Origin of the sequence: Methylobacterium sp. NPDC080182, from assembly GCF_050281105.1 — a bacterium.
GTDB lineage: Bacteria > Pseudomonadota > Alphaproteobacteria > Rhizobiales > Beijerinckiaceae > Methylobacterium.
Genome location: NZ_JBNNWO010000010.1, coordinates 157549 through 205542, shown reverse-complemented (window position 1 = coordinate 205542; position 47994 = coordinate 157549). Strand labels below are relative to the sequence as shown.

71 protein-coding genes are annotated in these 47994 nt (G+C 65.0%); 67 read left to right on the top strand and 4 right to left on the bottom strand.

Annotated features, from left to right (window positions below; genetic code table 11):
• The 3 genes from ACQKQD_RS18905 to ACQKQD_RS18895 form a co-directional block, all read right to left on the bottom strand.
• Positions 1–537: DUF7666 domain-containing protein (locus ACQKQD_RS18905; RefSeq protein ID WP_427509229.1), on the bottom strand; the 537-nt coding region annotated here is incomplete at its 3' end.
• Between the two features lie 2 nt (positions 538–539).
• Positions 540–791, bottom strand: a complete 252-nt coding sequence (locus ACQKQD_RS18900; protein WP_427509228.1) for a hypothetical protein — start codon at positions 789–791, stop codon at positions 540–542.
• 205 nt (positions 792–996) lie between these two features.
• Positions 997–1671 (bottom strand): LexA family protein, encoded by a 675-nt coding sequence (locus ACQKQD_RS18895; RefSeq protein ID WP_427509227.1) that lies wholly within the window; start codon positions 1669–1671, stop codon positions 997–999.
• 76 nt (positions 1672–1747) lie between these two features.
• Between ACQKQD_RS18895 and ACQKQD_RS18890 the strand changes: the two genes are divergently transcribed.
• The 40 genes from ACQKQD_RS18890 (at position 1748) to ACQKQD_RS18695 (ending at position 28100) form a co-directional block, all read left to right on the top strand.
• Positions 1748–1960, top strand: a complete 213-nt coding sequence (locus tag ACQKQD_RS18890; RefSeq protein WP_427509226.1) for a hypothetical protein — start codon at positions 1748–1750, stop codon at positions 1958–1960.
• A 148-nt stretch (positions 1961–2108) separates the two neighbouring features.
• Entirely contained in the window at positions 2109–2396 is a 288-nt protein-coding gene (locus ACQKQD_RS18885) for a GapR family DNA-binding domain-containing protein (RefSeq protein ID WP_427509225.1), read from the top strand.
• A complete protein-coding gene (locus tag ACQKQD_RS18880) occupies positions 2396–2611 on the top strand; it encodes a hypothetical protein (protein ID WP_427509224.1) in 216 nt (71 codons plus the stop codon). The genes ACQKQD_RS18885 and ACQKQD_RS18880 overlap by 1 nt, the downstream gene beginning before the upstream one ends.
• Before the next feature lie 3 nt (positions 2612–2614).
• Positions 2615–3172, top strand: a complete 558-nt coding sequence (locus ACQKQD_RS18875) for a helix-turn-helix domain-containing protein (RefSeq protein ID WP_427509223.1) — start codon at positions 2615–2617, stop codon at positions 3170–3172.
• Between the two features lie 243 nt (positions 3173–3415).
• Entirely contained in the window at positions 3416–3832 is a 417-nt protein-coding gene (locus ACQKQD_RS18870; protein ID WP_427509222.1) for a hypothetical protein, read from the top strand.
• Positions 3825–4103, top strand: coding sequence for a hypothetical protein (locus ACQKQD_RS18865; protein WP_427509221.1), 279 nt, complete (start codon positions 3825–3827; stop codon positions 4101–4103). Before ACQKQD_RS18870 ends, ACQKQD_RS18865 begins: the two co-directional genes overlap by 8 nt.
• 20 nt (positions 4104–4123) lie before the next feature.
• Entirely contained in the window at positions 4124–4594 is a 471-nt protein-coding gene (locus tag ACQKQD_RS18860; protein WP_427509219.1) for a hypothetical protein, read from the top strand.
• Positions 4591–5337, top strand: a complete 747-nt coding sequence (locus ACQKQD_RS18855; protein WP_427509218.1) for a DNA cytosine methyltransferase — start codon at positions 4591–4593, stop codon at positions 5335–5337. Before ACQKQD_RS18860 ends, ACQKQD_RS18855 begins: the two co-directional genes overlap by 4 nt.
• Complete coding sequence (locus ACQKQD_RS18850) at positions 5334–5702, top strand: hypothetical protein (protein WP_427509217.1); 369 nt, start codon at positions 5334–5336, stop codon at positions 5700–5702. Before ACQKQD_RS18855 ends, ACQKQD_RS18850 begins: the two co-directional genes overlap by 4 nt.
• Entirely contained in the window at positions 5699–5968 is a 270-nt protein-coding gene (locus ACQKQD_RS18845; RefSeq protein WP_427509216.1) for a hypothetical protein, read from the top strand. The genes ACQKQD_RS18850 and ACQKQD_RS18845 overlap by 4 nt, the downstream gene beginning before the upstream one ends.
• The gene (locus ACQKQD_RS18840) at positions 5965–6228 is read left to right on the top strand and encodes a hypothetical protein (RefSeq protein WP_427509215.1); all 264 of its coding nucleotides are present in this window, start codon (positions 5965–5967) and stop codon (positions 6226–6228) included. Before ACQKQD_RS18845 ends, ACQKQD_RS18840 begins: the two co-directional genes overlap by 4 nt.
• Positions 6225–6509 (top strand): hypothetical protein, encoded by a 285-nt coding sequence (locus tag ACQKQD_RS18835; protein WP_427509214.1) that lies wholly within the window; start codon positions 6225–6227, stop codon positions 6507–6509. Before ACQKQD_RS18840 ends, ACQKQD_RS18835 begins: the two co-directional genes overlap by 4 nt.
• Before the next feature lie 6 nt (positions 6510–6515).
• Positions 6516–7046, top strand: coding sequence for an endonuclease domain-containing protein (locus ACQKQD_RS18830; protein WP_427509213.1), 531 nt, complete (start codon positions 6516–6518; stop codon positions 7044–7046).
• Complete coding sequence (locus tag ACQKQD_RS18825; protein WP_427509212.1) at positions 7046–7855, top strand: hypothetical protein; 810 nt, start codon at positions 7046–7048, stop codon at positions 7853–7855. Before ACQKQD_RS18830 ends, ACQKQD_RS18825 begins: the two co-directional genes overlap by 1 nt.
• A 19-nt stretch (positions 7856–7874) precedes the next feature.
• Complete coding sequence (locus tag ACQKQD_RS18820) at positions 7875–8405, top strand: hypothetical protein (protein ID WP_427509211.1); 531 nt, start codon at positions 7875–7877, stop codon at positions 8403–8405.
• Positions 8402–8650, top strand: a complete 249-nt coding sequence (locus ACQKQD_RS18815; protein ID WP_427509210.1) for a hypothetical protein — start codon at positions 8402–8404, stop codon at positions 8648–8650. The genes ACQKQD_RS18820 and ACQKQD_RS18815 overlap by 4 nt, the downstream gene beginning before the upstream one ends.
• A 49-nt stretch (positions 8651–8699) precedes the next feature.
• Positions 8700–8861 carry a hypothetical protein gene (locus ACQKQD_RS18810; protein WP_427509209.1) on the top strand — a complete coding sequence of 54 codons (162 nt, stop codon included), beginning with the start codon at positions 8700–8702 and terminating at the stop codon, positions 8859–8861.
• A complete protein-coding gene (nusG, locus tag ACQKQD_RS18805; RefSeq protein ID WP_427509208.1) occupies positions 8858–9733 on the top strand; it encodes a transcription termination/antitermination protein NusG in 876 nt (291 codons plus the stop codon). Before ACQKQD_RS18810 ends, nusG begins: the two co-directional genes overlap by 4 nt.
• Positions 9734–9889: 156 nt before the next feature.
• Positions 9890–10114 (top strand): hypothetical protein, encoded by a 225-nt coding sequence (locus ACQKQD_RS18800; RefSeq protein ID WP_427509207.1) that lies wholly within the window; start codon positions 9890–9892, stop codon positions 10112–10114.
• Between the two features lie 102 nt (positions 10115–10216).
• The gene (locus ACQKQD_RS18795) at positions 10217–11290 is read left to right on the top strand and encodes an RNA-guided endonuclease InsQ/TnpB family protein (RefSeq protein WP_427509206.1); all 1074 of its coding nucleotides are present in this window, start codon (positions 10217–10219) and stop codon (positions 11288–11290) included.
• Positions 11291–11551: 261 nt separating this feature from the next.
• The gene (locus ACQKQD_RS18790; RefSeq protein WP_427509205.1) at positions 11552–11746 is read left to right on the top strand and encodes a hypothetical protein; all 195 of its coding nucleotides are present in this window, start codon (positions 11552–11554) and stop codon (positions 11744–11746) included.
• Between the two features lie 2 nt (positions 11747–11748).
• The gene (locus ACQKQD_RS18785) at positions 11749–11976 is read left to right on the top strand and encodes a hypothetical protein (RefSeq protein ID WP_427509204.1); all 228 of its coding nucleotides are present in this window, start codon (positions 11749–11751) and stop codon (positions 11974–11976) included.
• Positions 11977–11998: 22 nt separating this feature from the next.
• Positions 11999–12283 carry a hypothetical protein gene (locus ACQKQD_RS18780; RefSeq protein ID WP_427509203.1) on the top strand — a complete coding sequence of 95 codons (285 nt, stop codon included), beginning with the start codon at positions 11999–12001 and terminating at the stop codon, positions 12281–12283.
• Complete coding sequence (locus ACQKQD_RS18775) at positions 12249–13520, top strand: PBSX family phage terminase large subunit (protein ID WP_427509202.1); 1272 nt, start codon at positions 12249–12251, stop codon at positions 13518–13520. The genes ACQKQD_RS18780 and ACQKQD_RS18775 overlap by 35 nt, the downstream gene beginning before the upstream one ends.
• Positions 13520–15145, top strand: a complete 1626-nt coding sequence (locus ACQKQD_RS18770) for a DUF1073 domain-containing protein (protein ID WP_427509201.1) — start codon at positions 13520–13522, stop codon at positions 15143–15145. The genes ACQKQD_RS18775 and ACQKQD_RS18770 overlap by 1 nt, the downstream gene beginning before the upstream one ends.
• Positions 15126–15320, top strand: a complete 195-nt coding sequence (locus tag ACQKQD_RS18765) for a hypothetical protein (RefSeq protein WP_427509200.1) — start codon at positions 15126–15128, stop codon at positions 15318–15320. The genes ACQKQD_RS18770 and ACQKQD_RS18765 overlap by 20 nt, the downstream gene beginning before the upstream one ends.
• 40 nt (positions 15321–15360) lie before the next feature.
• Positions 15361–16056 (top strand): phage minor head protein, encoded by a 696-nt coding sequence (locus ACQKQD_RS18760; RefSeq protein ID WP_427509199.1) that lies wholly within the window; start codon positions 15361–15363, stop codon positions 16054–16056.
• 34 nt (positions 16057–16090) lie between these two features.
• Positions 16091–17545 carry a DUF2213 domain-containing protein gene (locus ACQKQD_RS18755; protein ID WP_427509198.1) on the top strand — a complete coding sequence of 485 codons (1455 nt, stop codon included), beginning with the start codon at positions 16091–16093 and terminating at the stop codon, positions 17543–17545.
• Between the two features lie 27 nt (positions 17546–17572).
• Complete coding sequence (locus ACQKQD_RS18750) at positions 17573–18088, top strand: structural cement protein Gp24 (protein ID WP_427509197.1); 516 nt, start codon at positions 17573–17575, stop codon at positions 18086–18088.
• A gap of 26 nt (positions 18089–18114) precedes the next feature.
• Positions 18115–19206, top strand: a complete 1092-nt coding sequence (locus tag ACQKQD_RS18745; RefSeq protein ID WP_427509196.1) for a major capsid family protein — start codon at positions 18115–18117, stop codon at positions 19204–19206.
• Position 19207: 1 nt separating this feature from the next.
• Complete coding sequence (locus ACQKQD_RS18740; protein WP_427509195.1) at positions 19208–19711, top strand: hypothetical protein; 504 nt, start codon at positions 19208–19210, stop codon at positions 19709–19711.
• Positions 19712–19724: 13 nt separating this feature from the next.
• Positions 19725–20213: a hypothetical protein gene (locus ACQKQD_RS18735; protein WP_427509194.1), complete on the top strand. Its 489-nt coding sequence runs from the start codon at positions 19725–19727 to the stop codon at positions 20211–20213.
• 22 nt (positions 20214–20235) lie between these two features.
• A complete protein-coding gene (locus ACQKQD_RS18730; RefSeq protein WP_427509193.1) occupies positions 20236–20676 on the top strand; it encodes a DUF4054 domain-containing protein in 441 nt (146 codons plus the stop codon).
• A gap of 250 nt (positions 20677–20926) precedes the next feature.
• Positions 20927–21370: a hypothetical protein gene (locus tag ACQKQD_RS18725; protein ID WP_427509192.1), complete on the top strand. Its 444-nt coding sequence runs from the start codon at positions 20927–20929 to the stop codon at positions 21368–21370.
• Between the two features lie 3 nt (positions 21371–21373).
• On the top strand, positions 21374–21790 hold the full coding sequence (locus ACQKQD_RS18720; RefSeq protein ID WP_427509191.1) for a hypothetical protein: 417 nt from the start codon (positions 21374–21376) through the stop codon (positions 21788–21790).
• The gene (locus tag ACQKQD_RS18715) at positions 21787–22512 is read left to right on the top strand and encodes a phage neck terminator protein (protein WP_427509190.1); all 726 of its coding nucleotides are present in this window, start codon (positions 21787–21789) and stop codon (positions 22510–22512) included. The genes ACQKQD_RS18720 and ACQKQD_RS18715 overlap by 4 nt, the downstream gene beginning before the upstream one ends.
• Before the next feature lie 9 nt (positions 22513–22521).
• Positions 22522–24522, top strand: a complete 2001-nt coding sequence (locus ACQKQD_RS18710; protein ID WP_427509189.1) for a DUF3383 family protein — start codon at positions 22522–22524, stop codon at positions 24520–24522.
• Between the two features lie 26 nt (positions 24523–24548).
• Positions 24549–24977: a phage tail fiber protein gene (locus tag ACQKQD_RS18705; RefSeq protein ID WP_427509188.1), complete on the top strand. Its 429-nt coding sequence runs from the start codon at positions 24549–24551 to the stop codon at positions 24975–24977.
• A 10-nt stretch (positions 24978–24987) separates the two neighbouring features.
• Positions 24988–25506: a hypothetical protein gene (locus ACQKQD_RS18700; protein WP_427509187.1), complete on the top strand. Its 519-nt coding sequence runs from the start codon at positions 24988–24990 to the stop codon at positions 25504–25506.
• A 140-nt stretch (positions 25507–25646) separates the two neighbouring features.
• Positions 25647–28100 (top strand): phage tail tip lysozyme, encoded by a 2454-nt coding sequence (locus ACQKQD_RS18695; RefSeq protein WP_427509186.1) that lies wholly within the window; start codon positions 25647–25649, stop codon positions 28098–28100.
• A 3-nt stretch (positions 28101–28103) separates the two neighbouring features.
• Here ACQKQD_RS18695 and ACQKQD_RS18690 read toward each other — a convergent pair whose 3' ends face one another.
• Positions 28104–28379 (bottom strand): hypothetical protein, encoded by a 276-nt coding sequence (locus ACQKQD_RS18690; RefSeq protein WP_427509185.1) that lies wholly within the window; start codon positions 28377–28379, stop codon positions 28104–28106.
• A gap of 53 nt (positions 28380–28432) precedes the next feature.
• Here ACQKQD_RS18690 and ACQKQD_RS18685 point away from each other — a divergent pair, with 53 nt between their 5' ends.
• The 27 genes from ACQKQD_RS18685 (at position 28433) to ACQKQD_RS18555 (ending at position 47871) form a co-directional block, all read left to right on the top strand.
• Positions 28433–29356, top strand: coding sequence for a hypothetical protein (locus tag ACQKQD_RS18685; protein ID WP_427509184.1), 924 nt, complete (start codon positions 28433–28435; stop codon positions 29354–29356).
• 3 nt (positions 29357–29359) lie between these two features.
• Positions 29360–29668 (top strand): phage baseplate plug family protein, encoded by a 309-nt coding sequence (locus ACQKQD_RS18680; RefSeq protein WP_427509183.1) that lies wholly within the window; start codon positions 29360–29362, stop codon positions 29666–29668.
• Entirely contained in the window at positions 29665–30528 is an 864-nt protein-coding gene (locus tag ACQKQD_RS18675; protein ID WP_427509182.1) for a baseplate hub protein, read from the top strand. The genes ACQKQD_RS18680 and ACQKQD_RS18675 overlap by 4 nt, the downstream gene beginning before the upstream one ends.
• On the top strand, positions 30525–31223 hold the full coding sequence (locus tag ACQKQD_RS18670; RefSeq protein ID WP_427509181.1) for a hypothetical protein: 699 nt from the start codon (positions 30525–30527) through the stop codon (positions 31221–31223). Before ACQKQD_RS18675 ends, ACQKQD_RS18670 begins: the two co-directional genes overlap by 4 nt.
• 3 nt (positions 31224–31226) lie before the next feature.
• Positions 31227–31580, top strand: coding sequence for a hypothetical protein (locus ACQKQD_RS18665; RefSeq protein WP_427509180.1), 354 nt, complete (start codon positions 31227–31229; stop codon positions 31578–31580).
• 6 nt (positions 31581–31586) lie between these two features.
• The gene (locus ACQKQD_RS18660) at positions 31587–33020 is read left to right on the top strand and encodes a baseplate J/gp47 family protein (protein ID WP_427509179.1); all 1434 of its coding nucleotides are present in this window, start codon (positions 31587–31589) and stop codon (positions 33018–33020) included.
• Between the two features lie 3 nt (positions 33021–33023).
• Positions 33024–33902, top strand: a complete 879-nt coding sequence (locus tag ACQKQD_RS18655; protein ID WP_427509178.1) for a DUF2612 domain-containing protein — start codon at positions 33024–33026, stop codon at positions 33900–33902.
• Positions 33903–33912: 10 nt separating this feature from the next.
• Positions 33913–34848 (top strand): hypothetical protein, encoded by a 936-nt coding sequence (locus tag ACQKQD_RS18650; protein WP_427509177.1) that lies wholly within the window; start codon positions 33913–33915, stop codon positions 34846–34848.
• Positions 34848–35279, top strand: coding sequence for a hypothetical protein (locus tag ACQKQD_RS18645; RefSeq protein ID WP_427509176.1), 432 nt, complete (start codon positions 34848–34850; stop codon positions 35277–35279). Before ACQKQD_RS18650 ends, ACQKQD_RS18645 begins: the two co-directional genes overlap by 1 nt.
• Positions 35276–37417 (top strand): hypothetical protein, encoded by a 2142-nt coding sequence (locus ACQKQD_RS18640; protein ID WP_427509175.1) that lies wholly within the window; start codon positions 35276–35278, stop codon positions 37415–37417. Before ACQKQD_RS18645 ends, ACQKQD_RS18640 begins: the two co-directional genes overlap by 4 nt.
• A 109-nt stretch (positions 37418–37526) precedes the next feature.
• The gene (locus ACQKQD_RS18635) at positions 37527–39035 is read left to right on the top strand and encodes a GDSL-type esterase/lipase family protein (RefSeq protein ID WP_427509174.1); all 1509 of its coding nucleotides are present in this window, start codon (positions 37527–37529) and stop codon (positions 39033–39035) included.
• Between the two features lie 15 nt (positions 39036–39050).
• Positions 39051–39965 carry a hypothetical protein gene (locus ACQKQD_RS18630; protein WP_427509173.1) on the top strand — a complete coding sequence of 305 codons (915 nt, stop codon included), beginning with the start codon at positions 39051–39053 and terminating at the stop codon, positions 39963–39965.
• Between the two features lie 9 nt (positions 39966–39974).
• Positions 39975–40415, top strand: coding sequence for a hypothetical protein (locus ACQKQD_RS18625; RefSeq protein WP_427509172.1), 441 nt, complete (start codon positions 39975–39977; stop codon positions 40413–40415).
• Between the two features lie 16 nt (positions 40416–40431).
• Positions 40432–41202, top strand: a complete 771-nt coding sequence (locus ACQKQD_RS18620; RefSeq protein WP_427509171.1) for a hypothetical protein — start codon at positions 40432–40434, stop codon at positions 41200–41202.
• A complete protein-coding gene (locus ACQKQD_RS18615) occupies positions 41199–41828 on the top strand; it encodes a hypothetical protein (RefSeq protein ID WP_427509170.1) in 630 nt (209 codons plus the stop codon). Before ACQKQD_RS18620 ends, ACQKQD_RS18615 begins: the two co-directional genes overlap by 4 nt.
• A 5-nt stretch (positions 41829–41833) precedes the next feature.
• Complete coding sequence (locus ACQKQD_RS18610; protein ID WP_427509169.1) at positions 41834–42451, top strand: hypothetical protein; 618 nt, start codon at positions 41834–41836, stop codon at positions 42449–42451.
• Positions 42452–42461: 10 nt separating this feature from the next.
• Positions 42462–42950: a hypothetical protein gene (locus ACQKQD_RS18605; protein ID WP_427509168.1), complete on the top strand. Its 489-nt coding sequence runs from the start codon at positions 42462–42464 to the stop codon at positions 42948–42950.
• Between the two features lie 10 nt (positions 42951–42960).
• Positions 42961–43314, top strand: a complete 354-nt coding sequence (locus ACQKQD_RS18600) for a hypothetical protein (RefSeq protein WP_427509167.1) — start codon at positions 42961–42963, stop codon at positions 43312–43314.
• Positions 43315–43354: 40 nt separating this feature from the next.
• On the top strand, positions 43355–43831 hold the full coding sequence (locus tag ACQKQD_RS18595) for an HNH endonuclease signature motif containing protein (RefSeq protein WP_427509166.1): 477 nt from the start codon (positions 43355–43357) through the stop codon (positions 43829–43831).
• The gene (locus ACQKQD_RS18590; protein WP_427509165.1) at positions 43831–44178 is read left to right on the top strand and encodes a hypothetical protein; all 348 of its coding nucleotides are present in this window, start codon (positions 43831–43833) and stop codon (positions 44176–44178) included. The genes ACQKQD_RS18595 and ACQKQD_RS18590 overlap by 1 nt, the downstream gene beginning before the upstream one ends.
• An 11-nt stretch (positions 44179–44189) precedes the next feature.
• Positions 44190–44756: a lysozyme gene (locus tag ACQKQD_RS18585; RefSeq protein WP_427509164.1), complete on the top strand. Its 567-nt coding sequence runs from the start codon at positions 44190–44192 to the stop codon at positions 44754–44756.
• Positions 44753–44917, top strand: a complete 165-nt coding sequence (locus ACQKQD_RS18580; protein WP_427509163.1) for a hypothetical protein — start codon at positions 44753–44755, stop codon at positions 44915–44917. The genes ACQKQD_RS18585 and ACQKQD_RS18580 overlap by 4 nt, the downstream gene beginning before the upstream one ends.
• A 2-nt stretch (positions 44918–44919) precedes the next feature.
• Complete coding sequence (locus ACQKQD_RS18575; protein ID WP_427509162.1) at positions 44920–45699, top strand: peptidoglycan recognition protein family protein; 780 nt, start codon at positions 44920–44922, stop codon at positions 45697–45699.
• A 230-nt stretch (positions 45700–45929) separates the two neighbouring features.
• Positions 45930–46436: a hypothetical protein gene (locus tag ACQKQD_RS18570; protein WP_427509161.1), complete on the top strand. Its 507-nt coding sequence runs from the start codon at positions 45930–45932 to the stop codon at positions 46434–46436.
• A 171-nt stretch (positions 46437–46607) separates the two neighbouring features.
• Complete coding sequence (locus tag ACQKQD_RS18565) at positions 46608–47012, top strand: hypothetical protein (protein ID WP_427509160.1); 405 nt, start codon at positions 46608–46610, stop codon at positions 47010–47012.
• A 14-nt stretch (positions 47013–47026) separates the two neighbouring features.
• A complete protein-coding gene (locus ACQKQD_RS18560; protein ID WP_427509159.1) occupies positions 47027–47299 on the top strand; it encodes a hypothetical protein in 273 nt (90 codons plus the stop codon).
• Positions 47296–47871 carry a hypothetical protein gene (locus ACQKQD_RS18555; RefSeq protein WP_427509158.1) on the top strand — a complete coding sequence of 192 codons (576 nt, stop codon included), beginning with the start codon at positions 47296–47298 and terminating at the stop codon, positions 47869–47871. Before ACQKQD_RS18560 ends, ACQKQD_RS18555 begins: the two co-directional genes overlap by 4 nt.
• Positions 47872–47994: the final 123 nt, after the last annotated feature.

The following is a 47994-nucleotide window of genomic DNA, read 5'->3' as shown; positions in this document are numbered from 1 at the left end:
GGCGGACGCGGCACCCTGGTCCCCGGTGGCGGACGCGGCACCCTGGTCCCCGGTGGCGGACGCGGCACCCTGGTACCCGGTGGCGGACGCGGCACCCCGGTACCCGGTGGCGGACGCGGCACCCTGGTACCCGGTGGCGTGCTCAGTGTTCTCAGGCTTCGCCTGATCAAACACCCACTTCACGGCACGGGAGACCATATCGCCAATGGACAGCTCGACGCCGAGCGTAATTTTGGCTGAGGCAACCTTCGTGTCTGCGGCATGCCTAGCGAGATCGCCGGACTGGCGAACTTCAAAGTACCGAGAAGTGGCCGGCGCGTAGTAGTCGAAGCAGTTAAGCGGATGCTCACAGGCATGGAAGCCGTTGCTGCACGCCTCGACCTTCCCCTCTACGGTGTAGGTCTTCCCGACTTCAAACTTGAAGCCGCGGCACGTCAGGTCGCGATTGAAGCCCTTGTACGAGGTGATGAAGGGCTCGTCGTCCTGATCAGGCACGACTGGAGCAGCCGCCTTCGCAGCCTTGCGGGTCTTGGCCATAATCAGGCAGCCTTCGCGGCGAGAGTGGGGAATTCGTCGGCGTCTGCGCCGTAGCGCGCGGCCTCTAGTTCGGCTTGCTCGGCAGCATCGATCTCAGCCTGAGCGGCATCCTCATCCAGGAAGCCATGGGCATGACCGTAGGCGTCAGCCTCGCAGTCGATCTCGTCGGTGAGGCGGAAGATGTCCTTGTAGACCGCATAGCCGTTCTCAAACTCGGCGACGGCATAGGGGGCGATGTCGAAGAGACCGCGCATGGCTCAGGCCTCCTCGTTGCCGAGGTAGCGAGCGAACGCCGGGATGGTCGGGAGGAGATAGAACAGAGCGCCGGTCAGAAAGGCGGCGGCGCCGAAGATGGGAACGAGGATCTGGGACACGGGGGCGTCTCCATCGCGTCTGGCGATGAAGAGACGATAGGCCCTGGCCTACTGACGTGTCAAGCGCTGATTAGGCCGCAGCCTATCAGAGGGTCGAAAATTTTCCGACTACCAATCCAATGATGGTGACATCCTCATAAAGCTCAGGGCGGATCGTCCGGGGGATGATGATCACGTCCTGGTATTCCGGCTCCGTCGAGCGCGGAACGAGCCGCACGCTCTCGCGCGTCACCTCAATCTCCTTGATGGTCAGCTCGACGAGGCCGCCGTCCCGGCTGCGCTGCACGACGGCGATATCCCCGGCCACAGGCGCCATGCGCGCCTCCCAATAAGGAACGGTCACCACAAAGTCGCCGTCGTGAACGTTACGTTTATTCATCGACGATCCGACCACCTTATATGCGGTCTGAGCCAAATCCGGATGTCGGCAAGGCACGTAAGGCACGGGCTCAGGCTCAACTTGCGGTGGAGCGTCGGGCAGAAACCATAATCCTGCCGCGACCGTTCCGACAACCGGAGCCAGCCTTACATCGTTCCTAACTTGTTCCGCTGTGGACGAGTGTGGACGGTCCAGCAAAATCTCATCCAGAGAGAGGCCGTTAGAGCGCGCGAGCTGCTGAAGCGTGCTCGCTTTCGGATCGTTGCCCTTGATGATCTGCTGAACGGCGGCCGCGTTCAGGCCCGCCGATAGCGACGCGCGCTTCATGTCGATCTCGCGCGCATCGAGAGCGCGCTTCAGCCTGTCGCGCCAATCAGTCATGCGCGTTACATCGCGAAAGGTCGGCCTATCGGCAATGCGGCCAGGGCCTATTGACACCGATAGGCTGCGGCCTATTATGGCGTTCATGTCCAGCGCCTCTGCAAAGTTTTTGGCCGAGATCAGGATAGCCGCGAGCCGGCTGAACCTGTCGCCGGCCACGCTTTGCCAGAAGGCAGTCAAGAACGGCCGGCTCGTCCGTCGTCTTGAGGAAGGACAGAGCGTCACCCTGAACACCGTCGAGAAGATCCGCGCCTTCGTGCGGGCCTCAGGCGAAGGAGCGGCGGCATGACCTTGCTTATCCTGAAAGCCTGGCTCGCGACGATGGCAATCGTCTCTGTCTGGTGTGTCTGCCGTTGGCGTCACATCGACAGCCCGGTCATTCCTGGCGCTGCCATCCTGATCCTATGCGGTGCCGTGAGGTACGCGCTGTGAGTGGGATGGAGAGCCCCGTCGCCGGCCAGCGGCTCGCCAGCTTCATCGACCGCATCCTCACGGTTCATCGGGAGCAGGATGAGCTGAACGGCGTCAAGAAAGAGATCTACGCCGAGGCTGCCGGCGAGGGGTTCGACAAGACGGCTATGGGTGCGCTCGTTCGCGAGCTGCGCAAGGCCGAGAAGGACAGCGGCAAGGCGGCTGAGCAGGCCGAGCTGCTGGACCTGTACCGCGACAGCTACCACCGCGCCGCCTCGCACGTAGGCGCGCACATACGCGAGGCGGCTGAGTGATGCCGGCCCTCGCTTCACCGGCTGCCGTCGAGGTCATTGAGGACGGGGCTCGCAAGACCCTGGACGTCGCTGCCATTCGCTACGGCGCCTTCGCCTCGGTGAGCCTGACCTTCGACCGGCGCTATCGCCGCGGCATCCAACTCACCCGTCGGCAGCTCCTTGACCACGCTCACCGCTGCTTGGCGGTGGCTGACCAGCTTTCGCAGGAGGCCTGAGAGATGTCTGGTGGTGGCCCCCTGCCTGTCCGCGAGTATCAGTCCGCCGATCAGTTGCGTCGAGACGCCGCTGCTTTGCGGGCTCGCATGTTCGCTCCGCGGCCCGCCCCGCCACCCGTCTCGAAGCCGCGGTTTGAGCCGCAGGTAAAGCGCGAGGGCTTCATCCCGCCGAAGCCCGCTGTCCCGCAGGACTTTAATGATCTGCCGGCGGGTCGGGCGGCCCGGCGCTCGGTCAAAAAGAACGCCTCGCATCCCATGGTCCGGTTGATGTCCCGAGTGGCCCGAGCCACCGGCATCACCGTCACGGACATCCGCTCGGATAGACGTCAGGCCAATGTCGTGAAGGCCCGGCAGATCCTGTTCTACGTCGCCAGGACGCTCACGACCTACAGCCTGCCCGAGATCGGTCGCCGCTCCGGCGGGAAGGACCATACGACGGTCCTCCATGGTGTACGCCGCGTTCAGGCGGTCGTGGATCGCCTGGATATCGAGCTGCCCAAGAGCCGTGTGGCGATGGCTAAGGTTCTTTGGGCTGCGGATTGGTCGGAGAGGTCGAAATGATCTCTTCGCCATCACTTACCATCCTTTTCGCCAGCGCGCGGGTTGCCGCCCGCACGTTCGCGATCTTGAAGGGCTTTGCGCAGGCTTGCCGGCCTGTACCGAGCCCCCTCCAAACTCAGCGCGTCGATGTAGTCCTGCCAGGACGGCGCGCGATTACGATCATCTGTACTGCGTTCCCCTCCGTTCGTGCTCATGGACGGTGCCTCCGTGTCGAGGGTCACTCAACACGGGATGGATCTGCCAATGGGCAAATTCTCTTTGCAGGTTTCGCAAATGGTCACGGCTGAGGTCACTCAGGCGAAGGCCCTGGCTGGCGCCTTGTTGCGCTGGGAAACTCGGGGACCGGGCGACACTGAGAACGCCATGCGTCGGCTCGCTCGCCGGCATGGCATTGAATACGGCCAGCTCTGGTCGCTGCGCTATCGCGCGCCGAAGCGGATCTGGGCGGATGTGCTCACCAAGATTGCGCTTGCCTACGAGGCTGAGCGGGATCGGCAACTACGGGCGCTCAAGCATGAAACCGAACTTACCGCGTCCATCGCCGCCGGGGCTGATCTCGATAGCGTGTCGAAGGCTCGCGCTGTTCTTCGACAGGCAGCGGATGCGGCTGATGTCGTGGTGGTCGAAGACCGGCAACGACTGAGAGGCCGCAATGCCTAACGCGTCCGGTTGGATCACCGCCAGCGATGTCGTCCGGATGCGCGAGCTTCGCGAATTGGACTTCACCAACACGCAGATCGCGCGGCTGACAGGATGCGGTCGCCATGCGGTCTATCGGCATCTGGGCCGGTCGAAGCGCCCGGATGCCCCGACCGACGAGCAGCGCCTTCGATGCGCTCGCCTGAAAGATCGGGCGCATCGGTATTCGGCCTTCGTCGAGAAGGCGGCTCGCTTCGGTGCGCCGCTCCTCGTCCCCCCGACATCCTTCTGACCCTCACAGCACGAGGCCCCATGGTCGCGTCATCCGCAATAGCTTTGCAGCACCGCCGCGCAGACGCAGCGAAGAAACGCGCTCGGGTGGATCGGGAGAGCCCGGTTCACATCGCGATCCTCGACTACCTGCGCGCGACGCTGCCTCACGGCTGGCGGGTGAAGCATACCCCGAACAAGCCCCGCAGCATGCAGCAGGGCCGCCGCGAGAAGCGCATGGGCGCCATCGCTGGCTGGCCTGATCTCGACATCATCGGACCCGCTGACTTCTCGCCGAGCATTTGGTTTCTGGAGGTCAAGCCGCCGATCGTGAAGGGCTTGAAGAAGGAAGGCCCTTCGGACGTCCAGCTCGACGTGCATGACGCCCTTGGAGACCTGGGCCATGCCGTGAAGGTCGTCCGCTCGGTAGAGGAAGCCCGTCAGGCCGTCCGAGACTGGCGTCTTCCCTCCAACGACATGCTGATCCGTGACACGTCGGGGAGGGCGGCATGAGCCAACTCCGCGTGCTGGACCTGTTTAGCGGTATCGGCGCTTTCAGCCTCGGCTTGCAGCGCGCAGGCATGCGCACCGTCGCCTTCTGCGAGATCGACGAATTCTGCCGGCGCGTGCTGGCGAAGCACTGGCCTGAGGTGCCCTGCTACGATGATATCTGCACGCTCACGGCGGCCCGACTCCGCGCAGATGGAATTGCCGCTGACGTGGTCTGTGGCGGGTTCCCCTGCCAGCCGTTCAGTACGGCTTCTCGAGGCCGTCGGGTCGCTACCGACTTCTGGCCAGAAATGGACCGGACAGTTGGAGAGCTTGAGCCCACCTACGTCGCCTTCGAAAACGTCTCCGAAGAGGCAATCGCCCACGCGGCGGAATGTCTGCGCCGCTACGGATACAGCACGTACCACTGCCGTATTTCAGCAGCTCAAGCAGGGGCGGACCATAAGAGAGATCGTTGGTGGGGCTGTGCATACCCCCACGACGAAAGCGAACTTCCTCGCCTCCTCAATGCAGAAGTGGCCCGCTTGCAGGAACTATGCAGCGGCCTTTGGGGAGCGGAGAATTACGCCCGAGCAATTCGAGTTCCTGATGGGCCTCCCGATCGGCTGGACCAAGCTCGACTGAAGGCCCTCGGCAACACGGTGCTGCCGGTCGTCCCGGAGATCCTCGGGCGATCAATCCTCGCGGCCCGAGCGGAGCGTCAGCGCATAGCACAATCTATCCCCGACCTTGAGGTAGCGGCATGAGCATGCATTCCCCGCAGCAGCAGGTCTTTGGCCTGCTCACCCCCGGGCTGATGCCGCCTGACGACGCCTTGCAGGCGCGCCAGCTCGCAGCGTCCGTCCCCGGCATGGCGCACTGGGCCGAGACCGGTCCCGAGGGTCGGACCTGCCGCGAATGCCTGCACTGGGGCAGCGGCAAGCGCTTCCGTCGCGAGGAGGGCCAGCTCTGCCCGCGCCGCTGCCGGCAGTTTAGCCGCTTGATGCAGGGCGCCGAAGGTCCCGGTGTTCCGCACGCGCAGGCATCCTGCCGGCACTTCAGCCTCCGCGATCCGGCGCCCGCCATTGAGCCGAAGCCGCGCAAGAAGTTGACGGACGAGGCCGAGGGATGAGCGCCTTCGATCGCCATCCTTGCTTCAAAGGCGGCGACATCGGCATCACCGCCATGGGCGTCGCCTGTCATCGCTTGAGTGACGTCCTGGCGGCATTCCCCGAAGCCGCTGAAGCTCGTCGCGCCCTCGGCGACCCCTTCATGCCTTCTCGCAACAGTGAAGCTCTGCGGATCCTCCGCGAGCTGCCGGCGCGGATGCAGCAGAAGATACTTGATGCAGACGCTGGCAAGCGCCCGGCGGCTTCGACGCGCACGAGGCGCCCATGAGGATCCCCGAGATAGCCGACCGTCTCCGCGAGGTCGCTGCTGAGCAGGGTCTTCCTGAGCTTGCGGGACTGGCTGACGAGCTTCGGCGCCGGCCGGCTCAGCGGGCTCCGGCCCGGTCGCGTCGCATGACGGATCAGATCGCCGCCGAGATCCGCCAGCTTCACTGCGAGGTCCCGCGCATGTCTCAAGCCGACATCGCGAAGGTCATCGGTGTGAACCAAGGCCGAGTTTCCGAAGTCCTCAAGGGGAAGCGCGCGTGAATAACCTCGACCTTTACACGCACTGCGCTCGCGAAGCTGTCGGGCTTCCGGAAGGCTGGACCGGCGTTATCTTCACGACGGTCGGTCACCCCAGCAACAGTCAGGGCGTGATGGTCCGCGGCGCTGTCTGCCCGCCGAAGACGCGCGGGCCGGACAAGGGCGGCCCCGCGTGGGCACGGCGTGATCGGGCGACGGAATGCGAGGTCTTCGTGTCGCGCGAGGCCTTCGCGAAAGCCCGCCAAGCCATTCCATTTCCTACACAATCCAACAAGGAGGCGTAGACCGCCATGGGTGAGATGCCTCTGTCAGGCCCGTATGCGCGTCTGCGCGACGAGATTGTTGAGTACGTCGATAGCGAACTTGCGTGGATGCCGGACGATGCGCCCGGCGATAGTCCGATCGAAAAGCTCTTCTACGTTGCCCTGTTGTCGTACTGCCGGTTCGGCGGCGGCCCACTCCACCGCGTGGCCATTCCCTGCAAGGACTGGCCGCTCGATCAGATACTGGCGGCCGAGGACCCCGGACGGATTGTCCTCGTTCCTCAAGCGCAGCTTGATGGCTGGCGCGTCGACTTTCTGATCTACGCTTGGGAGTTCGGCCGACTAAGCGGTCGGCCCCAATGGCGCCGGCTGATCGTCGAGTGCGACGGCCATAACTTTCACGAGCGGACGAAGGAGCAGGCTGCCAAGGATCGTGGTCGCGACCGCGAGTTTCAGATGCGCGGCTACACCATCCTGCGCTTCACCGGCTCCGAGCTGTACGCGAACCCGCTGAAGTGCGCGGGCGAGGTCGGCGACTGGATACAGATGGGGTGGTGATGTCAGACGACACCCTCATCGCCGACCTCATCGCCGCCGGCACCCCGCCGATGCTCGTCCAGCGCGTCGCCATGGAAGTGATGCGCGCCCAGCTTGAGCGCGAGGCGCTTGAGCGCCGCAAAGAGCAGGATCGGGAGCGTCAGTCGCGTCGCCGTCGCTTCGCGTCACGTGACGTCACGGGACTTCACGAACAGCCCGTGACAAACCGTGACGTCACGGCGGCCCCCGCCCCCGCCCTTGATGGTCGCCCCCCTCTCCCGACACCCACTCCCCCCACCCTTAATCCCTCCCCCGCCCCGGTTTCCGAGGCTGTCGCCTCGGCGCCGGCTGCCGCCGGCCCGAAGAGCGAGGGACGCGAACTGTCGACCTCGGATCGGATCTGGGTCGAGTTCCCGGCGATCCTGGCGGACATGGGCAAGCGATCGGAGGCCAGCGTCCGCAAGTGGCTGGGCAAACTGCTGGCGAAGTACGCCGCCGAGGACGTCTTCCAAGCGCTGAGCGCCACTGTCGCCAACGGAACTGGCGACCCGTTCGGCTACGCCATTCGGATCCTCAATCCGATCCGTCCGAAGTCCCGGCAGCCCCTGCGGCGTTCGGCTGCCGACTCGTGGGCCAGTGACGCCGCCGAAGCCCATCACGAACTCAACGGGGGTCGCCATGACGAACGCCCTTTCGACACTGACGCCGGGCCGCGGCATCGCTCCGGTAAGCCGGGCGGTCGCAGACCTTACGAGCCGGCTGCACAACAAGCTGGAGCCGATCCCTGGGGAGTGGCGACGCTGCGCCTTGTCGGCGGCGGCCGAGCCTAGCGCCGAGGAGCGGCAGGCCTTGGTCGAGCGTCGGCATCACCTCGACGAGCGGCTCCAGCCCTGCGACAGCGCCACGGTGTTGCGATCGGTCGGCCTGCTCCGCTCCGTCATGGCCGTGCCGAATGTGGATGAGGAGACGCGCAAGCTCCAGAAGGCTGCGTTTCTCATGACCCTGACGAAGTACCCAGGCTGGGCCGTGGAGGCCGCCTGTGCGCAGTTTTTAGCCGCCGATCAGGGGGAGGGGATCCATGCCCCCAAGCCCGGCGAGATCGCGGCCGTCTGCCGGCGCCTGATCGCGGACGCTCAGTACGAGCGCGCCAAGATCAACGCGGTCTTGGATGCCGAGATCTACGTGCCGCCGACCGACGCAGAGCGAGCCGAGGTATCCCGCCGCTTCGCCGAGATCGTGGCCGAGTTGTCGGAGGCGAGCGCTGGCAACCGAACCAGTGAAGCCGGCCTTGCTCACACTGACCGTCTTCAAGCTCTCTCCACCCTTAGAGAAGCCGAAGCCAAAGCGAAATCTCAAGAGACACGGGAGGATGTGGGATGAGTGAGCCAGTGTGCCCGCGACGCGGCAAATGGGTCGGCGGCTGCCGGTTTGAAGCTCGCTACGACTCTCGGTCACCGACGACGAAGAGCGTTCAATCCCAGCACGTCGACGACACGATCCGGGTGATTGAGGCGTCCAAGGCTCGCGACTACGTCCGCGACATCTGCGTCACATGCGGCCGGACGATTGAGCGCGATTTCGGCATCGGCGGCTTGGACCCATCGGAGATGCCGTATGAGGCCTAAGCACCCCTCCGGCCGCCCCATCCGCAAGCCGGAGAGGCGAGACTACAGCATGATAGCCCATCGCTATGTGGGCTTCCGCTGTCCGCGTCTCAACGAGCCTCCGATCCCTCGGATCACTCAGGCCACCGACATCCATGCCGTTGGCTTCATCGACCATCGTGCCGGCTACCTGCCCGGCTGGGAAGACAGTGCGAAGGGCGGCAAGCGATGAAGACGGTTCGCGGGTTCAACGCTAGCATCACGCCGACGCACATCGCGACGGTGCCTCTCCATAACGACGTGCCGCTGGCCGACGACGAGCGCGTCACGCCGCCTGAGATCGGGGAGGGCGAGGCTTGGTACGCGGTCACGGTGGCGCCTCGCGGCGAACGGCGCACGCTACTCAGCCTGAAGGATGTCGGCGTCCTCGGCTACGTGCCGATGGAGACGAAGTGGATTGAGACGGTCAAGCTCAAGCTGAAGCAGAAGCGCGAGACGCAGCGGCCGATCCTGCCCGGGTACGTTTTTCTGCGCGTGCCGGCCGACAGCGGCCTCTGGTACGACCTCAAGCGCAGTCACCGCGACGGGCGCAACGTTCACGGCATCGGCGGCGTCATCATGAACGACGGGCAGCCCTGTCGGATCTCGGCTCGGCTGCTGTGTCAGCTCGCCAGCGAGGAGCGGGACGGCTGGTTTGATGAGCGCCGCCGCCGCGCGCTGGAGATGGAGCGCAACCCCGAGCTGAGCGGGCCGCTTCTGCGGGCCGGCGAGCGGCTGAAGATCGTGGGCGGCGCTTTTGCGACCTACGAGGGGGAGGCAGAGGCCGACAGCACCAGCGATAGCGTGCGCGCCTTGGTTGAGATTTTCGGCCGCCCAACCATCATGACCGTATCGTTGGATCAGGTCGAGAACCTGTCCCGCGACGTTCAGCGCGACCCAGTTGGTGCGATGCCGATCCATCGTGCTGGTGAGATGTCGGGCCTGGCGCAGTCGCAGAACTCAGCGCCGATCGACTGGCAGGCCATTGAGGAGCGTCGCCGGAAGCGGATGGAGCACGCGATCTGGCAGCAGGCCCAGGCTCGGGAGTTGAAAAATCGCGCATGACTCTTGCAACCCGCACGAAAGTATGCCAGTTGCTATAACTGTTGCCCACAAGGTCGCAGAAGACAGGGGCAGCTTGGGCCGGCACCGGGTTGAGCCATAGCTCCCCTATGCCGCGCCGAAGTGCGAAGCGTCTCCGCTTTCCGCCGGATCGTCGCCATGCCCGAGACCCTTCCGGCCGACATCACGGCGGCGATCGCTGCTTTTGCTGAGGCGGCCCAGCGCCATGGCTGGGAAGCCGATCAGGGCTCTGCCCGCGATGCCGATGTCGCCGAGCGCGAGTATGCAGCTCGGCTCGCTGAGCTTCAAAAGGCTATCGGCCGGCTCGCTCGTAGCCGCAATGAGATGAAAGCGGCTTTAGAAGCGATCGAGGCCGGTCGCTGATAGACTTGCTATCGCAGTGACAGGGGTCTAAAACAGACGGGCCGAAGCGGTGCGCTAACACCAACTCCGGCCCTAACCACTCGAACCGCGCTAACGGTCACTGTGGCTGACTTCGTTTTCCTCACATATCGCTTTGCCGTCAAGGACCGCCATGCCGCTAGGCTTAGGCGGATGTCCCGCGACGTGAACCAAGTGTGGAACTGGTGCGGTGGCGCACAGGAGCACGCGCGCAGGGTCAATGGTCGCTGGCCTAATCTCGTTTCGCTTGGCAAAGGCCTGTCTGGACTTCGCGAGCACATTGCTCTGAAGTCCGACATTTTCCAAGCGGTCGCGGTCCACTGGTTGGAGTCCCGCGACAGGCATAAGAGGCGCCCGAAATGGCGCGTAAGCTTTGGCGGGCGCAGATCTCTTGGGTGGGTGCCTTTTCAGGCCGCCAGCCGCAATATCAGGGTCACGCGCGCCGGCATCCGGTTCGACAAGCGGATTTTCCGCATCTGGCAACACCGCGAGATCCCTGACGATATCCGTTCTGGGTCGTTCAATGAGGACGCGGACGGCCGCTGGTATCTCAATCTAGTTTGCCGCGTGGCTGCTGATCGGGCCTGCGGTGTTGGCGAAGTCGGCATAGACTTGGGTCTTAAAGATTTCGCCGCACTATCCGACGGCAGCAAGATTGCCAATCCGAGGCACGTTCGTAAGGCTGCCTCTGCTCTGGCAAAAGCGCAGCGCGCAGGCCGCAAACGGTTAGCACGCAGGATCCATAGGAAGGTCGCCGCTCAGCGTAGACACTTCCTACACACGGAAAGCACGCGCATCGCACGAACCTATCAGTTCGTCGCGGTGGGCGATGTGAACAGCGCCGGACTGGCGCGCACCAGAATGGCGAAATCCGTTTTGGACGCGGGCTGGTCCAGCTTCCGGCAGATGCTGTCGTACAAACTGGCGATGACGCCGGGCAGCAGATATGTGGAAGCCGACGAGCGCTACAGTACCCGGACCTGTTCTTGTTGCGGATCGCGCGCAGGGGCGCCGAGAGGCGTCGAGGGTTTGGGAGTGAGAAGCTGGGAATGCGAGGACTGCGGGACCCTGCACGACAGGGACACGAACGCGGCCCTCAACATCCTGGCTTCGGGGCGGAACATCGCCCTCCACGAGACGGGAAGCCGCCTCCACTAGGAGGTTGTGGATGTTACTCTGCGGCCCGTAGAGAGGCGGCAATCAGTGGATTTTGACGATCCGTCGAGCCTCCACTCTGATCTCGATTTCGACGTCCTCTCGGACGATTGGGATGAGGGCGAGGAAGAGATCGCCGACCTGAGGCGCAGGGTTCTAGCCGATGCCGAACTCTGATGCCGTCCTGACCTGGCTGTTCCTGCCGAGCCTGTTTGGCCTCGCTTGGGTCTGCGCAGGCTTCGACCTGATGACGGGAGCCAAGGCATGACCAACGCCCAGATGGCCAAGTGCTTCAACGAGTGGATGCGGCGCTTCATTGAGGAGCCTGCTCGCTTTGAACGGGAGTTCCAAACCGTCAGCGATTTCCTGTGCGATGAAAGCGACGGCAAGGAGCCGTCTTACGGCGAAGTGAGCGCGGCATACATGCGCGAACTCGCGAAGACCACGCCGGCTGCCTGACCATGTACGACATCGACCCGCCGAGCCCCGTCCTTCGCCTCAACGACCCTCGTAGAGCTACACAGCCCACGCTGAACGCCGATCGCCAGCATCTGGCCCAGCGTGAGCCCGTCCCAGTTTACATAAGCTACACGCTGACGATCAACGCGCAGCCCGACTGCACGGCTGAGGTCATCGGCCGGATCATTGATCGTTACCGCACCCTCGCCCAGCGCATCGACGCGCTCTGACACAAAACTAGTGTGATCTGCTGTGACCCCTCCGAACGCCGGTAAGGGGCGTCCGAAGGGCGTTCCGAACAAAAGCACTGCCTTATTGAAGGATGCGATCCTCAAGGCTGCGCAGGCTGCTGGCGGTGGCGGTGAAGAGGGGCTGGTCAACTACCTGACCGCGCAGGCCACCGAGACCCCGGCCGCGTTCATGTCGCTGCTGGGCAAGGTCCTCCCGATGCAGGTCGTCGGCGACGAGGACAACCCCGTTCAGCATCTGGTGAAGATCGAGCGTGTCGTCGTCCGTCCTCCAGATCGAGACGCCTGAGGTCTTCCTCCCGCTTCTCCAGCCCGCGCGCTACAAGGGCGCGCACGGAGGGCGCGGTTCTGGCAAATCGCATTTCTTCGCAGAGCTTCTGGTTGAGGAATGCCTCGTGCAGCCGACCCGAGCGGTCTGCGTGCGTGAGATCCAGAAATCGCTCACCCAGTCGGTGAAGCTGCTCGTCGAGGACAAGATCACGCGGCTGGGTGTCGCGTCGCGCTTCAACGTGATGGAGAAGTACATCGAGGTCGACAACGGCGGCCTCATCATCTTCCAGGGGATGCAGAACCACACGGCGGACTCGATTAAGTCGCTGGAGGGGTTCCGGATTGCCTGGGTCGAGGAGGCGCAGTCGCTGTCGCAGCGGTCGCTGGACCTGCTTCGCCCGACGCTGCGCACGCCCGGCTCTGAGTTGTGGTTCTCTTGGAACCCCTCGCTGGCGACCGACCCGGTGGACTTGCTGCTCAGGGGCGACACCGCGCCGCCGCGTAGCACGGTTATCGAAGCCAACTGGTCGGACAACCCTTGGCTCCCGCCGGAACTGATTGAGGAAAAGGATTACGACCAGCGCCGCGACCCCGACAAGTACGCCCACATCTGGCTTGGGCAGTACCAGCGGAACAGCGAGGCGCGGGTTTTTCGGAACTGGCGCACGGACGCCTTCGACACCCCGGCCGATGCCCGGTTCTTCCATGGGGCCGACTGGGGCTTCAGCGTCGACCCGACCGTGCTGGTGCGGTGCTACGTTGAGGGGCGCACCCTTTACGTTGACCGCGAGGTCTACAAGGTCGGGTGCGAGATCGACCGCACGCCGGCCCTGTTCGACAGCCTGGATCCCGAGGCGCCTGAGATTGCCCGCAAATGGCCGGTGAGGGCGGACAGCGCCCGGCCTGAGACCATCTCGTACATGCAGCGGCACGGCTACCCGCGGCTGGCCCCGGCCACCAAGGGCGCTGGCTCGGTTGAGGACGGCATCGAGTTCCTGAAGAGCTACGACATCGTCGTTCACCCGCGCTGCAAGCACCTCGTGGATGAGCTGACGCTGTACTCGTACAAGACCGACCCGCTGACTGGCGAGGTCTTGCCGGTTCTGGCCGACAAGAAGAACCACGTGATCGACGCTTTGCGGTACGCGGTCGAGACGCTTCGCAACGCGCTTCACCCCACGATCAGCCCTGAGTTGAAGGCGCTCGCCAAGCAGCCGCGCTCTGGCACATTCACCCGCACGCTCGGGATGCGCTGATGACCCGAGCCCAGCGACGCAATCGAGCCAAGGCCGCCGCTCAGGCTGCCGGGGTTACGCAGGACACCGCCCCCGAGGCCCGCAAGCCTCTTCAGATCGATCCTGTGCTCCGTGGGCGGGCGAAGACGCGTCGCGCGGCCCTCCAACCTGTGCAGCCGTTCTTAGCTGCCCAGCACCCGCCTGGAACGACCGGCGGCGACAAGAACCTCGCCATGGACGAGGCGCCCGGCGTCGGCGACTGGGCTCAGCAATCACTGGGCTCCTACCTCGGCATCTACGGCTACTTCCCCGGCTTCCCGCAGCTCGCCATCCAGTCGCAGATCCCCGAGATCCGCAGGATGGTGGAGATTATCGCGACCGAGTCGGTCAGGAAATTTATAAAGCTCCACGCGAGCGGTAAGGACAAGGCCGACAAGATCCGGCTCATCGAAGCCGACATGAAGCTGTTCCGCGTGCGGGACTGCTATCGCCGCATGCTGGAAGGCGACGGCTACATGGGCCGCGGGCATCTGCTCGTGGATCTCGGCGCTCAGACCGATGCGGAGTTGGCGACCCCGATTGGCGACGGCACCGACGCGGCGAGCAAGGCCAAGGTCGTCAAGGGCAAGCTTAAGGGCTTCAAGGTCGTCGAGGCGATGTGGGCGTACCCGAGCGGGTACAACTCGTCCGACCCGCTCGCCGAGGATTGGTACAAGCCCTCGCACTGGATCGTTCAGGGCAAGCGCGTTCACCGCACCCGGTTGCTGACCTTCGTTGGCCGCGAGGTGCCGGACCTACTCAAGCCCGCCTACAGCTTTGGCGGCATCTCGCTCAGCCAGCAGGTCAAGCCGACCGTCGACAACTGGCTTCGGACCCGGCAGTCCGTGTCCGACCTTGTCAACGCCTTCAGTGTCATGGTGCTGAAGACGAACATGGGGAACTCGCTCGGAGTGGCCGACGCTTCGGTCATTGACCGGGCTGAGCTGTTCAACGATCTCCGCGACAATCGCGGGCTGATGATCCTGAACAAGGACACGGAGGAGTTCGAGAACGTCTCGGCACAGATTGCCGGGCTCTCGGATCTTCAGGCGCAGAGCCAGGAGCACATGGCGGCGCTGCCGGGCATCCCGCTTGTCAAGTTCTTCGGCCTCCAGCCCAAAGGCCTGAACGCCTCCTCTGACGGCGAGATGCGCTCGTTCTTCGACTGGATCGCGTCTTACAACGAGCACGGCCGTCCGATCCTAGAGACGATGGTCAACTTCATCCAGCTCAACCGCTTCGGCGAGGTGGACCCGGAAATCACGATCGAGTTCGAGCCGCTTTGGTCCATGTCCGACAAGGAGCTGGCCGAGGTGCGGAAGATCGAGGCCGAGACCGCTCAGGTTTACGCGGACACGGGGGTAATCCTGCCGAATGAGGAGCGTAAGCGCCTCGCGGACGATCCCGAGAGCATGTACCACGGCTTGGACCCCGATCTTGAGATTGAGCCGCCAGACGATGGCGACGACCTCGGCGAGGAAGGCGTCGGCAGCCGCTTCCAAGCCGATGATCCGACTGACGACACTACCGCCGACCGCGTGACTGGGCTATTTGATCGGGTCCAAAAGGCACGTGGCGGGATGCGGCGTGATCGATTTCACCCTTGAGGAGGTGCTGGAGCTTGCCCGACAGGCCGAGCTTCAGAAGCGGGTTGAGGCGGACGGCGTGAAGGCGCCAGAACCTGAGCCGGTGACCTTGCCGGAGGATCTTCGTGGCAAGCTCGGTGAGGCAGAAGCCGAAGGGGACAGTGCTCCGGCCGGTACACCCGAACAGCGGGATTGAGGCTGAGTACCGCCGCCGGCTAGTCGCCCTGATCGCCGAGATGGACCGCTCGGTCGGTTACTGGCTAAAAGCGGCGTACCGCAAAAATGCCCCTGAGATGGCTCAGGACGAGCTTCCGGCCGAAACCCTGCGCCGGGCCATCCGAGCCCTCACGCGCCGTTGGCAGGCCAAATTCAACGATCTGGCGGGGGATCTGGCGGCGTACTTCGCGCAGTCAGTGAGCCAGCGGTCTGATGCGGCTCTGAAGGCGGCGCTCAAAAAGGGCGGGTTCACGGTCGAGTGGACCATGACTCGTGCGCAACGGGATGTGGTCAACTCGGTGGTCCACGAGAACGTCTCGCTGATCAAGAGCATCGCGCAGCAGCACCTCTCCAAGGTCGAGGGCATCGTCATGAGGTCGGTGGCCACGGGCCGCGACCTTGGGCAACTAACTAAGGACCTTCAGGAGCAATTCGGGGTCACGAAGCGTCGGGCTCAGTTCATAGCCCAGTCCCAGAACCAGATGGCGACCGCCGCACTGACGCGGGCACGTCAGTTGGAAATTGGGGTCACGGAAGCGGTTTGGGTGCATTCGTCCGGTGGGAAGAAGCCGCGTCGTTCGCATGTAACCAACAACGGCAAGACCTACGACGTGAACAAAGGCTGGTACGACCCGGACGAGAAGGTGTGGACCTTTCCCGGCGTGCTGCCGCGATGCCGCTGCGTGAGCAAGGCGGTCATACCCGGCTTCGGCTGAGCTTCGCGGCCGGGCATAACTCGGCTGCACAACTATGCTCCTCTCTGCCGACACAAAAGTCCGGCTCGCGCTGGACCGCGCCGCCGTGCAGGAGTCCTTCCGAACGAAGGACAACGACGGCCACCTTCACGTGTCGGCCACACCGATCACGAAGGCCACCGTCAACCCCTATTTTGGGCAGGAGATCGTAAACTGGCGCGAACTCGGGCTCCAGCCTGACCGCGTCTACAAGCTCTACCGCGATCCTGCCGAGTTGGAGAAGGCGGCCAAGTCGTTCAACGGCAAGCCGCTTCTGCTCGGGCATCGCGAGATCGATGCCTCCGCTCACCACTACGAGGGCACGGTCGGTTGTGTGACCGGCGTCTACTGGGACGCCCCGTACCTGATGGCTGCGCTCGACGTGTGGCCTGGCGAGGCAATCGACGGGATTGAGAGCGAGGAAGCCGCCGAGCTTTCCGCCGCCTACAGGTACAAAGCCCTCATGGAGCCTGGGGTTAGCCCCGATGGCGAGAGTTTCGATGGCCGGATGACCGCCATCGACGGGAACCACGTAGCCCTCGTTCCACGGGGTCGCGCTGGAAGAGACGTCGTCGTTCGTGACGCCGCACTGTGGGACTTTTCAAAGGGTATCACCATGCAGAGCAAGCCGACCCTGGCTGCCGCCCAGACGCAGGGCGCGCTTGCCGTCTACCTCAAGCCCAAGATGGCGAAGGACGCGAGCATTGACCTCGCCCCGATCGTCGCGGGCGTGACCCGTAAGAACTTCAAGTCCCAGGTGCCGGCCATCGTGCTCGGCGTGATGAAGGCGACCAAGGGCAAGCTCGCCCAGGATGCCGACATTGAGGACGTCGCCGAGGTCATTGAGGCCCTGGCCGAGATCCTGCCGCCTGAGCAGGAGGCCGAGGTCAAGGAAGCCGTTGAGGGCGCCGAGGGTGGCGAGGTCAACGACGACGAGGATGATGCCGAGCTGCGCGCCATGCTCAAGGCCAAGGGCCTGTCGGACGAAGAGATCGACCGGATCTGCGCGATGACCGCCACCCCGGCGGCTGCCGCGGACGAGAAGGACGACGACAAGAAGGACAAGGCCATGGACGCCGCGATGGTTGCCGCTCGCATCCGCGAGGCCACCAAGGGCATGGTTTCCAAGACCGCCATGGACGCCGAGATCGCTCGCGCCCGTGCGGACGCCATCGCCGCCACCACCGCGCACATCAATGGCATTGCCGATGCCCGTCGCCGCGTCGCCCCGTGGGTCGGCGAACTCGCCATGGACTTCGACAGCATTGAGGCCGTGGAGCGCAAGGCCTGCGACGTGCTCGGCATCGCCCACAAGGGCAAGCACGCTGACGCCCTGATGGACATCATCTCGGCCCGTCCGAAGGCCGGTGAGCGCTCCCGTGAGGCCGCACCCCGCACCGCCATGGATGCCGCCGCCGCCACGAGCGTCAGCGAGCGCTTTGGCATTTCCCGCATCGGTCACGCCGCCTGATCGGCGCTCTGAACAGGAGACGAGACCATGAGCTTCCCCGCTTCCATCAACTACCAGCCGGCACCGGGTGTCGAAGGCGATTTCGCCGACGCGACCTGGGACCGGCACTCGGTGATCGCCGGCCCCGGCGGCCTCGTCGTCGGCCCGGCCGGCGCCCTGATCGGCCGCTTCTGCTGGGCGACCGCCCCGAACGACCCGAATGGCACGCCGACCAGCGTGACCAACTCGGGCACGGGCGCGCCGACCGGCTTCCTGCATCGTCACCAGCAGGGCCTGATCACGACCTTCCTCGCCGAGTCCGGGATGATGATCCCGCCCGGCTTCCAGGTCGCCCTCATGAAGAGCGGCGCCTACTGGGGCAAGAACCGCGGCTCTGCCGCTACCGCTGTCGGTCAGAAGGTGTTCGCCAACAACACTGACGGTGGTCTCTCGACGGCTGCGGCCGGTGCGCCCGTTGCCGGTTCCACCGAGACCAAGTGGATCTGCCACTCGGTCGCTGCCGTGGGCGAAGTCTTCAAATTCTCGTCTGTGCCGAACGGCTGACGGGCGGACCCAGACGGAGAATAACCATGAACCTTCAGGAAGCACGCACTCAGTTTCTCGCCGATCAGCCCTTCCTCGCTGAGAAGGGTTTCCATCTCAAGGGCGTGGCGATGTACGCCACCCCCGAGATGAAGACCGACTACTCCATCGCCATGGATGCCCTTCCGGTGCTCCAGACGGTGGCGAGCGGTGGCATTCCGGCGCTGCTGACCACCACGATCGACCCCGATGTGATCCGGGTCCGGTTCGTCCCCAACAAGGCCGCCGAGATTTTCGGCGAGCAGCAGAAGGGCAACTGGCTTCAGGACACCATCGCGTTCAGCGTGCTGGAGCACGTTGGTGAGGTGTCGAGCTACGACGACTATTCCAACAACGGAATGGTCAACGTCAACATGAACTGGCCGATGCGCCAGAACTACCTCTATCAGGTGATGTCCGAGTACGGCGAGCGCGAAGTGGAGCGTTCGGCGCTGGCGGGCCTCAATCTGGTTGCGGAGAAGGACAACGCCGCGGCCGATATTATGGGCCGGTTCGAGAACGCCATCTACTTCTTCGGCGTTCAGGGCCTCCAGAACTACGGCCTGCTGAATGACCCGATCCTCGGCGCCCCGCTGACCCCGGCGACCAAGGCGGCGGGCGGCACGACCTGGCAGACCACGGGCGGCGCTCCGAATGCGACCGCCAACGAGGTCTACAACGACGTGTACGCGCTGTTCACGCAGCTCGTCACCCAGACGGCGGGTTACGTCACCGCAGAGGACGAACTGATCCTCGCTCTGTCGCCGGGTGTCTCGACCGCGCTGGGCTACATCAACTCGTTCGGCCTGAAGACCCGTACCGCGCTGCTGGAGGAGTTCCCGCGGCTAAAGATCGTCACGGCGGTCCAGTACGGGAAGCAGTCGGCTGGGTTCCCGCAGGGCATGGCGGCCGGCAACTTCATGCAGCTCATCGCCAAGACGGTGGACGGGCAGCCGACCGGCTTCTGCGCCTACAGCGAGAAGATGCGTCAGCACAACCTCGTCACCGACACGACCGCCTACAAGAAGAAGTGGTCGGGCGGCGCCTGGGGCGCGGTGATCCGTCAGCCCTACGCCATCGCCTCCATGGTGGGCATCTAACATGGCTCAGCCCGAACGTCAGCAGTCCTCGGCGCCCATCGGTTCGGCGCCGAGCAACACCGTCCATTCCGCCCGAGAGGTGGTCTCGGTCGCGTGCAAGATGCCCAACGGGCTGATCCTGCGCGGACTGGACCGCACCATCGTTCAGGAACTCGTGCAGGGCGGCGGTGTCCGCGATGTCGAGTGCTACGTCCCGAACGGCGAGCAGGTCGTTCTGGGCGGCACTGCTGCCCGCTATGGCGATCCGCGCCCGCCGCTGCTGACCGCCAGCGGCTACCGCATCACGCCCAACGTGCCCAAGAAGCTCTGGGACGACTGGTACGCCGCCAACAAGGCGTCGGACCTCGTCAAGAACCGGATCATCTTCGCGCACACCGACCACGCCAGCGTCGAGAAGTTCGGCCGCGAGCACGACCACGTCGTGACCGGGCTTGAAGGCATCGACCCGAAGAACCCCCAGAAGCACGTTCGCGGCATCGCGCCCGCAGAGCGTCCCGCCAAGTAGCAGGAGCACGACAATGGCTGACACGGTGAAAGTGGGTTGCCGCATCCCGAGCGGCCTGCGTCTGCGCGTCTCCGACTGGGTCAAGGCCCCGGACGGCGAGATGATCCTGAAAGAGGTCGCCATGTACGACCTCGCCGGCAGCGGGGCGCACAGCGCCCAGCCCGGCAGCATGGACGCCGAGGGCGACGCCACCTATACGGAGATCCCGGCCGACCACTTCGAGAAGTGGATGGAGATGAACAAGGACTCCGACCTCGTCACGTCGGGCGCCGTGTTCAAAGGCCGCTCCAACGCCAAGGTGGCGAGCGCCGCTCCGGCCGATCCTGTTCAGGATGAGGCCGACCGCCAGACTGCTGCTCGTGAAGCTGCGGAGAAGGCGAATGGCAAGGCCGACGACAGCAAACCGGCCACCGCGGCGATCCCTGCATCCTCGCCGGCAACCAGCGGCAAGGACGACACCGCGGCTGCCAAGCCCGCGACCAAGGACCCGAAGGCGTCCTGAGGCATCCTAGGGGCATAGGGCCATGGGGGCGATAGCGACCTTCGACTATCAGGCGTGGAAGGCTCGCTATCCCGAGTTCAACACGGTCTCGCAGCCCCTAGCGACCGCCTACTTCAATGAGGCGACGCTGTACCTGCGGAACGATGGCTCGGGGCCGGTGCAGGATGCGGGGCAGCAGCTCGTGCTGCTCAACATGCTGACCTCGCACATTGCGAAGCTCAACGCGCTGAACGACGATGGGTCGTCTGCTTCTGGCATTGTTGGGCCTATCACCGCCGCGTCGGAAGGCTCGGTATCGGTGACGAGCGGGCTGGTGGTCGAGGCTATCACGGCTGGCTGGTTCCAGCAGACGCCGTATGGCTACAGTTTCTGGAATGCTACGGCGCCCTATCGCTCCATGCGGTACGTTCCGAGCCGCAGGGCCTACAGCACTGGATATGGCGGCTACGGGCGGGTGTGGTGATGCAGGCCTGCAAGTCGTGTCGGCATTGGTCCGAAGAGGCCCCTTCCCCGGCCCGCCGGTTCGGAGAAGGCTTCCGCTACTGCCGGCGAATTGACTTCGCCTATCAGCAGGCGTGGCCTCGCCCGATCCCGCCGCTCGCGACCCTGCAAGACGATGGGGGTGACGACGCCTCGCTCGTTACCCTAGCTGATTTCGGCTGCGTCCTTCACGAGGTTCACGCCGAGACAGTCCGCGAGGATGACGGCGCCTGATGGTAGCCATCAAAGGCGGATCCGCCCTTGAGAAGCGCCTCGCTGAACTGGCGACCAAGGTCACGAAGCCCGCGAACCTGAGCGTCGGCTTCCTGCAGAACAGCACCTACCCCGACGGCACGTCCGTCCCGATGGTTGCTGCGATCCAGGAGTTCGGCGCGGCAGCCCGGAAAATCCCGCCCCGCCCGTTCTTCCGCAACATGATCGCGGCCAAGAGCCCTGGCTGGGGCGACGCCATCGCCGATCTGCTCAAGGCCAACGACTACGACGCTACGCGCACGATGCAGCAGACGGGCGCCGGCATCAAAGGGCAGTTGCAGCAGTCGATCGTAGACACGAACGCGCCGGCCCTCTCGCCCGCCACTGTGGCGCGCAAGGGCTCGGAGAAGCCCCTGGTCGATACCGGTCACATGCTCAACAGCGTGGACTTCAAGGTCGAGTAGCCAATGCCCGGCCTGAACCTGCGCAACATCGCCAACAGCGCGATCCAAGGGCTGAACCCGAACGTCACCGCCACGATCCGCCGAGCCGGGACCTACACGACTGACGCTAGCGGCAAGCGCACCCCGACGTTCACTGAGATCACCGTCCCTGTCCAGATCCAGCCCATCACCACGGGCGACATGCAGAAGCTGGACAACCTGAACATTCAGGGCGTCCACCGCGCCATCTATGTCAGCGCCGAGGTCGAGGCCATGATCCGCGTCGACAAGAAGGGCGGCGATCAGATCGTGTTCCCGCAGGGCGTGATGCCCGAGGACAACGACAACACCACTCGCTGGATCGTGTCGGCCGTGCTGGAGGTCTACCAAAGCGGCTGGCGCAAGGTCGCGATCACCCTGCAGAACAGCTACTCGCAGTGATCCCCGGCCTTCTGCCGGTCCCGAGCCGCGTCGACATACAGACGGCTCTGCGATCGGTCCTGCTTCAGATCCTGCCCGATGGCGTCGAGGTCATCGCCGGCCAGGACAACAACGTCCCCGAGCCCACGGGCGACTTCGTCACCATGACCGTGCTCCGACAGGAGCGGCTGGCGACCAACATCGTAGCTTACGAGGACTGCGCGTTCACGGGCTCTATCGCTGGTCGCATCCTGACGCCGACCAGTATCCGGTTCGGCAACCTCAATGTCGGGCGAGTCGTCTTCGGAACCGGCGCGGCCGTCGCGCCGACGATCACCATCGTCAACCCGGATGGTACGGCAACGCTCTCGCAGCCTCTGGCGGTCGCAGCTAGGCCGATGGCCTCCGGCGTGAAGGGGCTTAAGCAGAAGACCCGCTTCGTCTTCCAGTTGGACATCCACTGCGACGACGACGATCACTCCTCGGACATGGGGCAGGTCATCTCCACCATGCTCCGCGACGATGCTGGGATCCGCCTATTCGCGGCGACCGGCATTGCAGTCACCCCGCTTTACGCCGACGACCCTCGGCAGATGCCCTTCGTCAACGCCGAACAGCAGTACGAAGATCGCTTCGTGGTCGAGTGCCACTTGCAAGCCGACCAAGTCATCACCCCGCCGCAAGAGTTCATGGACCGCGTCGACCCAGAGCGGATCCCGGCCGACATCTTCTTCGCCGCCTGAGGACGCAGCATGACGACCATTCCCGCATCCCAGATCGTCAGGATCCTCCCGCAGGTCCTGAACGGCGGCGGCGATCCGCTTGCCTTTAACGGTCTGTTCCTGACCAAGAACGCCCGCGTGCCAACTATCAACGGGGCCAGCGGCGGCGTGTTGTCGTTCCCGAACGATGGCTCGTCCGTGGCGTCCTATTTTGGCGGCACCTCGGCTGAGGCGACTGAGGCCAACGTCTACTTCCTCGGCCCGGACACCTCGACCAAGAAGGCCGAGAATGTCCTCTTCGCCCGCTTCCCGGCTTCGGCTATCGCGGCGTTCCTGCGCGGCGGAAATGTCACGACGCTGACCCTCGCCCAGCTTCAGGCACTCTCGGGCACGCTGTCAGTCGTCATCGACGGCTACGCCCGCTCGGCCTCGGGCCTCAACCTGTCGGCCGCCACGAGCTACACCGCTGCAGCTTCGCTGATCCAAGCCGGGCTCAACGCCTCGCAGCCGGTCGCGGCCTCGGTCACGGGCGCCATCGCGGCCGGGCCGTCCGTCGCCATCACCGGTTCGATCGCCGGCAATGTGCTGACCGTCAACAGCGTGACCAGCGGCACCATCGTGCCCGGTACGGTGCTGAGCGGGTCGGGCGTCACCGCTGGGACCGCCGTCACCAATCAGCTCTCGGGCGCACAGGGCGGCGTCGGCACCTATGCGGTGTCCGCGTCCCAGATCGTGCCGAATGGCTCTCTGACGGGCTCCTACGGCGTTCTGACAGTCACTGCGGTGGCAAACGGCACGCTGTCGGTCGGTCAGGCCTTGTCGGGCTCGGGCGTGACCACGGGGACGGTTATCACCGGCCTCGGCACCGGCACGGGCCTCGCGGGCACCTACTACGTCACCCCGAGCCAGACGGCTGCGAGCGGCACGATCACGGCGGCGTCTACGCCCGTGACCGTGGCCTTCGACAGCCAGTCGGGCGGCTTCGTCATCACGTCGGGCATCACGGGCGCGCCCTCGACCATGGCCTATGCCACGGGCTCGCTGGCTGACAGCCTGTTCCTGTCGCAGGCGACTGGCGCGATCCTTTCCCAGGGCTCGGACGCCATGACGCCGGGCGACTTCATGACGGCGCTGACGCAGCTCACCCAGAACTGGGTGTCGTTCACGACGCTGTTCGACCCCGATGGTGGTCTGACCGGCACCAACATCCAGAAGCTGCTCTTCTCGACCTGGAACAACGCCCAGAACAACCGCTACGTCTACGTCGCGTGGGACCACGATCTCGCCCCGACGACCGTCGTGCCGGCGACCACGTCGCTGGGCTATCTTCTCCAGACGACGAACCTGTCGGGCACCGCCCCGATCTGGGAGCCGGACAACCGGCACGGCGCGGCCTTCATGATGGGCTATATCGCCTCGCTGGACTTCGACGGCTTCAACGGCCGGACGACCGCGGCTTTCCGCAGCCAGACTGGCCTCGTGGCCGGCGTGAGCAATGCCACCATTGCCTCGAACCTCGCCGGCTCGCCGCAGGTCGCCGGCAGCTACGGCAACGGCTACAACTTCTATGGCGCCTATGCCACGGCCAACCAGGGCTTCACGTTCCTGAACCGCGGCACGATCTCGGGCCGGTTCCAGTGGCTGGACAGCTACGTAAACCAGATCTGGATCAACAACCAGCTCCAGCTCGCCTTCATGAACCTGCTCACGCAGGTCAACAGCATCCCGTACAACACGGACGGCGATGCACTGATCGAGGCGGCCGCGCTGGATCCGATCACGGCGGCCATCAACTTCGGCGCTATCCGTGCGGGCGTGCCGCTGTCGAACGCGCAGCGTGCCGAGGTCAAGGCCATGGCGGGGCTCGATATCGCCAGCACCCTGACGCAGCGCGGCTGGTACTTCCAGTCGCTGGCCGCCACCGCCTCGACGCAGACCCGCCAGGGTCGCGTCAGCCCGCCCGTGCGGCTCTTTTACATGGATGGCCAGTCTGTCCAGGCCCTCACCGTCCCCTCCGTCATGATCCAGTGATCGCCACGATCTAGGAGCTTTAGACCATGTCGATCACCTCCGCGAACGCGGTCCTGTATCTCGGCGTCACCGGCCTGTTCCCGACGCCGCAGAAGATCCAGGGTTTCGCCACCGACGACATCTACGACACCGAGGCGCTTGAGGTCGGCGACACCATGATGGGTGTTGACGGCTTCCTGTCGGGCGGCTTCGTCTATAATCCCGTGATCCAAGGCTACAGCATCATGGCTGACAGCCCCTCGGCGGACTTCTTCGATAGCTGGGTCGGCGCCGAGCGCCTGATCAACGACAAGTACCCTGCGTTCGGAACGATCTTCCTTCAAGGCACTGGCCGCAAGTACGCGATGACGAAGGGCTTCCTCGTCACCGCCCCCGTGCTGCCGGATGCGAAGAAGCTCCTCCAGCCGCGGAAGTTCACCATCCGGTGGGAGCGCGTGCTCCCGGCGCCGGTCTGAGGCCTGACGCATGGCACGCCGTGAAATCAGGGTCACAATTAAGGCCCAGCCTACCGTGGACGCGGAAGGCCGCGTGATCTCAGCCGTTCCTCTGCGAGATGAGGGCAAGACCTTCCTCCTGACCGAGATGTCCGCAGCTCGGGCCGAGGATTGGGCGATGCGGGCTCTGCTCGCGCTGACCACCTCTGGCGCCGAGCTGCCCGACGATGTGCAGGGCGCCGGCATGGCCGGTCTCGCAGTGATGGGCGTCCAGGCGCTTCAGGGCCTCAAGTACGATGAGGTCAAGCCGCTGATGGATGAGATGTTCGCCTGCGTGCAGATCTGTCCGGATCCGAAGAACCCGAACGTGGTGCGCGCCCTGGTTGAGGACGATATCGAAGAGGTCTCGACGCGTCTCCGGCTGCGAAAGGAGATCCTTGACCTCCACGTGGGTTTTTCGCTGCCCGGCGCCCCGTCGATGTCGGCTCAGTCGGCGACGCCGGGCGCCCTAGCGGATGGCGTGATTACCCGAACGTCCCCCGCACGATAGGCGTCATCCGGAACGCCAAGGCGGCCACGCTGCACGAGCTGCAGACCGTCTACGGCATCAAAGACGCCTACGACATGATCGAAATGATCCAGATCGACGCGCAAAATCAGCGCGTGATGGCGCCGAAGCAGGGCTAGCCTATGGCCACCGTCATCGACAGCCTGATCGTCTCGCTGGGCCTCGACCCGTCTGGCTTCACCAAGGGACAGAAGGAAGCCGCCGCCTCCATCGCCAAGACGCGCGAGCAGGCGCAGAAGCACGGCGCGGGCATCGAGAAGAGCATGGACGGCGCGGCTGAGGCCGTGGACCGCCTCGCTCGCAACGCTCTCAAGCTGTTCGCGGTCTTCACAGCCGGCCGGGCGATCAAGGATTTCGTCGCTGACGTGACCTCGGCGGACGCGGCTCTCGGGCGGCTCGCCAAGTCGGTCGGCTCCACCCCCGACGTGATCTCGTCGCTCGGCAACGCGGTCGCACGCAACGGCGGCTCGGCCACTGCCGCGGCAGGCTCGTTTGAGCGGCTGGCCGACAGCATCAACGAGATCAAGGTCACCGGCAACTCGTCGATCCTGCCGTTCCTTTACCGGCTCCAGGGCCTGGGCGGGAAGCAGATCAACCTCAACAAGGAGCTGTCGGAGACGTTCGGCGATCTGGCTGAGAACGCCAAGAACATCGCCGACAAGTCGGGCGTACCCTTCGCCACCTATTTGCTGAAGCAGGCTGGAGTTGATCGCGATACCGCCGCCCTGCTGGTTAAAGGGCGTGAGGCTTACAACAAGGCGCTGGCCGAGAGCCGCCGGATCGGCATCGTCCGCAAAGAAGACACTGAGGCCGCCCAGAAGCTTGAGACCTCGCTGGAGAGCCTGCGGCAGACTTCAGAGGGTTTCGGTCGCACGATCCTGACGGCCATCACGCCGACCGTCACCGACCTCATTGAGCGGATGCGGGAGTGGGTCACCGCCAACCAGGATTGGATCAAGACCGAGATCGTCGCCAAGGTCCGCGAGTTTGCGGACTGGCTGAAGAGCATCGATTGGAACTCAATCCTTTCCGGGATCCGCGGGTTCATCAGAGGCGCCGACGACGCAGCCAAGGCGGTCGGTGGCTGGAAGGTCGTAGCAGAGGCGTTCTTCGCGCTCTGGGCCGCGAGCAAGATGGCGGCGCTGTTCGCCCCGCTGCTGCTGCAGATCGCTGGCGTGCGGCTCGCCCTGCTGGGCCTCGGTCCATTTGGCGCTGCGCTCCTTGGGCTTGGGGCGCTGGGTGGCGCTGCCGCACTCGCTACAGCGGATCAACTGCCGAAGGTTCTCGGACGCGACGGCGCTGCTGGTGTTGATCCGGCGACCGGAGGCGCCACCGAGCGCCCGACCATGGACCTGTATGGCCGCGAGGGTGGGGCCCGCCCTTGGCTGCGTCGGCAGTGGAACCGAACGAAGAGTTTCTTCGGTGGCGGCGACGGAGTGCATCGGCGCGCATCGCTGAAGCCGTATAGTGGGAAGTCTGGCGTCGGGAGCTGGTGGACGCCCGAGCGACAGCAGCATGCTATTGATCGGCTGAAGGCCGGCGGCGTGTCGGAGATTGGCGCGCGTGCGCTTGTCGCACGGTGGGCTGCTGTCGAAGCCCCTCAGGGTCCAGCATCCGTAAACCCGAAGAGCGGCGCCTTTGGCATCGGCCAGTGGCTCGGCTCGCGCAAGCCCGGTATCAACGGCAACACCGACTTTGACGCGCAGATCGACTATGCGCTGAAGGAGCTGAAAGGTCCCGAAGGGAAGGCGCTACGGCAGCTCAACAGTGCGCAGACCAATGCCGAGGCTGCTACGGGCGCTTCGATGTTTGAGCGCGCGGAGAACTATAACCCGAGGACCGGACAGGACGACTGGACCGGGAAGACGGCCGCCGCCATGGACAAGCTCGTCGGCGCAACGAAGCAGGCTGCGACGGGCGGCAAGGACGACGGCTCACCGGAGCCAACCGACGGCAAGGGCGTGAACGGCGACCTGATGCGAGTCATCAAGCGCGCTCAGGAGATCTCGGAGGTCAAGTTCCACGTTCACGAAGGACTGCGCTCCGTGGAAAGGCAAGCCGATATGGTGCGCCGAGGCTGGTCCAAGACTATGAACAGCAAGCACCTCACAGGCCGCGCCGTGGATCTGCGCGCCGATGGGGATCCCGCGGTTGGCAATCTTGACGCCGCGAAGTATGCCAAGATCAACGAGGCGATCGGCAAGGCGTCGAAGGAAGCCGGCGTGCCCGTCGAGTGGGGCGGCAACTGGAAGGGGTTCAAGGATATTCCCCACTTCCAGCTCCCGGACGACTACAAGTCGAACGCGGCGCCCTACGGCGGAGACCCGGCGAAGGTCTCGGCACTTCAGGCTCAGAAGGCCGGCGCAATGGCTGCGATTGATCAAGCCCGCGCGGCTCAGGCTGCCACGGTTTCGAACACGGCCAACGACAACCGCTCTACCTCCAGCGTCGAGAACAACATCGGGGCCATCCACATCCAGACGGCCGCGACCGACGCCAGTGGGATCGCCCGGGATATTAAGCCTGCGCTTCAGCGGCATGCCTTCGCGGCTGCTGCGAACTACGCGAGGGCCTGACTCCTACTCAGCGTGCGCCCGAAGCGACCGGGTGGTGCAGCGATGCCACTCAAAGTCGGCCCGGCCTTGCCCGCGCTTGCCGTAGCACCAACCGATCTTGTTAAGATCCTGGCCAATGTCGGTGCGACGATAGCAGGCGGCATCGGCATCGGGACTGCCCCGACACTCTTGGTCCGCCACATCATAAGCCGAGATCATCGACTTCACGTCTGGACTGATCTGCGACGAGGCAGAAGAGGCGAGCGCGCACAGCGCTACGGCAGCGAGCAACCGGTTCATCACAAAAAAATGGTTCGCGTCTTCGCGTCCGTCGAGGGGAACGGAACTGGAACGTGCCTGAACTCGTGAACGTCCCTGATGTCGACGGCGTCCCGGCGGTCGCTTTTGCGGGCGGCGTCGGTGCCGGCATTGCCCTCGTCGCCGCAGATGCTCTCGGCCTGCCGCTGTTCGGCTCCCTCGGCACGCAGTGGGGCATCTTCCGTCAGGGTCGCCCCGTCGTCGTCTGTGACAACGTCGCCGCGTTCGACCACAAGGCGGACTGGGCGATCTCAGATTATCCCGTCGAGGGCGGTCAGTTCGAGAGCTACAACAAGGTCACGATCCCCTACGATGTCCGGCTGGTGTTCACGGCCGGCGGCTCGGAAGCCAACCGCACGGCCCTCCTGAACAGCCTGCGCGGTATCGTCGGCGACCTAAATTTCTACGACGCGGTCAGCCCCGAGGCCGTCTACACGCCGGTCAATCTGGTCCACCTTGACTACCGGCGGACGGCGCAGAACGGCTTGGGCCTTCTCGTCGTCTCCGTCTGGTGCCGGCAGGTTCGGCAGGTCGCCTCCAGTCAGACGGGCGCGGCTGGCGGCGCGGATGCGAGTGGGACCGACACGCCGAGCGCGAATGGCGGCGTCGGTGAGACCGCCAGCCCCTCCGGGGCCGACCAGACGAACAGCGGAGCCGTTCAGGCGACCGATATCGGCTCGCAGCCCAACGCGACCGCCACCCTAACGCCGAGCGCCCCCAACACGGTAGCCACCGAACTGACGGGCACGAACGCGACGGCGACGACGCTCGGTGCTTCGGTCACGGCGACGCCTATTGAGGGCACGGTGATCGGTGCGACGCCGCAGGGAACTCCGCTTTCAGGTGCGACTGAGCTTTCCCCGTCCGTGACCGCGGCCGTTCCATATTCCTCCTCGACCATCAGCGGTCTGCAGGCTGCGGGACCGGATCAGTACAGCATGTTCGGGGTGTCGCCCTAAGCCATGCAGATCATCCCGATCCAGGCCGAGCCGAACCAAGCCATTACCGTCACGCTGGCCAATCAGGCGTGTCAGATCAACGTCTACCAGAAGGCCTACGGCTTGTTCGTGGACCTGTACGTCTCTAGCGTGCTGGTCATCGCCGGGACGCCGGCACTGGATCGCAATCTGCTGGTGCGGTCGACCTATCTCGGCTTTGCCGGCGATCTGGTCTTCATCGACACGCAGGGAACCGACGACCCGACGTACGCCGGCCTTGGGACGCGATTTCAGCTTGCCTACGTCGAAGCGAGCGAGCTGGCCGCCGCATGAGCTTCAAGGCCAAGCACCTCGACTTCACGCTGACCCTGAAGAACGGCAACTTCGGCAAGGGCGGCAACACCGCTCAGATCGCCGGCCACCGCGCGACGGTCGACATCGTCAAGCCCGGCGGCTCCGACATGGGGCAGATGGAGGCAGCTATCTACGGCCTGCCACTGTCGCTGATGAACCAGCTCACCACGCTGGGGACCCAGGTCAACCTGATGGACAAGAACACCGTAGTGGTGAAGGCCTACGAGGATGGCCAACAGCCCACGGTGGTGTTCCAAGGCACGATCAGCCTCGCCTATGCCGACATGCGCGGCATGCCTCAGGTCTGCTTCCGGATCTCGGCCCACGCTGGCCTGTACGAGGCGGGGGCTCCCAACGAGCCGATCAGCGTGAAGGGCTCGGCCGACGTCGCCAAGACCATGGAGCAGGCCGCCAAACAGGTCGGGCTTCAGTTTGAAAACAACGGCGTCGATGCCAAGGTAATGAACCCGTACCTGCCGGGGAACCCACGCTCGCAGATGAAGGCGCTGGCGCAGATGGCCGGCATCGGGTGGGTGATCGACAACGGCACGCTCGCCATCTGGCCCGCGGGCAAGTCGCGGAAGGGCGAGGCGCCCGTGATCCAGCCGCCCGAGATGGTCGGCTACCCTGCCTTTACTCAGTCGGGCGTTGAGGTGACGACGCTGTTCAACCCGCAGGTCAAGTACGCCGGGACCATTGAGGTGAAGAGCGCGATCAAGCCGGCCTGCGGGAAGTGGACCATTATCTCGATAGCGATGGCGCTGGACGCTGAGATCCCGAACGGCCGCTGGTTTCAGGTTCTCTCGACGACGTCGGTAGGCGTGCAGGGTCGGCCATGAGCGGCGGCGCAAGCAATAGCGACAGCATCGTCGGCCAGAACCCGATTACGGGTTCGACGTCGCAGTACAATCAGCACGACACCCAGATCGACCAGATCATGGGCGAGAAGCGGTTTCACTTCATCGCCAAGGTCGTGAAGGTCTACAACCGTAACAGCCTCACCAAGCCCTGCACGGTCGATATCCAGCCCGTCGTGAAGATGACGGACGGTGCCGGCAAGGCGACTTCGCACGGCACGATCTACGGCGTTCCAGTCCCGCGCAATCAGTCCGGCGACAGCGTCATCGTCAACGACCCGAACGTCGGCGACACTGCCACCTTCTCGGTTCTGGATCGGGACCACTCCTCGTCGCAGGCCAACGATTGGAAGGAAGCCAATCCGGGCTCAAATCGCCGGTCCAATATGTCGGATGCGGTGTTCGGGAAGGTGCTCCCGCGCGAGGCGCAGGAGGTAAAGCAGTTCATCCGGTTCGACGATGCCGACGGCGGCGGCGGGATGACCATCCAGGACCGCAACGGCAACAAGCTCGTGTCAAACCAGTCCGACGGCTGGAACCTCAACGGCGTGAAGATCGACAAGAACGGCAAGCTGACCGCGCCCGGCGACATCGTGGCGGGGCAGGGTGGCTCGGATCAGGTCTCCCTGCAAAGCCATATTCACGGTACCAGCCCCGCGCCAAATCCAGGGACGTAGCCGATGGCCTCCACGCTGCTTCTGGACCAATCCGGCTGGGACCTCGCCCTCGACGTGTCGGGAAACATCGCCGTCGCCACCGAGCCCTACGCGCAAGCGCAGGATGCCGCCTCATCCATGCGGACTTTCGCGGGCGAGGTTTGGTACGACAGGAGCCGCGGTGTTCCCTATTGGGAGCAGATCCTCGGCCACTACCCGCCGGTCTCGCTGATGCGGACGTACCTTGAGGGCGCGGCTCTTCTTGTCCCGGGCATCGTCAAGGCCCGCGCCTTCTTCACCGGCTTTGCGGATCGCCGCCTCACGGGTCAGGTGCAGATCCAGGATGCGTCTGGCCAGGTCTCAGCGACGGGCTTCTGAGGTAGCATGACATCCTCAAGCGTTCCGGCGCCCACCTTCGGGACGGGCGGCTTCATCGCGCCCTTAGAGAGCGACATCCTCGCCGGGCGCATTGCGGACTTCCAGAAGGTCTTCGGGGGCAATCTCAATCCGGATCTGGTAAGCCCGCAAGGCCAGCTCGCGATGTCCGACACCGCCATCATCGGGGCGGTGATGGACATGTTCCTGTTCTACACCTCACAGGTGGACCCGGCCTTCTCGCAGGGCCGCATGCAGGACGGCATCGGGCGCATCTACTTCATCGAGCGCAACCCCGCGCAGCCGACCACCGTTCAATGCACGGTCATCGGCGCTCAGGGTGTGACGATCCCGTATGGCGCCCTCGCGCAGGATGCCTCCGGCAACACCTATATCTGCACGCAGCCCGGCACGTTCGACGCCACCGGCACGATGACGCTGACGTTCGCCAATCAGGCAGTCGGCCCCATCCCGTGCCCGGCCGGCACGCTGACGACGATCTATCAGGCGATCCCCGGCTGGGACACGATCACGAACCCGGCCGATGGCGTACCTGGCACGCTCGTGGAAAGCCGCACGGCCTTTGAGGCGCGGCGTCGCCTCGCGGTGGCTCAGAACTCTCTGGGCTCCATCCCGTCCGTTCTCGGCGCCGTGCTGAACGTGGATGGCGTCACCGATGCCTTCGTGACCGAGAACAGCGCGAACAGCCCGCAGGTCATCGGTGGCGTGTCACTGGCCCCGAATAGCCTCTATGTCGCCGTGACAGGCGGCGCGGCCGCGGATATCGCCCGAGCGATTTGGACCCGCAAGGCGCCTGGCACCACCCTGAACGGCAACACGTCCGTTCAGATCCAAGACACGCAGAGCGGCTACGTCCTGCCGTACCCGACCTATTCGGTCAGCTTCACCCGGCCGAGCGCTACCAGCGTCTACTTCTCGGTCATCCTCGCCAACAGCGCGGGCGTGCCGGCCGATGCCGCGATCCAGGTGCAGAACGCCATCATCGCCGCCTTCGCCGGCCTCGACGGTGGCCCTAGGGCACGCATCGCCAGCACGGTGTTCGCCTCACGCTTCTACCCAACCGTTGCCGCTCTCGGGAGTTGGGCGAAGATCGTCGAGATCAAGATCGGGTCGATCAACACGCCGTCGGCCAGCTTCGTCGGATCCATCTCTGGGAACGTGCTTACCGTCGCCTCGGTGACGAGCGGTGCTCTCGCGGTGGGGCAGGTCATCGACGACGCGACCGGCGCCCTTGTTGAGGGGACATCCATCATCGCGCTCGGCACCGGTACGGGCGGCGCCGGCACCTACACGGTCTCCTCCAGCCAGACGGTCGGCACCGAGGCGATGATCGCTGCCGTCGCCAGCCAAGATCGGGTGCAGATGAACCTGAACCAGATCCCGACCGTCTCGGCCTCCGACATCACGGTCACGCTGGCGTAGCGCATGAGCGGAGACGTCAACAACTGGCCGTACCCGGAACCGCCGGGTGCGGGGTCCAACGCTGTCGGCATCGGTGCGATCGGCGTTGCTCCCCTAGGGACGCTGCCGGCGTTCGACTGGCGAGAGACGATCCTCAATCAGTACGCCAACAGCGACCGCATTGTGGGGCTGATTGAGACGTTCTTCGACGCCCTGGACCAGACTGAGAACTTTGACGCATTCCATGACAACATCTGGAACCTGAACACCGCCGCCGGATACGGTTTGGATATCTGGGGACGCATCGTCGGCGTTAACCGGGTCCTGCAAATCGTCAATGTCGGGTGGTTCGGGTTCGTCGAGGCGCTGCCGGGATCGTTGCCCTTCGGTGATGCGCAGTTCGCGGGGTACACCCCCTCGCTTGGCTTCTCAGAGGCCGCGGATCAATCATCCTTCGGCAGCGGCACGTTCGCCTTCACGAAGCTGTTCCAAGGCGTCAACCCGGATAGTGGCGCTGGCGCCTTCTATCCTGGCGGTCAGCTCACCAGCAACTACACGCTCTCCGATGAGCAATACCGCCGCCTGATCTACGCCAAGGCCAGAGCCAACATCGCGGACGGCTCAATCCCGACGCTCAACAAGATCCTGCTGAGCATCTATCCGGGGCGTGGCAACGTCTATGTCCAAGAGGGCATGGCTCCGACGTTCTTCGGCTTCTCTGAGGCCGGCAATACCGCCCCATTCGGTCAGGCCGCTTTTTACAACGGTCAGACTATTCCGACGATGCAATACCAGATCGTGTTCCGGTTCCAGCCGACGCCGATCGATCTCGCCATCGTCCAGAACTCCGGCGTGCTGCCCAAACCTACGGGCGTCGCCTCCTCCATCTCCATCCAAGCTTGAGCCGAGAGCGATGCAGGCAAATCAAATCCCGGCGAAATTCCCCGTGCCGTGGGGCAATTCCGCTGGAAATGGCTACATCCGCAACATCCCGACTGCGTCGCAGCAGGGGATCACGGCTGGCGCGGCATCGCTAGCGGACGGGTTCCCGCCGATCTGTTTCACGGCGGTCGGATCTGGCGGCATCCCGCCGTCCGGGCAGGACTTCAACGGCATTCTTGCTCAGATCACGGCGTGGAACCGCTGGCAGGCCGCTGGTGGTACGGTCCCATACGATAGCACGTTCTCAACAGCGGTCAGCGGCTATCCCGTCGGGGCCATCCTTCAGTCGACGACTGCGGGCCTACTGTGGCTCAACACGGCGGATGGGAACACAACCAACCCTGACGGGACCAATCCGACGGGGTGGATCGCGATCCTGACCAGCTCAAGCGCGAGCGCTCAGACCGGCGCGCAGGCGGCAAAATCGCCCTTCAACACGGTTCCCTTGCCGACAAATCAGAGGACATCGGTGAGCAACGCTCAGGGGGCAGGAGTATTATACACCGTTGTCCCAGGTCTAAGCTTTGTCAAAAGAAGCCCAACTTCCGTTCTTCGTATTCAGGGCAGCTTTTACGTTCACAGCCCGGTAATTCCCGGGCAAGGGAACGGCGCCGTGACGGTCAGGGCAATAGTTACCTCAGCAGGCAGCGGGGCGACGTTCTATGATGACAAGATCAACAACTCAACATTTCTTGTGAGCGGCGGCGGCGCGGCCGGTTCCGGGGGAAACTCGCCGAGATTTCGGATCTCTGGTATCCCAGCAGGAGCCTGCACTTTATCGATAGCGTTTAAGCGCGATGATAACCTTGCTTGGAGTGCAATATTCGGAGCGAATGGGTCGGATCTTTCGGGGCTGCCGACGCCCAATCCGTCTCTGTTTGACATTGACGAAGTGGAGCCGACCTGATGCAACGCATCGATGCGACCCAGTACGGCAATGAAGCTGCACTCCATGCCCTGGGCGCGATCTCTCTTTTTGAGGTTCGCGACCCCAAAACGAATGCGCTCGTCAGCTACGATGTGGCGCCGGACGTGGACCTAAAAGGGTATGACGCCGCTGCGGCGGAAGCGTCCAAGCCGCCAGTGCCGGCTTCCGTTAGCAAGGCTCAGGCCAAGATCCAGCTTCTGCGCACGCCCGGATCTGCCTTGGGCAAGACGCTCCTCGATGACGTCACCGCGGCCGTTCAGGCGGCAAGCGGCGAGGTCGCGATCTGGTTTGCCGATGCCCAGGCTTGGGAGCGGTCGAACCCCTACGTCGCCAGCCTGAGCAAGACCCTGAAGCTGACGTCGGCTCAAGTCGACGAGCTATTCGTCGAAGCGGCCAAGATCGCGGCGTGACCATCATGATGAAGCGACTAGCCGCTGTCCTCGGCGCGGCGCTGCTGGCGGCTGCCCCCAGCGGGGCTCTGGCGCAGTCGTCACCCAACTTCAGCTACGGGCAGGTTCCGACCGCGAAGCAGTGGAACGACGCGTTTTCCTCCAAGCAGGATCGGCTGACGTTCGCGCCGCTCAATCCTGCCGGCGGGACGATGCAGGGCAAGCTGCAGACTGCCCCGTCCACCGTGAACGCGGCGGGCCTGACGCTGCAGCCGGGCACGTCGCCATCCGTCCCAGCCAATGGCGACATCTGGACGACCAGCGTCGGCCTCTATAGCCGCGTGGGTGGTAGGACGCTCGCGTTGCCGGGACTGGACCAGAGCACTGGCGCTTTGCTGGTCCCGGGCGGCCCCACCCTCGGCACCTACCAAAGCGGCCAGTTCACTTCTCAGCCGTATGCCCTCCAGATTGGCGCTGGTGGCGCGACAGGGCCTGTCGGTGGGGCGAGCGTTACGCTGCCGAGCGGAGCGGCCGTCAGTCTCACAGCCCTCGCCAATCCCACGACCAGCCCGCTCGTTTCCAAGTTCCGGGCGATTGTCGCAACCTATGACGATTTTGCCAGTGTAGGCGATGGGCTTCCTTGGGCCGCCAGCGCCGATGTGTGCCCAGCTATCAACGCAGCTTTCGCCTATCTGATCGGAGCCGGTGGCGGCACTTTCGTCCCCCCTCCTGGCGTCGCTAATTGTGCAACGCCCTTGCGCGGCTCCAACCTCTCCAAGGTCAAGGTCGCCGGCCAGGGCTCGGGCGCCTTCGGCATCGCCGGCACCGAATTGAAGTGGACCGGCGCGGTCGGCGCCATCATGCTCGACCTGCGGGCCACTACTCCGCAGGTTCCGGTGACCGCTGTCGGCCTGCAGGACTTCACCCTGAACGCTAACGGCCGTGCCAAAACGGGCCTCTACGTGCGCGGGCTGAAGAACTCAAAGATCGACATCATGGTTCGGAACAGCACCGGTCCGGGCGTTGATATCGACGTGGACGAGGCCAAGGGCCCACTCGTAACGGGTCAGCTTACCGGCACTGTGTGGTCATCGTACACGGTCGGCTCCGGTGGGACGAATGGCACTTACACCAACGTCCCCCTAGTCAGTGCTGCCGGCGCAGATAGCGGGGGCGCCACGGCCGACGTGACGATCGCGGGCGGCTCAGTCTCGAACATCGTGATCAAGGCTGGCGGGCACGATTATGTTCTGAATGAAGCACTCTCGATCGCCCCCGCCAGCATCGGCGGCACGACCGGCGTCACAATCATAGTCGGAAACTGCGGCAACGCCTCTACCTCGTTCTTAGACACTTCACAGAACGAATGGAAGCTGCGGGTCACCCAACAGGGCACGCCGAGCCTTGCTGCGAAAGGCGTGGTGATTGGGGCCGGCTCACCGTGGCTTGATACAAATTCAAGTCAGTGGCTTAATGTCCTTACCCTGACGCAACAGGGAACCGGGTTTGAGGTTGGCAACGCAGACACGAATGAGTTCATCTTTACCCGTGCCGATCGCGACGGAAGCACTGGCATAGCGGTTGATCTGCTGGGGGGGCGCTGGGGTTTGCCCTCATCCAGCCGTGCCAATCGCTTCGGCACCATGTCAGCGACAGCCGGTCTCGTCGCTCGCGGCGGCGCACAGCCTAGCACGCGCAACGTCGTGGCGAAGTACAACACTGAGAGTGGCGAAACCTTCCCGTCCTGGGAGCCCGGCGCTACGATTAACGTCACCGATGATCAGGGCTACCCGATCGGGAACACCGGCTTCACCGTCAATCAGGTTCGAACCGCCTACACGCCGACCGTTGCCCGAGGGACAACCGCTGCCACTACTGCGACCGCGAGCGCAGACTATCGTCGCTTCGGGCGCGAAATCCTTGGCATCCGGCTGACTGTGCAGGTCACGGGCGGAACGGGGTACATCAAGGCATCGCTCCCCTGCACCCCCTACCGCAATACGACCCTGTCCGGCTACGACGCCGCGACTGGGTTCAGCGTGCAAGGCCGCATTGGCTCAGGTGATCCGTCTGCCTACATCTACAATTACGACGGCTCGACCCCGCAAAGCGCCAATTCGCAGACGATCCTGACCGGCGATCTTGAATGCGCGAACTAGGCGCCCGGCATCACGTGCGTCCTATCGTTTAGAGCAGGCAAATGGCGATCATCGCTAGCAGCCCCGACGCCTGTCGTCGTCTCACCTTATTCTCGAACTGAGTGCGGGAATGGCCCTCGTCTATCTGCTGCCGACAGGCAGCACTGCGACCACATTAGGAGGGGGCGACAATGGCTCGTTTTCAATCGACAGCGGCACGGGTGTCATCTCTCGCGCCGGCACTCTGACGGCCGGCACCACCTACAACGTCGCGTATCTAGTCTACGACACCGCTACCGGGCTCATCTCCGGCCGCAAGGACACGATCAGCGTGACGGCCGCGGTCAACGCAACCACGGGCGTTCTCGGCGACGGCGACAGCATCATGCGCGGGTACGGGCTGCCCAGCCCGACGACCCAGAACATGCTGGCGCAGTTCTCTTCGATCAGCGGGTTGCCGATCTTCAACAGCGGCAGCGACGGCGACACGCTCGCCAATATCAACTCGTCGTGGGGATCGTCCGGGAACGCCGGGCGCTACAGCGCCGGCAGCCTGAACACGTACCTGCTGGAAGGCGGCGGCGCGGATCTCCGGGCCGGCACCAGCGATGCGACCTGCCGCACGAACTGCCAGGGGATCATCGCGCAGGCCAAGGCCGCGGGCTTCATCTGCTTCGTCTCGACGGTGCTCCCTCAGGGCACGGCCTCTGCCGGCTGGACCTCGGCCGCCGACGCGCAGCGGGTCTCCTACAACACGTGGCTCAAGGCGAACTACGCCAGTTTCGCTGACGGCATCGTGGATCTGGCCGGGGTTCCAGAGGCCACCGATCCGAACAGCACCACCTACTATCAGGACGGCATCCACCCGACTGCCGCGCTCGCCACGATCCTAGGGCAGGCCATCGCCACGGCTGTCACAGGAGCGGCCCCGGCCCCGCAAAGCCTGAGCCTCGCCGCAACGGAAGCGATCGACACCGCAGCTATCAACGCCGCTGGCTTGATAGCGCAGGCTATGAGCCTTGCTGCGACGGAGCGGGTTGATACCGCCGCGGTGTCTGCGAGCGTCGCATCAGCGGGCGGCGCAACCACCGTCCAATGGAACGCGGCCGACAAGGACCCGTCCGTCACCAAGACCTCGGCGACGCGCGTGGATCGCGCCTCGACCGCCGGATCGACCAACGGAACGATCCGCTGCGATACGTCCAAATCGTCGGGCCGACGCTACGTCGAATGGAAGGTCGAGGCTACCTCGTCCAACAACCAGGGGCTGCTGGTCGGTTTCGCGCTAGGCACCGAGCCGGTCAGTAATTACCTTGGTCAGACCAACAAGTCGGTCGGCATGTGGTCCAACGGATCATCCGTCCTGTACAACGCGGGACCGAACAATACCGGGTTAGGCAACTTCGCTGTCGGCGACATCCTCAGCGCCGACCTCAACATCGACGCCGGCACGGTGCGGTTCGCGAAGAACAGCGCCTGGGGCTCAGTCGTCAATGTCGCGGCGATGACCACGGCTGGCCCGATCTTCGTCGGCGCGACCATGCTCAACGTCTCGCCCCTGACTGGTACGACCGCAAACTTCGGCGACTCGGCCTTCGTCTATACGCCGCCGTCCGGCGCTGTAGCCTGGAACGCTTAAGGACGGCGGGTCGACATGAAGACCTACGCCCTTTCCAATAAGGCGATCCCGGCCACAGCAACCACAGTCGGGACGGTCCAGCCGACAACGACGGATGCGCAGAGCTATCAGCTCACGCGCCAGAGTGCCCCCGCAAATTACTCGACCGCGGCAGCTTCGCCCACCGTCACGACCGCTCAGACGGGGGCGACGGCCACACTAGCGGCGACGGAAGCTCTGGACGCCGCCGCGCTCTCGACTGCGGCCGGCACGACCCTCAGCCTAGGAGCCACCGAGGCGCCCGATGCCGCTTCGGTGGCGATCGGCAACATCAGCGCCGTCACGATGGCGGCAGCGGAAGGCCCGGACGTCGCGGCCATAGCCGCCGCGACCAATGTCAGCGCTGCGCTCGGCGCCACGGAGAACCCCGACACCGCCGCGATCTCGGGCGGGGGCATCAGCCAGGCTTCGCTGGCCGCCACAGAGGCGCGCGATGCGGCTGCGGCAGTCGTCGCCGCGGCAAGCCTCGTCGCTCTCTCTGCGACCGAGGCCTCCGACACCATCGCCGTAGCGCTCGCCGGGCAACTCACGGTCGCAGTCGCAGCGCAGGAAGCGGCAGATGGAGCCGCGGTCTCTGCCGTCATCGGCACGACAGCGGCCATGACCTCCTCGGAGGCTCGGGACGGAGCCCAGGTCGTCGGTGTCGCCGCGTTCATGGCGGCTCTGAACACGGGCGAGCCGATCGACATGGCGGCCGCCGCGGTCGGCCTCGGCGACATCGTCACGCTCTATGCCGCGCTGGCGGCGAGCGAAGCCACGGACGCGGCTGCCGTCGCCTCTCGCGTTTATCCGGTCCCGGATGTCGCCCTGACCGGCCAGTTCCCCAGCCCGATCACTCAGGCCGGGGCCTTTCCTGCGTCCATCGCCCTTACCGGACGCCTACCCCACTAGGAGCAAACGATGGCGGTCAGTTACATCACCGCTGCGGCGACGCAGCGGCTTCAGGTCGTGGCCGATGGCATGCAGGGCAAGACCTACGCGGCCTCGACCGGCACGGCGTCGGCTCCGAGCCTCGTGATCGGCACCTCGTCGTTCGTGAACACTCAGGGCACCGCCAGCGTAACCAGTTCGACCACGGGCGTGCTGGCGATCATCCCGCTTCCGACCGGCGGCATCTCGGTGTCTGGCCGTACCCTGACGCTGATCTCGTCCGCTCAGAGCGCGACGGCGTCCGGCTCGGGGACGGCCGCCAACGCCGCAATCATCACCAACGCCGGCACGATCCACACGGGCGGCCTGACGGTCGGGACCTCGGGCACGGACGTCGTCATTGGCGCGACCGCCATCTCATCGGGCCAGCAGGTCACGGTCTCCTCGGCCACCATCAATCACCCGGCTTGAGGGAAGGTCTCAGTTCATGGCGGGCGGCTGGCGGCCAGCATCTTCAACGGCAGGCGTTCGGCAGGACGTCGTCGCGTTTCCGCTCGGCGACGCAAAGGACTTCGCGATCGATGTCCCAGGCAAGGATCTGACCGGTTGGGACGCTCAGTGGCTTTTGGGTGTGCCCCCGAACCCCGCGTTCCTCGGCCTGCTGAGCACGAGTTACACGCCGCCGAACATCGCGGTGATGAAGGCCACAGGTGCGAACCTCAACATCGTGACGGTGGACGGGGGCTCCAGCCTTCGGTTCTCGCTGACCTACTCGGACACCATCGGGCTCCAGCCTCGCCCCTATTGGCAACAGGCAATCGTGATCGACCCGATGGGCAATCCCTACACCGTTGCGGAGGGGCCCGTGAACCTGACCCCATCGCTGAGAGCGGTGCAGTTTGCTGCTGCGGATCCGATGCCGCTCTCCATCCCAGCGCAGGACAGCTTCGCCGTCTGGCAGGGCGACGACACACCCCCGAAGACCTGGGGGTACGGCCTCGACAGCGCCCCGACCGACCTGACCGGGTCGACCTTCGTTCTGACCGTGACGGGCGCGAGCACGCCGATCTCGGTGCGCTCGGATGACGGCTCCAACGCTCTGCCCATCAACCTCGCCACCGGCACGGTGCAGTGGAACTACACCAAGGCGCAGAGCGCGAGCATCCCGCCGAGCGGCGCGACCTACCAGTTGCGGCGCCTCATCAACGGGACGACGCAGCTTTGGGCGCACGGTAGCGTCGTGGGGCTGACGCCGTGAGCGGTGGGCCGTACCAGCCGCCGAACCTGCGGGGCAACGCGCCGTTCGCCGTGCCGGTGCTGCGGGTGCCGTCGCCGGTCGCCCCGGCTATGGTTCGATCCGTGGCTCTGGGTCCGATCGGGCCGGCGGGGCAGAAAGGCGATCTTGGCCCTCAGGGCGCGCCGGGTGACTATGGCTCGATCAGGTACGACGAGGTCAACGCGACCCCGATCACACTGACACCGGGTGTGCCGGCCGCATTCACGCTGGCGGCGCCCGTCACCAACACTGACAGCCTGCGCGGGCCCTTCGCAGGGTTCGTGTTCCTGTCTCCCGATGGGAGCACTCTGAACGCCCGTGCCAGCGGCGACAGCTATCTGATCCGGGCCAGGGGATCGGTGCTGACCTCCATCGCCGGGGGATCCTTCACGACGGACCTCGTGATCCCGACCGTGAGCGGTCCCAGTTCCACGCGGCCGCGGACCCTGATGAAGGCGGCCGGTACGCCAGATCTCGTCGACGAGCTGTTCCAGGCCTTTCCGGGCAAGGGCTTCCTCGACAACGGCGCCACCATCATGGTCACCTCGACGGTGCCGGCCGTTCTGACCCCTCAGACGCTTTTCGTGACGCCACTCAGCGCGGTCTAGCGGCAATGCCCACCGTCTTCTTCGATACCAATGCCCTCTACATCGCGGGCTATCGGGACTCGTTCACGGCCGGCAGCCTGACGGCAGACGTGACGCCGATCGGCATCGGGATCCGGGTCCTGCACGGGTCCGAATACCTCGTGAACGACAAGTGGGTGAACTACACGCACGAGGACGGGTCAGGGTTCGCTTCGGCGGATGACCTGATGGCCTACCTCACCGCGCAGTTCGCAATGCGGCGGCCTGTGGGCGAGATCTTCGGCGTTCCGGTGGTAGCGGGGACCGATCTCATCCAAGGCCAGCCAGTGGCCGTTTCTCGCGCTTCTGGGCAACTTCTGCCGGCAAGGGCCGACACCTACACGCTGGCCTTCGTCGCAGGCGTCGCCTCGGCCGACACCGCGCAGGGCTTCGCGAGCCAACCCGCGCACGGCGCGATCACCCTGCCGGACTGGTCCGCCCTGACAGGCGCGATCTCGCTGAACGTCGGCGAACTGTACTTCGTCGGCCCTGAAGGCGGCCTGACCGCTTCGCCGCGCCTCGACACGCAGTGCGTGGCCCGCGTCGGCCTCGCGACGTCCCCGCAGACCCTCGTGGTTGAGCCCTCTACACCCATCATTCTCTGAGGAGACAAGCATGGTTCAGCGCAAGCCGCTCGTCATCGGTGACGATGGCCTCCCGCAGCAGCTCCAGTCGGGCGACAGCATCTCGGCGCCGACCAACGCGCCGTCGCTGCGCAGCGCGTCCAACGGTGAGACCGCGACCGCCCTCCCGTTCGGCACGCCGGTCTACGCCTCGTCGGGCACGGCGGTGAAGCGCGGCCAGGCGAACGCCAAGGCCACGTCGAAGCTGATCGGCCTCGTGTACGATGCGTCGATCGCAGCTGGCGCCAACGGCAGCGTGGCGCAGGGCGGCATCCTGACAGGCTCAACGGCTCAGTGGGATGCGGTCGCCGGCACCTCCGGCGGGCTCGCTTTCGGGACCTTCTACTTCCTCGACGCGACCAATCCCGGCAAGCTGACAGCGACGGCGCCGACCACGACTGGGCAGGTCAACGTCTGCGTCGGCTCGGCCCTGTCGGCGACCGAGCTTGAAGTCGACATCGAAGTCCCGATCCTGCTCTGAGGCTTAAGCGATGGTGCTTCGCAAGCCTGTCGTCATCGGCGGGGATGGGCTGCCGCAGCAGCTCCAGGCCGGGGATACGATCAGCGGCCCTCACGCCAAGTTCACGGGCACGACTTCGACGGCCTTCGCCATCGCGCTCGGCGGCACGCAGACGATGACGCTGACTGTCACGCCCGTCGTGGCCGGTGACGTCCTAGCGGCCGGTGAGGATGTCACGATCCAGCCGAATTCCGCGCTCCCTCAAGGCATCAACATCGCGTGGCACTATGTGCCGGCGCAGAACCAAGTAGCGATCGGCTTCACGTCAGGCTCGCTGATCAATGTGTCTCAGTCGATCTCGTGGCGAGTTACCGCCCACCGTTAGAGCCTCCAGGCCGCCGCACTTCCTAACTTCAGGACCCCTCATGCATCGCATCCTCGCGGCGCTGGCGCTCGCCTGCGCGCTCTCCACCCCTGCCTATGCCGCCAGCGACGGCACCGAGCCCGATCCGGTGCTCACGCCGGGCGCTGTGAGGACGACATCGAAAGCTGAGATCTGCGGCACGAAGACCAGCACCGTCCGTCACGTCACGGGATCGGAGAAGCTGGCCGTCTTCCGCCGCTACGGCATGGTGGGCCCCTCGGCGACCTTCCCCGGCACCAACCTGCAGGGCCCTTGGGAGATCGACCACGTCATCAGCTTGGAGTTGGGCGGGTCGAACGACATCACCAATCTCTGGCCAGAGTCATACAACCAGCCGATGGGCGCGCACCAGAAGGACGCGCTGGAGAACCGGCTCCACAAGTTGATCTGCGCCGGCCGGATCTCGGTCGAGGAAGCGCAGCATGCCATCGCGACCGACTGGGTTGCGGCCTACGCCAAGTACGTCGGCGCCCCGTGATGTGCCGCTCCCTCTTCGTCCCGATCCTCGCGCGCCTGCGCAGCATCGGCGGCAGAAGCCGACGCATGGAGCATCAGCTCTATCGCGTCTCCGACCAACTCACCCGCATGGAGAAGATCATGTCCGACACCAAGAGCGCGCTGCTCGCCAAGCTGGAGTCCCTTGAGGCCCAGGTGAACGCCTACACCACCGACCGGGGCAACGAGCTTGCGGCTGCCGTCGCTGCGGCCCGCGCTGCTCAGCAGAAGGAGGACAAGGCTGCCTCTGACGCCGAACTGGCCGACGCGCTCGCCAAGATCGACGAGATCGGCAAGGGCCTCGTGACCTTCACGCCCTCGGGCAACTGAGGCCGGTGGCGATGGATCGCGCGCTCTACACGGTTTCGCGGAACGGCGTGCTGTTCATCGCCAACCGCGAGGCCTTGGTGCTCACTGCTTATTCCGATGGGCCCCACCCCTCCATCGGGTTCGGATCCAACAGCCCGGCGCTGCGCGTCGGCGACACGATCACCGTTCCCGACGCCTTCCGGCTGCTCAGGAAGGACATCGCCTCGCGCGAGCCCGGCCTCAACAAGCGGATCCGCGTGCCGCTTGAGCAGCACCAGTACGACGCCCTGTTCAGCCTGCACTACCAGTCAGGCAACCGCTACATGCCCGTCGATCCCCGCGAGGCCGGCGACGAGCGCCCTGACATCCTGCGTCTGCTCAACGCCGGCCGGCTGAACGACGCCGCGGCGGCATGGCCCGACTGCGATGCAAACCTCGCCGGCCAGCGCCAAGAAGGTCTGCGCAAGCGGCGGATCCTCGAGCAGGCGGTCTTCCTGCGCGGCGACTACGGGCAGCTCGACCCGCTGCCGTACTGGCCGGGCGATCCGCGCACGACGAAGCGCCAAGCCTATCACCTCCGACCCGAGGATTTGCCGTGAGCGACACCGATCACGATGCCCACGACGGCTGCCTCTGCGGCTGCGATCACTCCGAGCACGAAGCGACCCCGGACCACGAGCTTCCGGCTGCCCAGGGCGGCGTTCAGGGCGACAAGAAGCCTCGTCGACCGAAGGCTGACCGCACCCGCGTGGAGGACTGAGCATGCCGAACGCGACATGGCTCGCTGACGTGCTCCGCGCCGCCGGCCTCAAGGTTGCCGAGCAGCCTGGCTGGAAGACCCGCGGGCATGGCGCCATGGGCACCGTGAAGGGCGTCCTGTGCCATCACACGGCGGGGCCTGCCGCTGGTAACATGCCGAGCCTCGGCGTTGTCACCAATGGCCGTCCCGATCTGGCTGGGCCCCTGTGCAACATCGCCCTCGGCCGCGACGGGACATGCTACGTCGTCGCTGCGGGGAGGGCTTACCACGCAGGCGCCGGCTCCTGGCACGGCGTTACGGCCGGCAACTCCGAGCTGATCGGCGTAGAGGCCGAGAACACGGGTGTCGGCGAGCCGTGGCCAAGCGTGCAGCTCGACGCCTACGTGCGGCTCTGCGCGGCTGTCCTGAAGCACGTCGGCGCCGATCCGATCATGGCCGTGGCGCACCGGGAATATTGCCTCCCCAAGGGTCGCAAGATCGACCCCGCCGGCATCGACATGGATGCCTTCCGGCTTCAGGTTGCGGCGACCATGAACGGCGGCATCGTCCGCCCGCCTATCCCGAAGGCCGATGCCCAGAAGCGCCGGACCCTCCGTCGTGGCGACAAGGGCGATGACGTGGCAGCCCTGCAGAAGGTCGTCGGCGTCAAGAGCGACGGCAGCTATGGCCCGGCCACCGAGGCGGCTGTGCGGGCTTGGCAGCGTGCTCACGGGCTGGTGGCGGATGGGATCGCTGGTCCCGCCGTATGGGCATCGATCGACGCCATGAAGGCCGCGGCGTGAACCACGGCGCGCCGCCTCCAGGGTTAGAGGCGTTCTGCTGGACGATAGGTCTCGGATCCCTGCTCCTGGCCGTCTGCCTGCTGGCCTATGCCGCGCTGAGCTACTGACCAACTCATGCAAAAATTGCACAGGTTGCGCCTAACCCACTGATTTCATTCCGTTACGGGGTAACCCGTTTCGGCATTTGCGTCCGTGCCGGCGGCTCCGGCTCCCCACACAAAGAGACTACCATGAACCGCATCGTTCTCGCGGCGCTCGCGCTCGTCTGCGCCTGCGTGCCCGCGCTCGCCGCCGAGGTCGTCAAGACCTCCGTTGATCTGCCCTGGGGCGACTGGATCACAGCCGTTCTGCAGCCGGTGTCGGCGGTCCTCGTACCGCTCGCTGCCGCTGCCGTCACCGCTGGCGTCGCTAAGGTGTCGCCGTGGGCCGCTCTGTTCCTGTCTCGGCAGCGCGTGCAGTCTGCGATCCAGGCCGGTGCTGACTATGGCGTCAATGCCGTGGCTGGCGCCGTGAAGGGCAAGACGCTCACCGTACCCGTCGGCTCTGCCGTGATCGCCGAGGGCGTCCAGCACGTCGTGAACACCACCCCCGCGCGCGTGGTCGACAAGGCCGGTGGCGCCGAGGGTATCGCCAAGATGATCTTCCGCGCGCTTCCGCTGGACGAGCACGCCAGCGTCAAGACCGTCCTGCAGCCGGCGATCAACGACCTGACCCAGCGCGGTCTGATCGCCAAGTAGCCTGATCCAAGCCGCCGTCGCCCGGCAATAGGCGATGCAGCGGGGGGTCGAACGCCATGCGTGGTGGCCCGACGTCCGTCCCCCCTGACCACAACCAACGCGATGAGGACCGCGCCAGCCATGGCTGATTGCACCCTGTGTCAGAACACCATCCTGCGGCAAGCCTGAACGATGCTCATTACGGAGGCCTTCGCTCAGACGGCGGAGGCGACCAAGGCGGCCGTCGATGCCGCCGACATCCTTTTCCAGTACAAGGTGCTCGGTGTCGTCTGCGCGCTGCTGGTCGTAGCCGTCGTCGGGCTGTTCTGGCTGCTGGTCCGTTCTTGGGAGCGCACCGGCAAGCTCACGGAACTGGCGACCGGCGAGGTGTCCGCTCAGAAGACCGCCACCCTGGCCCTCACGGCAACGCTGGAGCGCATGCAGGCCGCCCAGGCGGCGGCAGCCGATGCCCTACGAGAACAAGCTCACGAGACCGCAAAAGAGATCAGCGAAACGCGCCACGCGGTCGCCAACCACCATGCGGGGGTCAATGCCGTCGTCAATCTCCTCGTTCGTCATGATCGGGGGGCTGCATGATCGGGAGGTGGCTCATGTCATGGCTCTATCCGACGCGCATCAAGGCGAAACTGGAGCGGTTTGAGGCTGCCATCGCCGAGAGCGTCGAAGCCCACGAGCAGGCCCAGAAGGTCGCCAGCGATGTCGCTGCCTCGACCATTGAGGACCGGAAGAAGATCGAAGCCACCCGCCGTGAGATCCGCCGCCGCAGCGATCAACGGCTCGAACGACAGCGGCACCGCGCCGATCAGGAGCCGGGACTCGCCGCTGCCATAGATGCCCTGAAGCTCTTGGAGCGTCGACATTGACCCTTTCCGCTCGCTTCCGACGAAGCCTGACGCTCTGGGTAGGATTGGCCCTGGCGCTGTCGTATTGGCTGGTGGCGCCGTTCCTGCCGACGAACCTTCAGACCGAGTGGCTTCGGGTCTTCATGATCGTGTTCAGCGCCACCGCGATCATCGCGTGGTTTCCGGCGTTCCGAGAGATCGTTCTACGGCCGTCGCCTGTGTCCGCTCAGCAGAGCGTCACGGGGCAGGTGATGTTCCTTACCGGAGTGTGCGGGAGTGCGATCTGGCTGCTGCTCTGGCGCATGGCCGGGCAGCCGTCGTGGATGGTCAATTCCGACCTAAATGGTTGGTTCCTCTGGGTCATTTCACTCGGATGCGGCTACTCGCTGATCGCTCCGAAGGACATGGCGAAGGAGCCGCCGCGCGCCCGATGGGGCAGGGTGGCCTGGGCCTTCGGGATCAGCCTCGTGCTCGGCTACGGGATCATCCACTTGCGGCCGGACATCCATCCGCTCGTGGACTGGCTGAAGCACCGGGTGTCAGAGGTCGGGACCAGCCCGGCCCACTCTGCGACGATGCCGGGGCCTCTGTAGGCCCAAGGCGCCTCTGACAATCTTCGGTCATTCGTCATTCGGGGTTGATGGCTGAGAAGCGGGCTTGATGCCCGCTTCGTCGTTTGGGGTTGATCAGGCGTCGCCCCAACTCTGTCGGGCGGT

Bases quoted from the DNA above. Each gene is read 5' to 3' on its own strand.
- ACQKQD_RS18735 (WP_427509194.1), top strand. From the start codon at position 19,725: ATGGCTGACACGGTGAAAGTGGGTTGCCGCATCCCGAGCGGCCTGCGT.
- ACQKQD_RS18695 (WP_427509186.1), top strand. From the start codon at position 25,647: ATGGCCACCGTCATCGACAGCCTGATCGTCTCGCTGGGCCTCGACCCG.
- ACQKQD_RS18595 (WP_427509166.1), top strand. From the start codon at position 43,355: ATGCATCGCATCCTCGCGGCGCTGGCGCTCGCCTGCGCGCTCTCCACC.
- ACQKQD_RS18810 (WP_427509209.1), top strand. From the start codon at position 8,700: ATGATAGCCCATCGCTATGTGGGCTTCCGCTGTCCGCGTCTCAACGAG.
- ACQKQD_RS18900 (WP_427509228.1), bottom strand. From the start codon at position 791: ATGCGCGGTCTCTTCGACATCGCCCCCTATGCCGTCGCCGAGTTTGAG.
- ACQKQD_RS18730 (WP_427509193.1), top strand. From the start codon at position 20,236: ATGGGGGCGATAGCGACCTTCGACTATCAGGCGTGGAAGGCTCGCTAT.
- ACQKQD_RS18625 (WP_427509172.1), top strand. From the start codon at position 39,975: ATGGCGGTCAGTTACATCACCGCTGCGGCGACGCAGCGGCTTCAGGTC.
- ACQKQD_RS18760 (WP_427509199.1), top strand. From the start codon at position 15,361: ATGGACCGCTCGGTCGGTTACTGGCTAAAAGCGGCGTACCGCAAAAAT.
- ACQKQD_RS18690 (WP_427509185.1), bottom strand. From the start codon at position 28,379: ATGAACCGGTTGCTCGCTGCCGTAGCGCTGTGCGCGCTCGCCTCTTCT.
- ACQKQD_RS18675 (WP_427509182.1), top strand. From the start codon at position 29,665: ATGAGCTTCAAGGCCAAGCACCTCGACTTCACGCTGACCCTGAAGAAC.
- ACQKQD_RS18740 (WP_427509195.1), top strand. From the start codon at position 19,208: ATGGCTCAGCCCGAACGTCAGCAGTCCTCGGCGCCCATCGGTTCGGCG.
- ACQKQD_RS18585 (WP_427509164.1), top strand. From the start codon at position 44,190: ATGGATCGCGCGCTCTACACGGTTTCGCGGAACGGCGTGCTGTTCATC.
- ACQKQD_RS18680 (WP_427509183.1), top strand. From the start codon at position 29,360: ATGCAGATCATCCCGATCCAGGCCGAGCCGAACCAAGCCATTACCGTC.
- ACQKQD_RS18745 (WP_427509196.1), top strand. From the start codon at position 18,115: ATGAACCTTCAGGAAGCACGCACTCAGTTTCTCGCCGATCAGCCCTTC.
- ACQKQD_RS18865 (WP_427509221.1), top strand. From the start codon at position 3,825: ATGCCTAACGCGTCCGGTTGGATCACCGCCAGCGATGTCGTCCGGATG.
- ACQKQD_RS18665 (WP_427509180.1), top strand. From the start codon at position 31,227: ATGGCCTCCACGCTGCTTCTGGACCAATCCGGCTGGGACCTCGCCCTC.
- ACQKQD_RS18645 (WP_427509176.1), top strand. From the start codon at position 34,848: ATGCAACGCATCGATGCGACCCAGTACGGCAATGAAGCTGCACTCCAT.
- ACQKQD_RS18860 (WP_427509219.1), top strand. From the start codon at position 4,124: ATGGTCGCGTCATCCGCAATAGCTTTGCAGCACCGCCGCGCAGACGCA.
- ACQKQD_RS18560 (WP_427509159.1), top strand. From the start codon at position 47,027: ATGTCATGGCTCTATCCGACGCGCATCAAGGCGAAACTGGAGCGGTTT.
- ACQKQD_RS18815 (WP_427509210.1), top strand. From the start codon at position 8,402: ATGAGTGAGCCAGTGTGCCCGCGACGCGGCAAATGGGTCGGCGGCTGC.
- ACQKQD_RS18845 (WP_427509216.1), top strand. From the start codon at position 5,699: ATGAGCGCCTTCGATCGCCATCCTTGCTTCAAAGGCGGCGACATCGGC.
- ACQKQD_RS18570 (WP_427509161.1), top strand. From the start codon at position 45,930: ATGAACCGCATCGTTCTCGCGGCGCTCGCGCTCGTCTGCGCCTGCGTG.
- ACQKQD_RS18660 (WP_427509179.1), top strand. From the start codon at position 31,587: ATGACATCCTCAAGCGTTCCGGCGCCCACCTTCGGGACGGGCGGCTTC.
- ACQKQD_RS18700 (WP_427509187.1), top strand. From the start codon at position 24,988: ATGGCACGCCGTGAAATCAGGGTCACAATTAAGGCCCAGCCTACCGTG.
- ACQKQD_RS18590 (WP_427509165.1), top strand. From the start codon at position 43,831: ATGTGCCGCTCCCTCTTCGTCCCGATCCTCGCGCGCCTGCGCAGCATC.
- ACQKQD_RS18885 (WP_427509225.1), top strand. From the start codon at position 2,109: ATGGAGAGCCCCGTCGCCGGCCAGCGGCTCGCCAGCTTCATCGACCGC.
- ACQKQD_RS18635 (WP_427509174.1), top strand. From the start codon at position 37,527: ATGGCCCTCGTCTATCTGCTGCCGACAGGCAGCACTGCGACCACATTA.
- ACQKQD_RS18770 (WP_427509201.1), top strand. From the start codon at position 13,520: ATGACCCGAGCCCAGCGACGCAATCGAGCCAAGGCCGCCGCTCAGGCT.
- ACQKQD_RS18755 (WP_427509198.1), top strand. From the start codon at position 16,091: ATGCTCCTCTCTGCCGACACAAAAGTCCGGCTCGCGCTGGACCGCGCC.
- ACQKQD_RS18725 (WP_427509192.1), top strand. From the start codon at position 20,927: ATGGTAGCCATCAAAGGCGGATCCGCCCTTGAGAAGCGCCTCGCTGAA.
- ACQKQD_RS18880 (WP_427509224.1), top strand. From the start codon at position 2,396: ATGCCGGCCCTCGCTTCACCGGCTGCCGTCGAGGTCATTGAGGACGGG.
- ACQKQD_RS18610 (WP_427509169.1), top strand. From the start codon at position 41,834: ATGCCCACCGTCTTCTTCGATACCAATGCCCTCTACATCGCGGGCTAT.
- ACQKQD_RS18890 (WP_427509226.1), top strand. From the start codon at position 1,748: ATGGCGTTCATGTCCAGCGCCTCTGCAAAGTTTTTGGCCGAGATCAGG.
- ACQKQD_RS18720 (WP_427509191.1), top strand. From the start codon at position 21,374: ATGCCCGGCCTGAACCTGCGCAACATCGCCAACAGCGCGATCCAAGGG.
- ACQKQD_RS18650 (WP_427509177.1), top strand. From the start codon at position 33,913: ATGCAGGCAAATCAAATCCCGGCGAAATTCCCCGTGCCGTGGGGCAAT.
- ACQKQD_RS18875 (WP_427509223.1), top strand. From the start codon at position 2,615: ATGTCTGGTGGTGGCCCCCTGCCTGTCCGCGAGTATCAGTCCGCCGAT.
- nusG (WP_427509208.1), top strand. From the start codon at position 8,858: ATGAAGACGGTTCGCGGGTTCAACGCTAGCATCACGCCGACGCACATC.
- ACQKQD_RS18575 (WP_427509162.1), top strand. From the start codon at position 44,920: ATGCCGAACGCGACATGGCTCGCTGACGTGCTCCGCGCCGCCGGCCTC.
- ACQKQD_RS18655 (WP_427509178.1), top strand. From the start codon at position 33,024: ATGAGCGGAGACGTCAACAACTGGCCGTACCCGGAACCGCCGGGTGCG.
- ACQKQD_RS18825 (WP_427509212.1), top strand. From the start codon at position 7,046: ATGTCAGACGACACCCTCATCGCCGACCTCATCGCCGCCGGCACCCCG.
- ACQKQD_RS18565 (WP_427509160.1), top strand. From the start codon at position 46,608: ATGCTCATTACGGAGGCCTTCGCTCAGACGGCGGAGGCGACCAAGGCG.
- ACQKQD_RS18620 (WP_427509171.1), top strand. From the start codon at position 40,432: ATGGCGGGCGGCTGGCGGCCAGCATCTTCAACGGCAGGCGTTCGGCAG.
- ACQKQD_RS18895 (WP_427509227.1), bottom strand. From the start codon at position 1,671: ATGACTGATTGGCGCGACAGGCTGAAGCGCGCTCTCGATGCGCGCGAG.
- ACQKQD_RS18840 (WP_427509215.1), top strand. From the start codon at position 5,965: ATGAGGATCCCCGAGATAGCCGACCGTCTCCGCGAGGTCGCTGCTGAG.
- ACQKQD_RS18705 (WP_427509188.1), top strand. From the start codon at position 24,549: ATGTCGATCACCTCCGCGAACGCGGTCCTGTATCTCGGCGTCACCGGC.
- ACQKQD_RS18750 (WP_427509197.1), top strand. From the start codon at position 17,573: ATGAGCTTCCCCGCTTCCATCAACTACCAGCCGGCACCGGGTGTCGAA.
- ACQKQD_RS18800 (WP_427509207.1), top strand. From the start codon at position 9,890: ATGCCCGAGACCCTTCCGGCCGACATCACGGCGGCGATCGCTGCTTTT.
- ACQKQD_RS18630 (WP_427509173.1), top strand. From the start codon at position 39,051: ATGAAGACCTACGCCCTTTCCAATAAGGCGATCCCGGCCACAGCAACC.
- ACQKQD_RS18870 (WP_427509222.1), top strand. From the start codon at position 3,416: ATGGGCAAATTCTCTTTGCAGGTTTCGCAAATGGTCACGGCTGAGGTC.
- ACQKQD_RS18605 (WP_427509168.1), top strand. From the start codon at position 42,462: ATGGTTCAGCGCAAGCCGCTCGTCATCGGTGACGATGGCCTCCCGCAG.
- ACQKQD_RS18855 (WP_427509218.1), top strand. From the start codon at position 4,591: ATGAGCCAACTCCGCGTGCTGGACCTGTTTAGCGGTATCGGCGCTTTC.
- ACQKQD_RS18830 (WP_427509213.1), top strand. From the start codon at position 6,516: ATGGGTGAGATGCCTCTGTCAGGCCCGTATGCGCGTCTGCGCGACGAG.
- ACQKQD_RS18850 (WP_427509217.1), top strand. From the start codon at position 5,334: ATGAGCATGCATTCCCCGCAGCAGCAGGTCTTTGGCCTGCTCACCCCC.
- ACQKQD_RS18785 (WP_427509204.1), top strand. From the start codon at position 11,749: ATGTACGACATCGACCCGCCGAGCCCCGTCCTTCGCCTCAACGACCCT.
- ACQKQD_RS18710 (WP_427509189.1), top strand. From the start codon at position 22,522: ATGACGACCATTCCCGCATCCCAGATCGTCAGGATCCTCCCGCAGGTC.
- ACQKQD_RS18600 (WP_427509167.1), top strand. From the start codon at position 42,961: ATGGTGCTTCGCAAGCCTGTCGTCATCGGCGGGGATGGGCTGCCGCAG.
- ACQKQD_RS18790 (WP_427509205.1), top strand. From the start codon at position 11,552: ATGACCAACGCCCAGATGGCCAAGTGCTTCAACGAGTGGATGCGGCGC.
- ACQKQD_RS18670 (WP_427509181.1), top strand. From the start codon at position 30,525: ATGAGCGGCGGCGCAAGCAATAGCGACAGCATCGTCGGCCAGAACCCG.